The sequence below is a fragment of the Amycolatopsis pretoriensis genome (assembly GCF_900107925.1).
GTDB lineage: Bacteria > Actinomycetota > Actinomycetes > Mycobacteriales > Pseudonocardiaceae > Amycolatopsis > Amycolatopsis pretoriensis.
Genome location: NZ_FNUJ01000008.1, coordinates 112296 through 168938, shown reverse-complemented (window position 1 = coordinate 168938; position 56643 = coordinate 112296). Strand labels below are relative to the sequence as shown.

Genomic DNA, 56643 nt, shown 5'->3' with positions numbered 1-56643 from the left:
CCTGAGGCTGCCCGAGGACGGTCCGTTCTCGGGCTGAGCTCCGTTCACATCGACCGCGCCGGTTCGTCCGCTCCTGGACGAGCCGGCGCGGTTTTTCTTCGCCTGTAGCACACCCGACCGACAATCCCGGCCGTCCCGCGGCGATCCGTGGACGAGTTGTCCACATACCCCCGGTTGTCCACAGCCCGGCGATTCCGGCCTGGTTTCGCCGTGGCGCCCCCTGGCATCGTCGAACGCACACGCACCGTGATCGCCGGGACCGCCCCGGTGACGGGCGTACCGACGAGGGGGCGACACGATGACGGGCACCGACCAGCTCGCGAGACACCGCCGCGACCTGGGCGCGTGGGGCGAAGACCTCGCGTCCCGGCACCTGCAGGACAGCGGCCTCGTCCTGCTGGGCCGCAACTGGCGCTGCCGCGAAGGCGAGATCGACCTGATCCTCACCGACCGCGCCCGCGTCGTGTTCTGCGAGGTCAAGACACGCACGGGCACCGAGTTCGGCCTGCCGTCGGAGACGGTCACGGAGGAGAAGGCGGGCCGGGTCCGCCGAGCGGCCGAGCGCTGGCTGCGCGAGTTCCGGATCGGCTGGTGCCCGGTCCGGTACGACGTGGTGACGATCCTCGCGGAGCCGGGCCGGCGCCCCCGCGTCCAGCACATCGAGGCGGCGTTCTGATGCCGATCGCCAAAGCCTGGTCCGCGGCCCTGCTGGGGATCGACGGGCGGATCATCGAGATCGAGGCGGATCTGGGTGGCGGGCTGAGCAGGGTCACCCTCGTCGGGCTGCCCGACGCGGGGCTGCGCGAAGCCAAGGACCGCGTCCGCTCCGCCATCCGCAACTCGGGCCAGCCGTGGCCCGACGGCAAGGTCACCCTCGGGCTCTCGCCGGCGAACCTGCCCAAGGTCGGCTCGGCGTACGACCTCGGCATCGCGGCGGCGATCCTCGCGGCGACGGGTGCCGTACCGGCAACGCGGCTGCTCGGCACGGTGCTGCTGGGCGAACTGGCCCTGGACGGACGGATCCGTCCGGTCCGCGGCATCCTCCCCGGCCTCCTGGCGGCGCGCTCCGCGGGATACAAGCGCGCCGTCGTCCCGCAGGACTCGTTGGTCGAGGCGGCTTTGGTGGACGGCATCGAGGTCGCGGGAGCGCCGCACCTGCGGGACTTGGCGGCCTGGTTGAAGGGCGAGCTGGACCTCCCGAAGCCGGCCCCGGCCGCCCCGGCGCCGGCTCCCGAGGTGCCCGACCTGGCCGACGTGGTCGGTCAACCGGAAGCCCGCTGGGCGCTGGAGGTGGCGGCGGCGGGCGGCCACCACGTCCTGCTCACCGGCCCGCCGGGAGTCGGGAAGACGATGCTGGCGAAGCGGCTGCCAGGCTTGTTGCCCCCGTTGTCGCCCGACGAGTCCCTAGAAGTGACGGCGGTGCATTCGGTCGACGGGTCGCTGTCGAAGTCATCCCCGCTGGTCACCGTGCCACCGTTCGTCGCACCCCACCATTCGATCTCGATCGCCGCCCTGATCGGCGGCGGCAGCGGAATCGCGATGCCGGGAGCGATCAGCCGAGCCCACCGCGGCGTGCTGTTCCTGGACGAGGTGTGCGAGTTCGGCGGCCAATGCCTGGAGTCCCTGCGGACGGTCCTGGAGGAGGGCGAGGTCCGCATCGCCCGCGTGAAGGGCGCGATCACGTACCCGGCGCGGTTCCAGCTGGTACTGGCGGCCAACCCGTGCCCGTGCGCCCCACCGAAGGACGCGGATTGCGTGTGCTCCCCGACAGCCCGCCGGCGCTACCTGGGCCGCCTGTCCGGCCCGCTGCTGGACCGAGTCGACCTCCGAGTCGGCTTACGCCCGTTGACCGCGATCAGCGCACACGACCTCGGCCGAGCGGAGTCATCGGAAACGGTCCGCGCCCGGGTACTGCAGGCCCGCGAGCGCGCGGTCCAACGCTGGAGCGAGTACGGCTGGCGGTCGAACTCGGAGGTCCCGGGCCCGGCCCTGAGACGCAAGTTCACGCTGCCGCCGAACGCAACGCAGCTACTGGACCGCGCAATGGACCGAGGGGCATTGAGCGGCCGAGGAGCGGACAGGTGCTTGCGAATAGCCTGGACCCTGGCCGACCTGGACGGCGAGCAACGCCCCGGAGCAGACCAGGTCGGCTCGGCGCTGGCGTTCCGTGAGCGGGTGGCGGCATGAGGCTCGCCAAGCTGCACCACCGGGACTCGGAAAGCCCGGTCGCCTCGCTTTCGACCGTCCGCGAGCCGGGGCGGGTCGAGCCTCGACGAGCCGTCCTCGGCAGCTGCGTCCCCGGGCTTGTCGCTGGCCGACCCGGCCGGCTTGCGCCGGTTGTCGGCGGGCGAAGCGTCGTGAGTCCCGGCGGTGCGATGGGCGCCGATGGGTCTTGCCGGCCGTACGCACGAGTGGCCGATCCACAGGTCCTCCCGGCTGCGCACCCGGTCGGTTCCTCGGCGGCCCTTGGTGAGCGGGTGGCGGCATGAGCGCCGACGAGTTGCGGCGAGCCCGCGCCTACCTCCTGCGGGTCGCCGAACCCCCAGCCGCCGCGCTGGCGGCCTTCGTGGCCGCGCACGGTCCGGTCGACGCGGCCGCCCGGGTCCGTCGCGGCGACTGTCCACCCGAAGTCCTCAAAGCGACCGAGGCGCGTCGCGAGTACGACCTAGTCGGCCAAGACTTCGCGCGGGCCGCCGCGGCCGGGGCTCGGCTCGTCGTCCCCGAAGACGACGAGTGGCCCGCCTGGCCGCTGCTCGCCCTCGACCAAGCGGCCCGCCGTGGCGTGTCCGAAGCCGTGGCGCCGCTGGCGTTGTGGGTCACCGGGGATGTCGCGCTCGGCACCGCCGCCGATCGTGCCGTCGCCGTCGTCGGCGCGCGGGCGGCCACCGAGTACGGCGAGCACCACGCCGCCGAGCTGTCCTACGGCCTGGCCACCCGGGGCGTCCCCATCTTCTCGGGCGCGGCCTACGGCATCGACGGCGCCGCCCACCGCGGTGCGCTCGCCGCCTCCGGGGTCACCGTCGCCGTGCTCGGCTGCGCCGTCGATGCCGGGTACCCGGCCGGGCACGTCGGGCTGCTGAACCGGATCGTCCGCAACGGCGGCGCGGTCGTCAGCGAGTACCCGCCCGGCACGCCGCCCGCCCGGCACCGGTTCCTGGTCCGCAACCGGCTCATCGCCGCCCTCACCGAGGGCACCTTGGTCGTCGAAGCCGGGAAGCGCAGCGGCGCGCGCAACACCGCGAGCACCGCCGGCGCCCTCGGGAAAGTGGTCATGGCCGTGCCGGGGCCCGTCTCGTCGGGGATGTCCGTCGGCTGCCACGACCTGATCCGCGACTCGCGCGCGACGCTCGTCTCGACCGTCGACGAGATCCTCGAGACCGTCGGACGCTTCGGCATCGCCGAAGATCCGGACGCCCGGCCGAAGCGCCCGACCGACCGGCTGGGCCCCGAGGCATTGCGCACCTACGAGGCGCTTGCCGCACGTGCCGACCGTTCGGACTCCGAAATCGCGGCCGAATCCGGGCTGCCGCTGCGGAAAGTGCGGGCCTTGCTGCCCGCGTTGGAGATCGACGGATTCGCCGTCCGCGGGGACGCGGGCTGGCGACGACGGAGGGAAAGCGCGTGAACACCACGAAATCCGGGCGAAATCGTCGAAGGAATTCGGCTGGTCCGGTGTGCCCGCGTGGCGATCCTTGACCGGAGGCGGATGTTCGCGCAGCGTGACATCCATGCCGCCGCCATCACACCCCGGCCGGGGCCGCCGTCCGGACCTGCGCGCGCTCCGGGCCGCGCTGCCCGAGCCGGTCCGGGACGTCGTCGCCGGGTACGAACGGCACCTCGGGCTCGAACGCGGCCTATCGGCGCACACTGTCCGGGCGTACGTCGGCGATGCGGTGTCGCTGCTGGGGTTCGTCGTGGACGGCGGGGGTGGGCTCGCCGAGCTGGACCTGGCGCGGCTGCGTTCGTGGCTCGCCGCCCAGCAGTCCGGTGGGGCGAGCCGGACGACGCTCGCGCGGCGGGCGGCCTCGGCGCGGACCTTCACCGCCTGGGCGCACCGGACCGGCGTCCTCGCGACCGATCCGGGCGGCCGGCTCGCCGCCCCGCGGGCGCACCGCACCCTGCCCGGGGTGCTGCGCGCCGGGCAGGCGGGGGAGGTCATGCAGGCGTCGGCGGCCGGCGCCGCCGAACGCGATCCTGTCGCCCTGCGTGATCGCGCGATCGTCGAGCTGCTCTACGCCACCGGCATCCGCGTGTCCGAGTTGTGCGGGTTGGACCTCGGTGGAGCGGACTTCTCCCGTCGTGTCGTCACAGTGCTCGGGAAGGGCGGCAAGGAACGCGTGGTGCCGTTCGGCGTCCCGGCGGCGGAAGCGCTGGACGACTGGATCACCGAGGGACGGCCGAAGATCGTCGCGGAAACCGCCGGTGACGGCGTCGAGCCCGCACTTTTCCTCGGTGTCCGGGGAAAACGCGTCGACCCGCGAGCGGTGCGGCGAGTGGTGCACGACGCCGTCTCGGCGGTGCCCGGAGCGGTCGACATGGGGCCTCACGGCCTGCGCCATTCGGCGGCGACGCATCTACTCGAAGGGGGTGCCGATCTCAGGAGCGTTCAGGAACTGCTCGGTCACGCTACGCTTGCCACGACGCAGCTCTACACTCATGTGACCGTCGACCGGTTGAAAGCGATCCATGACCGAGCGCACCCCAGGGCCTGAGGCGGCCCGGGGAGTCTCGCCGGGGTCGTCACCAGCGGGCCCGGCGGCGCACGCGCATCCGCACGAGCACGGAGACAACACTGAGCCGCATGCCGAGAACGACTGTGCAATGACCGCAGGACCGCACGTGACCGAAACCGCCGGAGTGACCACTCACGGTGAGGCCGCCGCGCCCGCTGAACCGCGCGCCGGCTACGACGTCGACGCCGGGATCGCGGCGCTGTGGCGGCAGTTCGCCGACAGCCCCGACCAGGCGTCGCGCGATCGGCTCGTGCTGCACTACGCCCCGCTGGTCAAGTACGTCGCCGGTCGGGTCGGCACCGGCCTGCCGACCCACGTCGACGTCGGTGACCTCGTGCAGTCCGGCATCTTCGGTCTCGTCGACGCGATCGAGAAGTTCGACCCCGAACGCGGCCTGCGTTTCGAGACGTACGCGATGCAGCGGATCCGCGGCGCGATCCTCGACGACCTCCGTTCGCAGGACTGGGTGCCGCGCGCGGTCCGCAGCAAAGCCAAGGAGGCCGAGCGCGCGATGGAGCGGCTCGGCGCGCGCCTGAACCGCACGCCGACCGACGCCGAGCTCGCCACCGAGCTGGGCATCGGCCTCGACGACCTGCGCGACTTCTACGGCCAGCTGCAGCTGACCAGCGTCGTCGCGCTGGAGGACCTGGTGGCCGCGGGCAAGGACAGCGGCTCGCTGGTCGACACGATCCCCGACGACGACGCCGTCGACCCGGTCGCGGTGCTCGTCGACCAGGACAACCGCCGCCAGCTCGCCCAGGCCATCGCGCAGCTGACCGAGCGCGACAAGATCGTGGTCAGCCTCTACTACTTCGAGAGCCTGACCCTCGCCGAGATCGGCAAGGTCCTGGGCGTCACGGAGTCGCGGGTCAGCCAGCTGCACACGCGGGCGGTCATGCGGCTGCGCGCCAAGCTGGTCGAGCAGACCGGCTCCTGATCACGGACCACCTCCCCACGGCTTGAGGCGGAATTCGCCGAGCTCGCCGATGAGCGCGAGGGGGTCGACGTACTCGTCACCGCGCCGCACGCCCCAGTGCAGGCAGGCGGCGATCGCGCAGCCGGGGTGCCCGGCGAGGACGGTCCCGAGCACCTGCCCCCGGTAGACCTGATCGCCGACTGCGACCTTCGGCTCGACGGGTTCGTAGGTGGTGCGCAGGCCACCGTCGTGGTCGACGGACATGACGGGCCGCCCGCCGACGAGCCCGGCGAAGACGACGACCCCGGCATCGGCGGAGAGGACCTCCTGCCCGGGGACGGCGGCCAGGTCGACGCCCCGGTGGCCGGCGCCGTAGGGCGTTTCGGGGGCGTCGAAGTACTTGGTGACCACCGGAACGGGTGACAGCGGCCAGGAGAGCCGGCCCTGGGGCGCGGCCAGGGGGAAGTCCGGCGAGGTCCACGTGACCGAGGCCGGCTCGGACGGGGCCGGGAGCGCCGTGGCCCACGAGGCCGGCTGGGCCGGGCCCGGCGCGAGCGGAGTGGCCCACGTGACTTGGGGCGGCTGGCGCGACGCTGGCGCGAGCGTCATGTTCCACGTGACTTGGGTTGGCTGGGCCATGCCTGGCGCGCGCGGAGTGGTCCAGGTGACTTGGGGCAGCTGGGGCGACGCTGGCGCGAGCGCCACGGCCCGCGTGACTTGGGTTGGCTGGGTCGTGCCTGGCGCGCGCGGAGTGGCCCGCGTGACTTGGGTTGGCTGGGCCGGGCCTGGCGCGACCGGAGTGGACCACGTGGCTTGGGGTGGCTGGGGCGAGGCCGGCGCGAGCGCCATGGTCCACGTGACTTGGGTTGGCTGGGGCGAGGCCGACTCAAGCACCATCGTCCAAGCGGCCGGTGTCCATTGGGACGGGGTCGCCACCAGCGCTGTGGTCCTCGGCTCGGTCGAAATGGGCCGAGCCGGGGTCGAGCCGAGCGGCGTCGGTGGCTCGGCCGCCGGCAGCAGCTCGGCTCTCGCGCGCTCGGCCATCCACCCGCCCGCGGCCGCCGGTGGTGGCTCACCCGTCCGTGGCGGTGGCCCTTGCCCACCGGATCCACCGTCAGGCATCCCCAGCCCGGTCGTCGCCACGAACACACCCGGGCCGGTCGCCCGCCAGGCGGTCGCGGACGGCCACGCGAGCATCGCGACGACAAGCACAAAACCCATCGTGACCAGGGCAATCGCGCCCCATGCGCCACGTCGGAAACCGTTGATCGACTCCATGGCTCCAGCGTGCGGCACCGGACTCCCGCGTGGGGGCGCGGCCGCGAATCTGTGGACAACTCGGGCCGTTCCGGAGCCGGTGTGGACAACTCGGCCGCCGGTGGGGGAGGGGCTGGTGGCAGGGGGTAGAATCTTTTGCGCGGTCCGCGTGAGCGGGCTGACTTCGCGTGCACGTGCGCGTTCCCTCGATTTTTTCCTACCGCGGGAGACGCACGGGGTCCGGCGGTCCCTGGGGTTCCTCACCCCTCAGGGTCCGGGCTCCGCCACGGGCACCAGGGCGAACGGCCACCCGGCCGCGAGCGACAAAACCGAGCAGCGCGTCCCAGCGGGGCGCGCGCGACACAGAAGAGGTGTGATTCCGGCAATGGCCGTCGTCACCATGAAGCAGCTGCTCGACAGCGGCGTGCACTTCGGGCACCAGACCCGTCGGTGGAACCCGAAGATGAAGCGCTACATCTTCACCGAGCGCAACGGCATCTACATCATCGACCTGCAGCAGACGCTGACCTACATCGACCGTGCCTTCGAGTTCATCAAGGAAACCGTCGCGCACGGTGGCACGATCATGTTCGTCGGCACCAAGAAGCAGGCTCAGGAAGCCATCGCGGCCGAAGCCTCGCGCGTGGGCATGCCCTACGTGAACCAGCGCTGGCTCGGCGGCATGCTGACCAACTTCCAGACGGTCCACAAGCGCCTCCTGCGCCTGAAGGAGCTCGAGTCGCGCGAGCAGACCGGTGGCTTCGAAGGTCTCACCAAGCGCGAGATCCTCACGCTCACCCGTGAGAAGGACAAGCTCGAGAAGACCCTCGGCGGTATCCGCGACATGGCCAAGGTGCCGAGCATCGTGTGGATCGTCGACACGAAGAAGGAGCACATCGCCGTCGGCGAGGCTCGCAAGCTGAACATCCCGGTCGTCGCGATCCTGGACACCAACTGCGACCCGGACGAGGTCGACTACCCGATCCCGGGCAACGACGACGCCATCCGGTCGGCCGCGCTGCTGACCAAGGTCGTCGCCGAGGCCGCGGCCGCCGGTCTGATGCAGCGCTCCAGCCGCAACGGTGCCTCCGCGGACACCAAGCCGGAGCCGGGCGTCGCCGCCGACGAGCCGCTGGCCGAGTGGGAGAAGGAGCTGCTCGCCGGCTCCGAGACCGCCGCTGCCGACGCGACCGAGGCCGCCGCGGCCGTCGACGCTCCGGTCGAGACGCCCGCCGAGCAGGCGACCGCCTCCTCCTGATGTCCCACCGCCCGTGCGGCCGGCCCCGATGGGTCGGCCGCACGGGCGTAGCAACCCACAGATTTCCTGCAAAGGACGGATTTACCAGAATGGCGAACTACACCGCCGCTGACGTGAAGCGCCTGCGCGAGATGACCGGCGCCGGCATGATGGACTGCAAGAAGGCGCTGGAGGAGAACGACGGCGACTTCGAGAAGGCCGTCGAGTTCCTCCGCATCAAGGGCGCCAAGGACGTCGGCAAGCGCGCCGAGCGCGCCACCGCCGAGGGCCTGGTCACCGGCGACGGCGGCGTTCTCATCGAGCTCGACTCCGAGACCGACTTCGTCGCGAAGAACGCCGACTTCCAGGCGCTCGCCGCGAAGATCGTCGAGGTCGCGAAGTCCCTCAAGACCAGCGACGTCGAGGCGCTCAAGGGTGCCGAGCTCGAGGGCAAGACCGTCAACGAGGTCGTCCAGGAGCTTTCGGCCCGCATCGGCGAGAAGCTGGAACTGCGTCGCGTCGTGGCCTTCGAGGGCCAGACCGCGACCTACCTGCACCGCCGCGGCTCGGACCTGCCGCCGGCCGTCGGCGTGCTCGTCGAGTTCACCGGTGACGACAGCGAGGCCGCCCGCGGCGCCGCCATGCAGGTCGCCGCGCTGCGCGCGAAGTACCTGACCCGCGACGAGGTGCCCGCCGAGATCGTCGAGAACGAGCGCTCCATCGCGGAGAAGACCGCTCGTGAAGAGGGCAAGCCGGAGCAGGCCCTCACGAAGATCATCGAGGGCAAGGTCAACGCGTACTACAAGGACAACGTCCTGCTCGAGCAGCCGTCGGTCAAGGACAACAAGAAGACCGTCAAGGCGCTCCTGGACGAGGCCGGCGTGACGCTGACCAAGTTCGCGCGTTTCGAGGTCGGCCAGGCCTGACCTCAGGCCAGGGCGTAGGTTTCACACCCACAGTGCCCCGTCTCCGTCCATCGGGGGCGGGGCACTGTCGGGTCTAGAGAAGATCTGAAGCGGTCGAGGGCCTAGGAGGCGACATAGATGGGTGACCGGGTCGAAGGTGGCTACCGGCGGGTGCTGCTGAAGCTGGGCGGCGAAATGTTCGGCGGTGGTTCGATCGGCGTCGATCCGGATGTCGTCCACTCGGTCGCGCAGCAGATCGCCGACGTCGCCCGCACCGGCGTCCAGGTCGCGGTCGTGATCGGTGGCGGCAACTACTTCCGCGGCGCCGAGCTTTCGCAGCGCGGCATGGACCGCGACCGCGCCGACTACATGGCGATGCTGGGCACCGTGATGAACTGCCTGGCGCTGCAGGACTTCCTGGAGAAGGAAGGCCTGCCCACCCGCGTGCAGACCGCCATCACGATGGGCCAGGTCGCCGAGCCCTACATCCCGCGCCGCGCCGAGCGGCACCTGGAGAAGGGCCGCGTCGTGATCTTCGGCGCCGGGGTCGGCATGCCGTACTTCTCCACCGACACCGCGGCGGCGCAGCGGGCGCTCGAACTGGGCTGCGAAGCCGTCCTGATGGCCAAGGCCGTCGACGGCGTCTACACCGCGGACCCGAAGGCCGACCCGACCGCCGAGATGTTCCGCGAGATCACCCACCGCGAGGTGCTGGAGCGGGACCTCAAGGTCGCCGACGCGACGGCGTTCAGCCTCTGCATGGACAACAACATGCCGATCATCGTGTTCAACCTGCTCACCGAGGGGAACATCGCCCGCGCGGTGAGTGGTGAAAGAATCGGCACGTTGGTCAGCACCCCCGCCGACGGGGTGCCGGCCTAGACCTGCTGGGATCAGCAAGCGCCACCCATCACAACAACGGGAGTAGCCGTGATCGACGAGACCCTCCTCGATGCCGAGGAGAAGATGGAAAAAGCGGTGTCCGTCGCCAAGGAGGACCTGACGTCGGTGCGCACCGGCCGGGCCACCCCGTCGATGTTCTCGCGCATCGTGGTCGACTACTACGGCGCGCCGACCCCGCTGAACCAGCTGGCCAGCGTCAACGTGCCCGAGGCGCGGATGGCGCTGATCAAGCCCTACGACCAGACCCAGCTGAACGCCATCGAGAAGGCGATCCGCGAGTCCGACCTCGGGGTCAACCCGAGCAACGACGGCAACGTGATCCGGATCGTCATCCCGCAGCTCACCGAAGAGCGGCGCAAGGAGATGGTGAAGGTCGCCAAGGGCAAGGGCGAGGACGCGCGGGTGACCATCCGCAGCATCCGCCGCAAGGCCAAGGAAGAGCTCGACCGCATCGGCAAGGACGGCGAAGCGGGCGAGGACGAGGTCGTGCGCGCGGAGAAGGAACTGCAGAACCTCACCGACACCTACTCGCACAAGGTCGACGAGCTGGTCAAGCACAAGGAAGCCGAGCTGCTCGAGGTCTGATGGCACAGGTGAGCGAGGAACGCGAGGACCGGGTGGACGCGACCGGAGCCGAACCGGCCGGCACGCCCGGGACGCCGGGGCCGGCGGAGGCCGACATCCCAGCCGCGCCGGAGTTCCCGGGGACCGCCGGGGCCGCTTCGGCGACCTCGGGAACCGGTGAAGCGAGCCGGTTGTCGGCCGCCGGGGCTGCCGAGGCGACCTCGGTGCCCGCCGCCGCGGAACCGGCGGCCTCCGAGGCCAAGAAGGCCTCCAAGGCCGGCCGGAACCTGCCCGCCGCCATCGGGGTCGGGTTGCTGCTCGGCGCCGCGATCATCGTTTCCCTGCTCACCGTGCGCTTCCTGTTCATCGGGATCATCGCGATCGCGATCGCGGTCGGCACCTTCGAGTTCTCCGGGGTGCTGCGCCGGGTCGCCGACGTCAAGGTCGCGATGATCCCGGTGCTCGTCGGCGGGCAGGCGATGATCTGGCTCGCCTGGCCGTTCGGCCGCGAAGGCGCGCTCACCGCCTTCGTCCTCACCGTGCTCGCCTGCCTGCTGTGGCGCCTGCCCGGCGGCGCGAAGGGCTACCTCCGCGACATCAGCGCGTCGACCTTCGCCGCGGCTTACCTACCGCTCTTCGGCGCCTTCGCGGCCATGCTCGTCCCACCGTCCGACGGCGTCGGACGGGTGCTCACCTTCCTCATCGGCGTCGTCGCGTCGGACACCGGCGGCTACATCGCCGGCGTACTCGGCGGGAAGCACCCGATGGCCCCCACCATCAGCCCGAAGAAGACCTGGGAAGGCTTCGGCGGTTCGCTGGTCGGCGGTGTCGTGGCCGGCGCCCTCACGCTGAGCCTGCTGCTCGACGGGCACGTCTGGCAGGGCGTCATCTTCGGTGTCGCGATCGTGCTCACCGCGACCCTCGGCGACCTCGTCGAGTCGCTGATCAAGCGGGACCTCGGCGTCAAGGACATGGGCACGCTGCTGCCCGGGCACGGCGGGATCATGGACCGCCTCGACTCGCTGCTGCCTTCGGCCGTCGTCTCCTGGCTGCTGCTTTCGGCGTTCGTCCCGCTCGGCTGACCTGCGGTGGGAGCCGGAGGCTCCCACGCGGGAGGCAATGGTTCGTGGACGGCCGAAGCTTCCGCGGGTTTGACTCGGGGGCATGACCACCGAAACCCGCGCTCCGGCGAAGCTGGCCTTGTCCGCCGTCTGCCTGGGCTTCCTGATGATCACGCTCGACGCGACCATCGTGAACCTCGCCCTCCCCGCGATTGGTGCCGACTTCGGCGAGCCGTCGGTCGCCGCGCTGCAGTGGGTCGTCGACGCCTACACCGTCACGCTCGCCGCGTTCCTGCTCACCTGGGGCGCCGCCGGTGACCGGTGGGGTTCGCGACGCGTCTTCGAAGCGGGCGTCGCCGTCTTCGTCGTCGCGAGCATCGGCTGTGCCCTCGCGCAGGACACCAGCTGGCTGATCGCGGCCCGCGCTGTCCAGGGCGCCGGGGCCGGTGCGCTGCTGCCGTCGTCGCTCGCCTTGATCGCCCACCAGTTCCCCGACCCGCGGGAGCGGGCGCGCGCCCTCGGCGTGTGGGGCGGCATGAGCGGGGTCGGGCTGGCCGCCGGTCCCGTTCTCGGCGGGCTCGCCGTCGGTCTCGCCGACTGGCGGCTCGTCTTCGCCGTCAACGTCCCGGTCGGGATCGTCGCCATCGTCCTGACGCGCCGCGCGGTCACGGAACCGCCGCGGGCCGAGACCCGCCTCGACTTCGCCGGTCAGCTCTTCGGCACGGCGTCGCTGGCCGCTTTCGTCGCCGGGCTCATCGAAGCCGGGCACGCCGGCTGGCTCGCGCCCGCGACACTCGCGTTGCTCGCCGGGGGAGTGGTGGCCGGCGCGGTGTTCGTGGCGGTCGAGAACCGCGTCGCCGAGCCCGTGCTGCCGCCGAAGATCCTGAAGATCCGGAACTTCGCGGTGGCGACCGGGATCGGCGGCCTGTTCAACTTCTGCCTCTACGGCACGCTCTTCTGCCTCGCGTTGTTCCTGCAACGCGCCTGGTCGCTCGGCGCGCTCGCGGCCGGGCTCGCGCTGGTGCCGCTGACGCTGGCGGTCGGGCTCAACGCGTTCTTCAGCGGACGGCTGACCGGGCGGTTCGGCCCGCGCGTCCCGATGGTCGCGGGCGCGCTGGCCGGGCTCGCCGGCGCGATCGGCTTCGCGCTGCTGCCCGCGGACCGGGCGCTCGTGCCGTTCGTCGTGGTCTCGGTCGTCTTCGGCTGCTGCTCGCTGGCCATGCCCGCGATGACGTCGCTGGCGATGAACTCCTTGCCGGGCAAGGCCGGGCTGGCCGCCGGCGTGCTCAACGCGTCCCGCCAGACCGGCGGCGCGATCGGGGTCGCGCTCGTCGGCGCGCTGCTGCCCGCCACCGGGATGTGGCTGGTGGCGGGCGGGTACGCGCTGGTCGCCGGGTTGGCCTTCGCCGAGCGTCAGTCGTCGTAGGGGTCGTCGACCTCCGCGCGGCCCCAGTCCTCGGAGACGCGCGAGTGGTCGATCACCGCGAAGACGGCGCCTTCCGGGTCGGCGAGGATCGCCATGCGCCCGAACGGCGTGTCGTAGGGCTGGATCACGACGGTGCCGCCGTGCATGAGGGACTCGCCGGCGACCGCGTCGACGCCGCGGGCGGGATCGATGTCGAAGTAGACGAGCCAGTGCGGCGGGGTGTCGAGGCTGTACTCCGAACCCATGACGTACCGGTACAGCACGGGCTCGTGCTCGATGAGCCATTCGACGTAGTCCAGGGACTCGCCGTCGCCGATCTGGTGGCTGCCGTAGGTGAAGAGCTTGGTGTAGAAGTGATCCGCCGCGACGCCGTCGTGCGTGTTGAGGTCCGCGCCGCTGAAGGTGTTGGGGATCCCGGTGACGAACTCCCAGTCCGGCGGCACCTCCCAGAACACGACCGGCGCGCCGCACGCGTCGTAGGCGTGCAGGATCGTGCCGCGCCGCGGGATCGGCGCCGGGCCGAGCGTGATCCGCCCGCCGAGGTGCTCCACCCACTCGGCCGCGCTCGCGGTGTGCGGCACGGACAGGTGCGGCATCCACCCCAGCGGCGCGCCCGGGGCGGCGCGGTACAGGCCGCCGACGGGGAAGTCGGTCATCGTCGCGATGGCGTACCGGCCGTCGGACGTCGCCGGATCCCGTTGAGTGGTGTACTCCCAGCCGAACAGCGCGCCGTAGAATCGCTCCGCCACGGCCTGCTCGCGGCAGGCCAGCTCGATCCAGCACGGGATTCCGGCCGGAACCGGGGACGGGGGACTGGACGGGCCGATCGTCATGTGGTGCTCCTCCCGAGACCCACCGAATTCTAGGCGTGAACCGTGTGGTTTCCGCCAAGATTCGGTCGCCGGAAAATCACTGCCGGAGCAGGAGGGCCCGAAAGGAGCAGCGGTGCGGTGGTCGTCCCGGCGCGCGGAGGTCGTGCCGAGCCCGAACATCTGGTACTACCCGGCCGACTACGAGCTGGAGAACCGGGCGCAAGACAGCGCCGGGGAGATCTGGCGCGTGCTGGGCGAAGAGGTCGAGTGGGCCGGCCGGGACGTGCTGGACGTCGGTTGCGGCGACGGGTTTCACCTGCCGCGCTTCGCCCGCGACGCCCGCTCGGTGCTCGGGGTCGAGCCGCACGAGCCGTTGGTGCGAAGCGCGCTGAAGCGCGTGGAGGGACTGTCGAACGTGGACGTCCGGATGGGCCGGGCCCAGCGGCTGCCGGTCCGCAGCGCGAGCGTCGACGTCGTCCACGCGCGCACGGCGTACTTCTTCGGACCCGGCTGCGAACCCGGACTCGCGGAAGCCGAGCGGGTGCTGCGGCCGGGCGGGACGATCGTGATCGTCGACCTCGACGTGACCAGCGAGCCCTACGGCGGCTGGATGCGCGCCGACCTGCCGCACTACGACCCGGTGGCGGTGGAGCGGTTCTTCGCCCGCGCCGGGTTCGGCCTACGCCGGGTCGCCACGCAGTGGCGCTTCACGACCGCCGCCGACCTCGAAGCGGTGCTGAAGATCGAGTTCAGCAAGCGCGTCGCCGAACAGGCGATCGCGGAGTCCTTGCAGCGTAACGGGAATCGCGCGCAGGACCTGACGCTGCCGGTGGGCTACCGCGTGCACACGCGGGTCAAGCCCACCGGCCTCGTCCTGCCAGGTCACTCGGCTGCCGTCTCGCCCGAAGCGGACTCCTCGTCGTCCTCGCCGAGGATGCCGTAGAGCGAGCGCCGGGCGTCGTTGAGCACCTCGGCCGCGCGGGCCTGCTGGCTCTCGGTGCCCGCGCGCATGATCTGCACGACGGCGGCGGCCAGGTTCTTGCCCGCCTTGGCGAGCCCGACCTCGACCGGGTCGACGTCCTGCGCGATCTGCTCCCACGGCGGGGTGCTGTCCTGCTCTTCCGCGGCGGTGCGGCCGGCGTCGGTCAGCTCGAACAGCTTCTTGCCACTCTCGTCCTTGCTGACGACGAGGCCTTCGTCGGCCAGCAGCTGCAGCGTCGGGTAGACCGAGCCGGGGCTCGGCCGCCAGAAGCCGCCGGAGCGCTCGCCGATCTCGCGGATGATCTCGTAGCCGTGCCGGGGCTGCTCGGCGAGCAGCGCCAGGATCGCGGCGCGGACGTCACCGCGGCGGCTGCGCCGTCCGCCGTGACCCCGCCGGCCCGGTCCGTGCCCCCGGCCGCGTCCGCCGCGCGGACCGAAACCCGGCCCGAAGCCCGGACCGAAGTCGCCGAAGCCACCGAAGGGTGCACGCCCACGTTCCTGGGCGAAGGGGTGCTCTTGTGTGAAGGGGTGTCGTTGCCTACGCATGTCTGTGTTCCTTTCTCGAACTGTTGCGACTGCTTCACGATATATCGGAAACAGTCGGATGGCAACCTCGCTTCGGTGATGCCGCTCACGGAACTTGAGCCTTCAAGTTCCGCGCCATAGGGTAGGCAAGCCTAAAGACCTGTTAGCAAAGGTAACGACCAGTGCGGACCCGCTCGCTCCCGCTCACGGCCGGGCTGGTGGTCCTCACCGCGGCCCTGGCCGCCGCCGTGCTGCTCAGCGTCGCCGTCGGCACCCGCGGCCTGAGCCCGGCCACCGTGCTGGACGCGCTCTTCCACTTCGACCCGGGCAACCCCGACCACCTGGTCGTCCGCGAACTCCGGCTCCCGCGCACGCTCGCCGGGGTGCTCGCCGGCGTCGCGCTGGGCCTGTCCGGCGCCGTCATCCAAGGCGCGACGCGCAACCCGCTCGCCGACCCGGGGCTGCTCGGCGTCAACGCGGGCGCGGCCCTCTTCGTCGTCCTGGGCATCGGCACCTTCGGCATCACCAGCGTCGGCGGGTACGTCTGGTTCGGCTTCGCGGGCGCCGCGGCGGCCGGCGCGGTCGTCTACGGCGTCAGCTCGCTCGGCCGGGCCGGGGTGACGCCGGTGAAGCTCGCCCTCGCCGGCGCGGCGGTGACCGCGGCCCTGGCCTCGGTGACCAGCGCGCTCCTGCTGGCCGACCAGACGACGTTCGACCAGTACCGCTTCTGGCAGGTCGGCTCGCTGACCGGCCGGGACGCCGCGACGATCACCCAGGCCGTGCCGTTCGTGGTCGCCGGCGTGGTCCTCGCGCTGGTCTCCGCCCGGCTGCTCAACGCCCTTGCACTCGGCGAGGACGTCGCCCGCTCGCTCGGCCAGAACGTCCCGGTCGCGCGGCTCGTGTGCGCGCTGGCCGTCGTCGTCCTGTGCGGGTCGGCGACGGCGATCGCCGGGCCGATCGCGTTCGTCGGGCTGACCGTGCCGCACGCGGCGCGGCTCGTCACCGGCCCCGACCACCGCTGGCTGCTGCCGTACTCCGCGCTGCTGGCGCCGCTGCTCCTGCTCGTCTCCGACGTCGTCGGCCGCGTGGTCGCGCGCCCGGCCGAGGTCCAGGTCGGGATCGTGACGGCGCTCATCGGCGCCCCCGTCTTCGTGCTCCTGGTGCGCCGCCGGAAGGTCGTGGCGGTGTGAACGCCGTCGACGTGGTCGCCGCCGCCCGTCGCCGGGGCGCGGTCCGTGCCCGCTCGGTGACGCTGGCGCTGCTGCTCGCGATCGTCGTCGTCTTCGCGCTTTCCCTGGCGGTGGGCGACTTCCCGGTCCCGCTCGGTGACCTGCCCGGCCTCCTCTTCGGGGGAGAGGGTGTCGGCCGGGCGGCCTACGTCGTCACGGAGCTGAGGTTGCCGCGCGCGGTCACCGGCGTCCTCGTCGGCGTCGCTTTCGGGACGTCCGGCGCGCTCTTCCAGCGGCTGCTGCGCAATCCGCTCGCCAGCCCGGACGTCATCGGCGTGACGCAGGGCGCGAGCGCGGCGGCGGTCGTCGCGATCGTGCTGTTCGGGGCCGGCGGCGCGGTCGTCTCCGCCGCGGCACTGGCCGGCGCGCTGCTCACCGGCGCCACGATCTACCTCCTCGCACGCCGCGGCGGCGTGCACGGCTACCGGCTGGTGCTCGTCGGCGTCGGGGTGGGCGCGGTGCTGACCAGCGTCGTCTCGTACCTGATGACCTGGGCCGACGTCACGCTCGCCCAGCAGGCCCTGGTCTGGCTGACGGGCAACCTCAACGGCCGCGGCTGGGACCACGCGGGCCCGCTGGCCGCCGCGCTCGTCGTCCTGCTGCCCGCCGCGCTGCTGCTGGGCCGGGCGCTCACCGGGCTGCAGCTCGGCGACGACACCGCCGCCGGGCTCGGGCTCGACGTCGAACGCAGCCGCGTGACGCTGCTGCTCGTCGCCGTCGCGCTCGCCGCGTTCGCGACGGCGGCCGCCGGGCCCGTCTCGTTCGTCGCCTTCGTGGCCAACCCGATCGCGACCCGGCTCGTCGGCGGCGCCCGCGCCGGGCTCGTCCCCGCCGCGCTGACGGGGGCGCTCGTGGTCCTGCTGGGCGACTTCGCGGCCCAGCACCTGCTCGGCGCCCAGCTGCCGGTCGGCGTCGTGACCGGCGCGGTGGGCGCGCCCTACCTGCTGTGGCTGCTGGCCACCGCCAACCGCGCCGGGCGGATGTGAGAGGAACGCCGTGACACTGCACACCGAGAATCTCGAGCTGGGCTACGGCCCGCTGCGCGTGGTCAAGGACCTCTCCGTGCGAATCCCGCCGGGCCAGGTCACCATGATCGTCGGGACCAACGCGTGCGGGAAGTCGACGCTGCTGCGCGGTCTCGCGCGGCTGCTCACGCCGGCCGCCGGCGCGGTCTACCTCGACGGCAAGGGCATCACGACGTGGCGCAGCAAGGACGTCGCGACGGTGCTGGGCCTGCTGCCGCAGTCGCCGGCCGCGCCCGAGGGCATCACCGTCGCCGACCTCGTCGGCCGCGGCCGCTACCCGCACCAGGGCGTGTTCCGCCGCTGGAGCGCCGAAGACGACGACGCCGTCGCGAAGGCGATGGTCGCCACCGACACCGTCGAGCTCGCCGACCGGCCGGTCGACGAGCTGTCCGGCGGGCAGCGCCAGCGCGTCTGGATCGCCATGGCCCTGGCGCAGCGGACGCCGTTGCTGCTGCTCGACGAGCCCACGACGTTCCTCGACATCGCCCACCAGGTCGAGGTCCTGGACCTGCTGGCCGAGCTGAACGCCGAGGACGGCCGGACGATCGTCATCGTCCTGCACGACCTCAACCTGGCCGCCCGTTACGGCGACCACCTGATCGCGATGAAGGACGGCCGGATCGCCGCCGAGGGCGCGCCCGCCGACATCCTCACCGCCGAGCTCGTCGCCGACGTCTTCGGCATGCCCTGCCGGGTCATCCCCGACCCGGTGTCCGCCACGCCCCTGGTCGTCCCGATCGGCCGGCGGCGGGCCACCCCTCCGAGAGAAGGAACCCCCGATGCGTCCTAACTGGACTCGCCTGGTCGCGGTGCTCGCCGCCGGCACCCTCCTCGCCGCCTGCGGCCAGCCGGCGAAGCCCAGCAGCTCGGGCGTCGGCGACCAGGACGTCGCCACCGGCGGCCGGCTGTTCTCGACCGCGGACAGCGAAACGGCCAAGCTCGGCGCCGACGTCGGTCCCGGCGTCTTCCCGCGCACGGTGACCCACGCGCTCGGCAAGACGAAGCTGGACAAGAAGCCCACGCGGGTCGTGGTCCTCGACAGCGGCGAGCTCGACGACGTCCTCGCGCTCGGCGTCACACCCGTCGGGATGGCGACGACGGCCGGGCAGAACGGCGTGCCGTCCTACCTCGCCGACCGCGTCAAGGGCATCCCGGCGGTCGGGGAGATCAACAACCTCAACCTCGAGCAGATCGCCGCGCTGACGCCGGACCTGATCGTCGGCAGCAAGCTGCGCGCCAACGACCTGTACCCGCAGCTGTCGAAGATCGCGCCGACGGTGTTCAGCATCCGGCCCGGGTTCCCGTGGAAGGAGAACCTGCTGCTGATCGGGGCCTCGCTCGGCGACGAGACGAAGGCCGTCGGGCTGCTGAACGACTACCAGCAGCGCGCGAACGAGGTGAAGGCCTCGGTCAAGGGCACGCCGAAGGTCTCGCTGCTGCGGTTCCTCTCCGGCAACATCCGGCTCTACGGCAACCTGTCCTTCATCGGCGTCATCCTCAAGGATGTCGGTCTCGCGCGGCCGGCGAACCAGAACATCAACGAGCTGGCCGCGCAGATCTCCAAGGAGCGCATCGACGAGGCCGACGCCGACTGGATCTTCTACTCCAGCTACGGCGCCGGGCCCAGCGCGGACGAGAAGGCCGTCACGAGCAGCGGGCTCTGGGCCGGGCTCGGCGCGGTGAAGGCGAAGCACGCGGTCCCGGTCGACGACTCCGTGTGGTTCCTCGGCCTCGGCCCGATCGGGGCGATGAAGGTCCTCGACGACCTGAAGAAGTACCTGGGCTGAGAAGATCGGCGAGTGCCGGAAACCATCGACGAGATCGACGCGCGGCTGCTCCAGGCCCTGGGCGAAGACCCCCGGTCCACGGCGGTCGCGCTGGCCGAGCGGCTGGGTCTGTCCCGCAACACGGTGCAGGCCCGGCTCGTGCGGCTCGAACAGCGCGGCGTGCTCCGGTCGTTCGAGCGCCGCATCGACCCGGCGCGCCTGGGCTACCCGCTGCGGGCCTTCGTCAACGCGATGGTCGACCAGCGGCGCCTGGCCGAGATCGCCGACGCCCTGGCCACGATCCCCGAGGTCACCGAGGTGTGCGGGCTGACCGGGGCGAGCGACCTGATGGTGCAGGTGGTGGCCGTCGACGCCGACGACCTCTACCGCATCGCCGGGCGCATCCTCGCCTCCCCGGGCGTCGAGCGGACGAACATCTCGCTCGTCATGCGCGAGCTCGTCCCGTACCGCCTGACGCCCCTGCTGGAGCGCGTGCATTCTGCGCACCCGGAGACCTGAGCCGTCCGCTTCCGGTGGGCATTCTGCGCACTCGCGGGGGCATCGGTTGTGCGAAGCGTCCACCAGTGCTGTCCTGGTGTGCGCTTCCTGCACGAAAGGTGTCGACGATGACCCACGCCCCCGTGACCGCCCCGGCGCTGACCGCGATCGAGCAGCGGGTCCTGTGGCTCGCCACGGCGATCGTGCACCAGGCCAACCGGGTCCGGCCCAACCCCTCGGGGCTGAAGGTCGGCGGGCACCAGGCGTCGTGCGCGTCGCTCGTGTCGATCATGACGTCGCTGTGGTTCCGGCACCTGCGTCCCGAGGACCGCGTCTCGGTGAAGCCGCACGCGTCGCCGGTGCTCCACGCGATCAACTACCTGCTCGGCGAGCTGGACGAGGCCCACCTGCCGACGCTGCGCGAGTTCGGCGGCCTGCAGAGCTACCCGAGCCGCGCCAAGGACCCCGACCCCGTCGACTACTCGACCGGCTCGGTCGGCATCGGCGCCACCGCCCCGATCTGGGGCGCGCTGGCGCGGCGCTACCTGACGACCCGGGGTTCGAACGCCGGCACCGGCCGCCAGTACTCGCTGGTCGGCGACGCCGAGCTGGACGAGGGCGCGATCTGGGAGGCCATCCTCGACCCGGGCGTCGCCGAACTGGGCGAGATCGTCTGGATCGTCGACCTCAACCGCCAGTCGCTCGACCGCGTCGTGCCGAACATCGCGGCCGGGCGGCTGCAGGGCATGTTCGACGCGGCCGGCTGGCAGGTCCTCACGCTGAAGTACGGGCGGCTGCTGGAGGAGCTGTTCACCCGGCCCGGCGGCGCCGAGCTGCGCGCCCGCATCGACGGGATGCCGAACCCCGAGTACCAGCGGCTGCTGCGCTGCGACGCCGCCCAGCTGCGCGACCGGCTGCCCGCGGGCGACGCCGCTCTCGCCGAGCTGGTCGCGTCGCTGGACGACGAGACGCTGCTCGCCGCGATCCGCAACCTCGGCGGTCACGACCTCGGCTCGCTCGACGAGGTCTTCGCGTCCATCGCGGACGACCGGCCGACGGTCATCTTCTGCTACACGGTCAAGGGCCGCGGGCTGCCGACGCAGGGGCACCCGCAGAACCACTCGTCGCTGCTGACCGTCGCGCAGATGGAAGAGCTGGCGACGTCGTTGGGGACGGACCTCTCGTCGCCTTGGGAGGGCTTCGCTGACGGATCCCCTGAAGCCGCGTTGTGCGCTGAAGTCGCTTCGCGCCTTCGCCGTCCGGACGTTCCTTCGGCGCCTTCGCTCGACCTGCCGGTCGACATCGGGCGTACGCCTTCTGGGACCGCGACGACGCAGGCGGCGCTGGGCCGCGTCCTGCTCGACCTGACGCGCGAAGCGCCCGAAGCGGCGAAGCGCGTCGTGACGGTCAGCCCGGACGTCAGCTCGACGACCAACCTCGGCGGCTGGGTCAACAAGGTCGGCGTGTGGTCGGCCACCGAGCGCCGCGACTGGTTCGAAGACGACCCCGAGACGATCATGCACTGGCGGGAGAAGCCGACCGGCCAGCACGTCGAGCTGGGCATCGCCGAGACGAACCTGGTCGGCCTGCTGGGCGAGCTCGGGGCGACCTGGAGCCGCTGGGGCGAGCCGCTGCTGCCCATCGGCGTCATGTACGACCCGTTCGTCGAGCGCGCGCTCGAGCCGTGGTCGTTCGGCATCTACGCGGGCGGGCAGTCGATCCTGATCGGCACGCCGTCGGGCGTCACGCTCGCCCCGGAGGGCGGCGCGCACCAGTCGATCACCACGCCGTCGATCGGCATCGAGCAGCCCGGCTGCGTCAGCTACGAACCGGCGTTCGCGATCGACACCGAGTGGACGCTGCTGGCGGCGCTCGGCCGGCTCGGCAAGCCGGGCGGCACGTCGTCGTACTTCCGGCTCTCGACGCGGCCGGTCGACCAGACCCTCGCCGCGGTGCCCACCGACCCCGCCGCGCGCGAACGCCGTCGCCGTCAGGTGGTGGCGGGCGCGTACCTGCTGCGGCGGGCATCGGAACCGGCGGTGACGCTGGCGGCGATGGGCGCGCTGGTGCCGGACACCCTGGCGGCGGCCGAGCGGCTGGCCCAAGTGGGCGTCGAGGCGGACGTCGTGTGCGTGACCAGCCCGGGCCTGCTGTTCGACGCCGTCCAGGCGCGGTCGGGCCGGGGCGAGGGCTCGTCGTGGATCCTCGACCAGGTGTTCCCGGCTTCGCGAGCGAAGCCACTGGTCACGGTGCTCGACGGGCACCCGCACACGCTGGCGTTCCTGGCGGGGATCAACCGGGTGTCGTCGGTCGCGCTGGGCGTCACGAAGTTCGGGCAGTCGGGGTCGCTGGAGGACGTCTACCGCTACCACGGCATCGACGCGGACGCGATCATCCGGGCCGCGCTCGACGCCGTCAGCTGAAGGTCGCGCCGGCGAGTACGGCGTCCATCTTCTCGTTCGAGGTTTCGGACGCGCCGTACTGGACGACGAGGATCTTGCTCGTCGGCAGCCACCACATCCGGACCTGGTTGTTCTGCGTCGCGTCCTTGCAGGTGACTTCCCAGCGGCCGTACTCGGCGGTCTTCGGGCCGATGGGCTTGTAGCCGGACTCGACGAGGTTGCTGCCGGTCGCCTCCGCGGCCTGCCCGGGCGGCGACGCGGGCGTGATGCACGTCGGCACGTCGGTACCCGTGTACCAGCCGAAGGGCCGCTTCGCGCTCGGGAGGTTGATGGGCGCGTTGGGGTCCGAAGTCGCTTCGCGCAGGTCGAGGAGCCGGGCTTCGCAGACGACGGTGCCTTCCGCGACGCAGCCGTCGAGCAGGCCGTCTTCGCTGGCCTGGGTGTACTTGGCGCCGGAGGGCAGCGTGACGTGCATGGTCCCGACGACGACCTGCGGCCCGGCGGCCCTCGTCACCGTCGGCACGGGCTGCGCCTGCCCGGCGGTCGACGTGCTGCAGGCGGCGGCGCTCAAGACCACCGCGAGGGCCAGGGCGATGTGCCGGAAGGACACGGGCTCACCTCTTTCGTCCGCTGTTGGACTCCCGGACGGCCTTCCCGGTTTCGCCGGTGACCTGGCGTACATTCGGCCAGGGCGGTTCGGGCGGTGCTGGTGGGCGCGTGGGACACTGGTCAGGTTATGACTGCCCTCCCGCTCGTCTTCGACGCCCCCAAGCGTGGCCTGCCGCCGCGCCACCTCGCCGACCTGTCCGTGGCCGAGCGCGCTGCCGCGGTGGCGGAACTGGGGGAGAAGCCGTTCCGGGCGAAGCAGCTGTCGAACCACTACTTCTCGCGGTTGACGGTCGACCCCGCGGACATGACGGACATCCCGGCGGCGTCGCGCTCGCGGCTCGTCGAGTCGTTGATGCCGACGCTGCTGACCGAGGTCCGCGCGCTGGAGGCCGACAGGGGCGCGACGCGCAAGACGCTGTGGCGCGCGCACGACGGAACGCTCCTGGAGAGCGTCCTGATGCGCTACCCGGACCGCGCGACGCTGTGCATCTCCAGCCAGGCGGGGTGCGGGATGGCGTGCCCGTTCTGCGCCACCGGCCAGGGTGGTCTGGACCGGAACCTGTCGACGGCGGAGATCGTGGACCAGGTCCGTTCGGCGGCGGCGGTCATGCGCGACGGCACGATGCCCGGCGGGCCGGGGCGGCTGTCGAACATCGTCTTCATGGGGATGGGCGAACCTCTGGCCAACTACAAGCGCGTCGTGGCCGCGGTTCGGCGGATCACCGACCCGGCTCCCGGTGGTCTGGGGATCGGGCAGCGGTCGGTGACGGTGTCCACTGTGGGCTTGGCGCCGGCGATCCGGAAGCTGGCGGACGAGAAGATGCAGGTGCGTCTCGCGGTGTCGCTGCACACGCCGGACGACGAGCTGCGCGACACGCTGGTGCCGGTGAACAACCGGTGGTCGGTGGACGAAGTCCTGTCGGCGGCTCGGTACTACGCCGACACTTCCGGGCGGCGAGTGTCCATCGAGTACGCGTTGATCCGGGACATCAACGACCAACCGTGGCGGGCGGAGCTGCTGGCCAAGCGGCTGCGGCAGCACCTGGGTCAGTTGGTCCACGTCAACGTCATTCCGCTGAACCCGACGCCGGGGTCCAAGTGGGACGCTTCGCCGAAGCCGGTGGAGCGGGAGTTCGTGCGGCTGGTCAACGCGGGCGGAGTAGCGTGCACCGTGCGGGACACGCGCGGCCAGGACATCGCGGCCGCTTGTGGACAGCTCGCCGCCGAAGGCTAATTTTTCGTTTGGGTTATGGAGATTCTGTCGTGATGTATGCCCCCAGCCTGTTGGACCCGGCTGCGGAATCGTTGAAGCTCACGGATTTCGTCGGCGCGACCGACGTCGCGCGTGAGGCCCGGACGCTGCTGGGCGAGCGGTTCAGCTCGGTGACGTTCATGTACGTGCTGATGCGGGCGTTCGAGGTGGAGTACGCGGCAGCGTGCGACGCGGCCCGCTGGCACGAGTTCCACGGTGGCCCCCGGGCGCTGTCGGACGCCGATCTGGAGACACTGCTCGCTCCGTGGCTCGTGCGCTAGCCTCCGGGCCATCCCGCGTGGCCTAGGCAAAGAACGGGTAATCAACCCAGGCCGGGACCTTTTCTTCCCTTGAACCAAGATCACTCCAACGGTTGATGGACCTTTCCCACCGCGGCGCTAGATTTCACCTGCGGCCTCGGGGTTTCCGGGTGGTTGCGCGGAGCGCGGCCCGTGCGGGGCCGTCTTGGGGGAGGTCCGGACCGTGTCCTTTTCGTTCCGTGGTGCCCGTCGGGCGCGGAGACTTTTCGTTCTGCTGATCGCCGTCCTGTCGCTCGTCGGCGGGCTCACTTCCGTGGCGGACGCCGCGCCGAAACCGGCCGCGCCGAAAGCCGCGGCACCGAAACCCGCGGCGCCGAAACCCGCGGATTTCGGGCCCGGTGCGGCGAAATCCGCCGATCTCGCCGTCGACGGCTACGGGGACGCCCAGGGGTACCACCTCGAACTGGGCCGGGAATCCGGTGGCTTCGCGTGGCAGGAGGTCGCGCTGCTGCGGCCCGCCGGGTTCGACGGTCCGTGGACCGGCTACCAGTGCCTCTCCGGCGACGGGAAGTACGCCGCCGTCGCGATCCTGCCCGCGACCGCCGTGAACACCCAGGCCGCGCGCGACCACGGTGCCTTCGCCTACTCCGTCGACCTCGGCAGCGGTTCCGTCCGCGCGCTCGCCGGCGGGGTCGGCCTGAAGTACTACTCGCCCGGCTGCGGCACCGGGGACACCGCCGTGTTCACCGTCGCCCTCGACGGGAAGACCCGGCTGGTCACCGCGAACCTCGCCACCGGCAAGATCGACGCGGACGTCACCGCCGCGGGCCAGATCACCTCCGCCGTGCCGACCGCCGCCGGCATCGTCGGCGTCGCGGGCAACCGGCTGGTGTCCGTCCCGGCCGGGACCGTCCTGGCCACGCTGCCCGGTGACGTCTACGACGTCCGCCCGGCCGCCGACGGCGGCGTCACCTTCCTGCACACCAAGCCCGGCACGCGCACCGCGACCGCCGCGCACGAGCACGCCGGTGCCGTCACACCGCTCGGGTCCGGCGACCTGGGCCGGGTGCAGCTATTGCAGGGCCGCGCCGGGCACGCCGTGCTCGCCGGTGCGACCCCCGCGGCGCCCGGTGCGCTCGCCGCGGCGGGCGTGCGCGGCGTCGGCGACGGCGGCCTCGCCCACGGTGCCGAAGCGTCCTCTTTGGACGGTGACGCGCTGCTCGGCCCGGACGCCGACGGGCAGAAAGCCACCCCGGCGCTGCTGGCGACGAACACCGGCAAGGTGCTCGCCCCGGCCGTCGCGGCGGCGACCCGGTCCGCGGCGACCGCCGTGCCCACCTACTCCGTCGCCCCGAAGGCGGCCGAGGCTCCGCACCAGAACCGCTTGAGCGCCAAGGCCGACGCGGCACCGCAGTCGACGAACACCACCCAGGCGCAGACGCCGAAGTGCGCGGTGCCGCCGCTGAACGCCAACCGGCAGGTGATGCAGCCCAACCCGGCGCAGGTCAACTGGGCCGTGCAGATGGCCGAGCAGGGCCTGCTCACCGGCAGCGCCTACACGCGCCCGGCCGGGTTCGGGAACCTGGGTCTCGTGGCGTACGCGCCCAACAGCGACTTCCCGCTGATCCCGCTGTCGCACCCGGCCGGGGGCACGAACACCGTGCCGCGGTCGATCTTCGAAGGCATCATGGCCCAGGAGTCGAACTGGTCGCAGGCCTCCTGGCACGCTCCCGCCGGCACCGCGGGCGACCCGCTGATCGCCAGCTACTACGGCGCCGGCGGCGACATCGTGTCCATCAACTACGCCGCTTCCGACTGCGGCTACGGGATCAGCCAGGTCACCGACGGCATGCACATCGGCGACCACTCGCTGTCCGAGCACGGCCAGTGGAAGGTCGCGGTCGACTACCAGGAGAACATCGCCGCGGGCCTGCAGATCCTCGAGACCACCTGGAACCAGCTCTACAGCGCCGGGATCACCGCGAACAACGCCGACCCGCGCTACCTCGAGAACTGGTACTTCGCGGCCTGGGCGTACAACTCCGGCATCCAGCCGAACGCGGCCAACGGCAACACCACCGGCTGCACGCCCGGCCCGTCCTGCACCGGCCCGCACGGCACGTGGGGCCTGGGCTGGACCAACAACCCGGCCAACCTCGACTACCCGCCCAACCGCGACCCGTACCTGCAGGACACCTACGCCGACGCCGCGCACCCGGCGAGCTGGCCCTACCAGGAGCGCGTGCTGGGCTGGACCGCGAGCCCGCTGATCCGCTACGGCAGCCCGGCGTACGCGAAGCCGACGTACAACGGCGGGCAGCGCTGGGTGCAGCCCGCGCCGTTCACCACGATGTGCTCGCTCGCCGCGAACCAGTGCGACCCGAACAACACCAACACCTCCAACCCGGGCGCCAGCCACTGCATGCTCGACGACTTCCAGTGCTGGTGGCACAACCCCGTCACGTGGATCCCGAGCTGCGCCACGACGTGCGCGACGAGCCCCTACGCCGTGTCCGGCGGGAGCGAACCCGCGAACCCGACGAAGAACCCGCCTACCTGCGCTCAGGACACCTCGAAGGTGCCCGGCGGCTCGATCATCGTCGACGACGAGCCGAACCGCCTGAACCTGCAGGGCTGCGGCGGCGCGAACTGGTCGAGCAACGGCACGTTCACCTACACCTACGGCAAAAACTCCGCCGGCGACCCGATCGGCGCGATCGACACCCACCAGCTCGGCACCGGCCTCGGCGGCCGGGTCCTGTTCACCCACACCGAGGACGGTTCGAACCCGGCCCTGATCAACACCGGCGTGTGGACGCCCAACCTGCCGTCCTTGCAGTACTACAAGGTGAAGCTGCACCTGCCCGGCCTCGGCGCCGAAGCGACGAACGTGGTCTACAACATCAACCCGGGCGGCGGTGTCCCGCCGTGGAAGATCCGCGTCAACCAGGCGTGGAACTCCGAGCAGTGGGTCACCATCGGCACGTTCGCCATGGAAAACGGCGGCAACGTCACCCTGAACAACAACGGCAGTTCCCAGGACAACGGCGGCTTCGGCTATTCGGACTTCGACGTCGCCTTCGACGCCGTCGCGTTCGTCCCCATGGGTGGCACGCCCGGCCAGCCGATCGGCGGGCCGCCGGGCATCCAGGACGCGCCCAAGGGCTCGAACCCGGCGTTCATCGCCTGCGGCTGCGCTCGGCGGACCGCGGGCGACCCGGTCGACACGTCCACCGGCTACTTCGGCGACACCTTCACCGACCTCAGCACGCCGGGCCGCGGCAAGGCGCTGGACTTCACCCGCAGCTACGCCGAGGGCATCGCCGATCCCAACGGCCCCAACAAGACCCTGGCCGCCGACGGGCCGTTCGGCTGGGGCTGGACCCATTCGTACAACCTGAGCGCGACCACGGCCACCGACGGCGGGGTGACGATCCGGCAGGAAGACGGCTCGCAGGTCGCCTTCGCCGCCTCGGCGGGCACCTACACCACAGCGGCACCGCGGTTCGACGCGACGCTCGTCAAGACCGGCCAGAACTACGTGTACACCCGGCGTGGCAAGGACATCTTCACCTTCGACGCGACGAGCGGCCGGCTCACCGCCGAGACGGACCTCGCCGGCAGCAAGGCGAACCCGCCGTACCGGACCGCCCTGGCCTACGACGGCGCCGGCCACCTGGCGACGATCACCGATCCGGCCGGTCGCGCGTACACGCTGACCTGGACCGGGAACCACATCACCGGGCTGGGCGACGCCGCCGGCCGGCACGTCTCCTACGCCTACGACGGCGACGGCAACCTGACCGACGTCATCGACGTGGGCGGCGGGCACGCGCAGTACGGCTACGCCGCGGGGCACTTGATGACGGCCATGCGGTCGGCCAAGAACCACGACGGTCCCGCGAACGCGGTCACCGCCATGGCCTACGACGGCGCCGAGCGCGTGACCAGCCAGACCGATCCCGACGGCGGCGTCACCACGTTCGGCTACCCCGCGGCCGGCCAGACGCTGGTCACCGACGCGGGCGGGCACAAGACGCTCGACACGTACCAGAACGGGCTGCTGGTCTCGGAGACCAAGGGCTACGGCACCGCGGACGCGGGCACGTCGAGCTTCACCTACGACCCCGTGACGCTCGGCGTGTCCACGACGACGGACGCCGACGGCAACGTGCGCACGTTCAGCTACGACGACCACGGCAACAAGACGGCGGAGTCCGACCCGCTCGGCTTCACGACGGACTACTTCTACGACGACAACGACAACCTGGTCGAGACGATCGACGCGAACGGGGTCGCCACGGTCACGACGTACGACCCGAACACCGCCGTGCCGACATCGACCACGCTCACCAAGGCGAACAACGTCGTCGAGTCCACCACCGGCAACTTCGGGCCGGCGCCGACGCGCACCGTGCGCTCGTACTACGACGACGCCGCGCACCCCGCCGACCTGAACCGGTCGGTCGACGCGAACGGCAAGACCACGACCTACACCTACGACTCGGCCGGGGACAAGGCGACCGTCACCGACCCGCTCGGTGACGAGACCCGGTTCGGCTACGACACCGGCACCGGCTGGCTCACCTCGGCAACCGATCCCAACGGCAAGACCACGTCCTACACCCTGGACGCGTTCGGCCAGCTTCTCAAGACGACCGATCCGCTGGGGCACACCAGTTCGGTGACCTACGACGCCGATCACCAGCGGACGTCGACGACCGACGCGAACAACCGCACCACGACCACGACGTTCGACGCCGCCGAGCGGGCGACCACGGTCACCCAAGCGGACAACACCGCGCAGGTCACCGAGTACAACCCGGACGGCACCATCGCCGACACGAAGGACGCGTTGGGGGACAAGACTTCCTACGGCTACGACGGCCAGGGCCGCCAGGTTTCGAGAACGGACCCGGACCACCGCGTCACCAGCCGGCGGCTGGACCCGGCCGGTCTCGGCGTGACCGCGACCGACGCCACCGGCCGGGTCACCACCAAGGGCTACGACGCCACCGGGCGGCTGACGTCGGTGTCCTATTCGGACGGTGTGACGCCCGGCGTCTCCTACGGTTACGACCCGCTGGGCCAGCGCGTCTCGCGGACCGACGGCACCGGCAAGTCGACTTGGACGTACGACGTCTTCGGAGAGGTCACGGCGCAGACCCAGGGCTCCGGCGCGGCGGTCGGATACGGCTACGACAACGCCGGCAACCTGACGTCGATCGCCTACCCCGGCCAGGCCACGCCGGTGGCACGGACCTTCGACGACGCCGAGCGGCTGACCAAGGTGACCGACTGGAACGGGAACGCCACCGGGTTCGGTTACAACGCCGATGGCCAGGTGGCCACGGTCGCCTATCCGAACGGCGTGACGGTCACCAACAGCTACAACGACGCCGATCAGCTGACCGCGACGGCCGCCGGCACCGTGCTCTCGCTCGGCTACGGGCGGGACGCGCTCGGCCAGGTGTCCTCGGTCACCGCGGACGGCGAGACCGGCGACGTCGGCTACAGCCCGCGGGAGCAGCTGGCCGGTGCGAAGGGCATGTCCTTCGGCTACGACGCGGCGAACAACCCGACCACCGTCGGATCACTCACGCAGTCGTTCGACGCGGCCGGGCAGGTCACCGCGGACACCTTCGACGGCAACGGAAACCGCACCAAGGCCGGCTCGGCGACGTACGGCTACGACCAGGCCGCGCGCCTGACGTCGTACACCGGCACGAGCGGATCGGCCACCTACACCTACAACGGTGACGGGTTGCGGGCGACGAAGACGCTGGCGGGCCGGACCACCACCTTCGTCTGGGACGCGGGGTCCACGCCGAACGTGCTGTCCGACGGCGACCACCAGTTCGTGTACGGACCCGACGGCCTGCCGATCGAGCAGGTCGGCGCGGCCGGCACGTCCTGGTTCGTGCACGACCAGGTCGGCTCGACGGCCGGGCTGCTCGACGCGGTCGGGCGGCTGGTCGGCCGCGACACGTACACGCCGTACGGCACGGTGAGCACAACCGGCACGGTGACCACGCCGCTGCTGTTCACCGGCCAGTACACGGACGCCGAATCCGGGCTGGTCTACCTCAGGGCCCGGTACTACGACCCGGCCTCGGCCCTGTTCCTGACACCGGATCCGATGGTCGACAAGACCCGCACGCCGTACGCGTACGCGGGCGGGAACCCCGTCAACTACACCGACCCGACGGGTCTTTGCGGCTTCTGGGAATGCCTCGGCATCGGCGCGGCCGTGGCGGGCGCCGCGCTCGGCATCGGCGCGTGCATCGTGCTCGAACCGTGCGGCGCGGTGGCGACCGTCGCGGTCGCCGGCGGCGGAACCGCGCTGGCCATCGACGGCGGGGTCCTGGTGGGCGCCGGCCTGGTCGGCTCCGCGGTCGCGGTCGGCGGGGTCGCGATCGCGCACACGACAGCGGGCGACGGCGGCTCGACCGCGCCGCGGGACGTCCACGGCCAGGTGCAGTCCGGCGGCCGTCAGATCGACGTCGACCACGTCTGGCAGAACGGCGATCTCTACTTCGACGCCAACAGCGGGAACATGATCCGGGTGCTCGAAACGGGTGACGGCAATGTGGACGTGGTCATCCGGGACCCGGCCAACCCGAGCGGCCGGCCGATCACCTCGTTCCACAGCACCCTGAAATACGTGCTGAAGCAGGTGGGTTGCGGCGCCTGGGAGTGATTGCCGATCGGGTGCGGTACCGAATCCCGCACCCGGTCAGGACTCCGCCTGCTCCTTGCGCACCTGTTCAAGGGCACGCCGGCGGGCCCGGGCGGCGTAGCCCACCGGGTCCTGGTCGTATTCGGCGGTCGCCGTCCGCCAGCGGGTGAACGCGGAGGCGATGTCTTCTTCGCTGTGCAGCCAATCGGTGCCGACGCCGTGCCCGACCTTGCCGTCGGGGGTGTAGGCCTGGTCGAAGCCGTGCAGGTGCAGGAGGGCGTTCCTGGTCATCGGATCCGTGACGAGCTCCGGGGTGTCTTCCACCCACGGCACCGCCCAGGAGTGCGCATCGGTCCTGGTGACGGCACCGGAGATCAGCTCGGTCCAGGTGCGCGCCACCTGTTCGCGGTCGGGAACGGTCACCAGGGGAGACTACCGGGTGGGGCCGGCGCTACGGTTTTCGCGCATGGCACCGGTACCCATCGCGCCCCGGGATCTGACGCGGGCGGAACGCGAAGTCCTCGAATTCCTGTTGTCGGCGGATTTCGCCGGCGCGGACCGGTTGCGTGCGCAGATATCCCAGTGCCGGGTGGTCGCGGTGTGGGTGGCCGGGCAGCCGAGCGTTGACCTCGCCGTCCCGGAAACCGTTGCGCCGGCCCAGGTTCCGGACGGCGAGATCCCCGCCGCCCGATCGGCTGCCCGATGTCTCGTCGATGAAACTCGTCTGAATTCAGGCGGAAAGAGGCGGATCGGGCTCCGGCCACGCGAGCTGAACCAGCTCCCGGCCGTAACGCCGGCTGACCGCCGTCACCCGGCCCGGCATCAGCGCCGACGGCCAAACCCCGGAAAGCAGCGGCCCCTCGCGGAAGTCGCCGTTCCCGACGACGCCCGGGACCCGCAGGCCGGCCAACGTGTTCAGCACCCCGTGCTCCAGCGCGCCGGACGCTCCCTCCGTGCGGCGGGCGATCACCACGTGCAGGCCGACGTCCTTCGCCTGCGGGAGGAACTCGCGCAGCGGCTCGAGGGGGTCGATGCCGCCGGCGGTGACGAGGTCCGCGTCGTCCACCACCACGTACAGCTCCGGTCCGGACCACCAGCTGCGGTTCTTCAGCTGCTCCTGCGTGACGTCGGGGCCGGGGAGCCGGCGCCGCAGCGACTGCCGGACGTCCTCCACCATGCCGCCGAGCTGGGCGGTGGACACCGCGTACGCCAGCAGGTGCTCCGTCCCGACGTAACCGAGCGAGGTGCGGCGGTAGTCCACCAGCAGGATCACCGCCTCCGCCGGTGTGTGCCGCTCGACGATGCCGCGCAGGATGCCGCGTACCAGCGTCGTCTTGCCCGACTCCGGGCCCAGGAACGCCACGAAGTGCGGATCGGCCTCCGGCGACCAGACGGCCGGGGTTCCGTCGAGCCGCACCCCCAGCGGCAGGGCGTCGGACGCCGGTAGCTCGGCGTAGGGCACGTGGAGCGGCAGCGTGGTCAGCTGCCGGGCCAGCTCGGGCGGCAGCTCGTCGGACGGCACCGAACTCTCGAAGAACCCCGCCGAACCGAAGTCCGAACGGGTCAGGAAGGTCGCGTCGGCGAACTCCGGGCCGTCGGCGAAACGCGCCGACGCGAACACCGCGTCGCCGCGGAAGGTCGCCGCCGTGAAGTCCGCGCGGGCGCCGAACGTCGTCCCGGTGAAGTCCGCCACCGCGGTGAACTCCGCCGACGCGAAACCGGCCGCGCCCGTGAACGTCGTGCCGGCGAAACGGGCCGGGCCCACGAAAGCCGCCGCCCCGAAGCCCGCCGACCGGACGCGGCAGCCGCTCAGGTCGAAGCCCAGCAGGCTCGCCCCGGCGAGGTCGATGTCGATGTCCGGCCAGAAGCGGTGGTCCGGCGCGTCGGGACGCAGGTGGGCCGCCAGCACCTCGCCCACGGCCTGCCGGACGCGGCCCTGCTGCCCGACGGGGTTCTCGACGACGTCCGCGGCCGAGTCGGTGAACATGCGCAGGTAGGCGCACAGCACGTTGACGATCGTCTGCCGCTGGCCGGGGCTGCTCTGGCCGAGCCGCTCCAGGGCGTACAGCCCGCCGAGCTGGACCGCCAGCCGCTCCGAGCCCAGCTGGTCGACCGCCGTGCTGTAGAGCTCGGTGAGCCGCCGCTCCGCCGCGTCCAGCCGGGTGTCCTCGGCCATCCGCTCCTGCAGCGCGTGCGTGCGGGCCACCGCCGCCTGGTCCAGGTCCTTCTGCTTCAGGGCGATTTCGGCGCTCCGCTGCCGGCGCGCGGCGAGCAGCAACGCCGCCGCCCCGCCCGTGCCGACCACGACGGTGCCGGCCGTCTTGACCGCCTCCAGCTGGTTGCGCTCCTGGGCGTCACCGTGGCCGAAGGCCGCCAGCAACCACACCGCGACCGCGATCCCGAGCACCACGATCACGGCGGAAGCGAACCAGATCATCCGGATCGACAGGACCCGGTAGGCGACCTCACCCGGCTCGTCGTCCCGCGCCACGCCCTCGTCCACGGAGATCACCGTAGGCCATGGGCCGGTGCGCCACGGAGAACTCGGTGATCAGGTCGGCGAACTCGCCGGCGATCAGTTCCTTGTGGACGGTGGATCCGGACACGTCTTCTCCGGGGATGCGCACCTTCCCCGTTCCTGTCCGGATCCGGCTGGCGCCCGCCGGGCCCGATCCCCTAAACCTGGGGGATGACGACTTTTTCGGCCGTGGTCACCACCGGCATCTACTGCCGGCCCGGGTGCGGGGCGAAGCCGCTCGCCGAGAACGTGCGGACGTTCGAGCTGGCCGCCGAGGCGGAGGCCGCCGGGTTCCGGGCGTGCCTGCGCTGCCGCCCCTACCGCGTCGCCGGCCCGGTCGGCGCCGACGCGCCCGAGCTCGTCTGCCGCGCGGTGCAGCTCATCATCGCCGGCGTGCTGGACACCGGCACCGAAGCCGCGCTCGGCCGGCGGCTGGCCGTGTCCCCGCGGCACCTGCGCCGGCTCTTCCACGACCACTTGGGCGTGACGCCGGACCAGCTCGCCCGCTCGCGGCGCGCGCACTTCGCGCGCCGCCTGCTCGACGACTCCGACCTGACCGTCGCGGACGTGGCGTTCGCTTCCGGCTTCGGCAGCCTGCGCCAGTTCAACCGGGACATGAAGCTGGTCTTCCACGCGTCCCCGGTCGAGCTGCGCGGCCGGCGCCGCAAGGCCGACCGGATCGCCGCGGACGGTGGCTTGCGGATGCGGCTGCCGTTCGTGGCGCCCCTGCACTGGGAAGCGCTCTCCGCGTTCCTCGCCGAGCGCGCGGTGCCCGGGGTGGAGTCGGTGCGCGACGGCGTCTACCGGCGCACGATCAGCCTCGACGGCGAGGCCGGGGTCCTCGAGGTCGAGCGCGGTGGCGACGACCACCTGCTGCTGACCGCGCACATGCCGTTCTGGGAAGGCCTCATCCACGTCGTCGACCGCGTCGGGCGGATGTTCGGCGTCGACGCCGACACCGCCCCCGCCGAAGCCGCCCTCGCCGACGACCCGGTGCTCGGGCCGCTCCTGCGCAAACGGCCCGGCCTGCGCGTGCCGGGTGCCTGGGGTTTCTTCGAGATCGCCGTGGAAGCCGTGCTCAGCCAGTACAGCGTCCGGACGCGGGTGCGGCGGCAGCTGGCCGCGCTGGTCGAAGCGGTGGGGCAGCCGGTGCCCGGCCTCGAACACGGCCTGACGCACCTGTTCCCGTCGGCCGAGGTCCTCGCTCAGGCGGACCTGGCCGCGGCCCGGCTGCCCGCGGCGACCGCGCGGACGCTGCGCGGGTTAGCTGCCGCCGTGGCCGCCGATGAGACCCTGCTCGACCCCGGCGCGAGCCTCGCCGACTGCACCGCCGCGCTGACGGCGTTGCCCGGCATCGAGCAGAGCACGGCCCAGGAGATCGCGCTGCGGCTGGGGCACGCCGACGCCTTCCCGGCGACCGAGCGCACGGTCGAGATGCAGCTGCTCGAGCACGACGTCTTCGCCGTCGCCGGCCGCACGGCCGCCGCCTGGCACCCGTGGCGGGCCTTCGCCGCGACCCACCTGATCGCCGCCGGCACCCCGTCGCCGGCCGCTTGACCACCCAAGGAGAACCATGTCCGCCAAGCGCCTCGCCGAACGGCTGCGCGCCCTGCACACCGACCGCACACTGGTGCTGCCGAACGCCTGGGACGCCGCCAGCGCGGCCCTCATCGCGCGGGCGGGTGCCCCGGCGATCGCCACGACCAGTGGCGGGGTCGCCTGGTCCGCGGGCCGGCCCGACGGCCACGGCCTCACCCGCGAGGAGATGGCCGAGCTGGTCGCGCGGATCGTGCGGGTCGTCGACGTGCCGGTGACCGCCGACATCGAGGGCGGCTACGGCCCGTTCGCCGACGACGTGGCGGCGACCGTCCGGGCGATCGTCGACGCCGGCGCGGTCGGGATCAACCTGGAGGACTCGACCGCCCCGGGCGGTCCGCTGTTCGACGTCCCGGCCCAGGTCGGCCGGGTCCGCGCGGCCCGGGACGCGGCGACCGCGGCCGGGCTGCCCGAGCTGTGGATCAACATCCGCACCGACGGCTACCTCTTCGGCATCGGCGAACCCGAGGGCCGGCTGGACGACGTCCTGACCCGCGCGGGCGCCTACGCGGCGGCGGGCGCGGACAGCCTGTTCGTCCCGGGGCTGATCGACCTGGAGACGCTCACCGTGCTCGTCAAGGAAAGCCCGCTGCCGGTGAACGTGATGGTGTGGCCGGGTGCCCCGAGCGTCGCGGAGCTGGAAGCGGTCGGCGTCCGCCGGATCAGCGTCGGCACGGCGATCGCGCAGTCCGCCTACGCCGTCGCCCAGCGCGCGGCGGCCGAGCTGCTGGAACACGGGACGTACACCGCGCTGGAGGGCGGCCTGGACTTCGGGACCGTCAACAGCGCCGTGATGTCCGAATCCGGCTAGCCCGGGCTCGCGCGGCTCGGGCATGCTCGATCGGTGAACGAAGACGTGCTGCGCTGGAGCGGCCAGCGCACGGACCGGGTCGACGAGGGGACGCTGCCGGGCCTGGCCCGCTTGACGGGGTTCGTGCGCAGCGTCCGGACGCCGGAGTTCCGGGGCGTGACGTTCCACGAGGTGCTGGCGAAGAGCGCGTTGAACCACGTCCCGGCGGACGCGCGGATGCTGCCGGGCGAGTACACGATCAACCCTTATCGCGGGTGTACCCACGCTTGTCAGTACTGCTTCGCGCGTCCGACGCACACGCGTCTCGGCCTGAACGTCGCCGGTGACTTCGACAACGAGGTGATCGTCAAGACGAACATCGTCGAGGTGCTGCGGAACGAGCTGGCGCGCAAGCGGAAGCTGCCACCGCGGGTGGCGTTCGGCACGAACACGGACGTGTACCAGCGCGCGGAGGGCCGCTACGAGCTGATGCCGGGCATCATCGGCGCGCTGTCCGGGCACCGGGTGCCGTTCTCGATCCTGACGAAGGGGCCGTTGATCCGCCGCGATTTGCCGTTGCTGGTAAGGGCTTCGCAGGCGACGACGGTGCATTTGGGCGTATCGCTGTCGATGCTGGACGAGGAGCTGCAGCAGTCGGTGGAGTTCGGCACGGCGACGACCTCGGCCCGGCTGGCGACGGTGCGGGCGATCCGGGACGCCGGGTTGGCGTGCACGGTGTTCCTGTCGCCGATCCTGCCGCACTTGTCGGATTCCGTCGCGCAGCTGGAGTCTTTGGTGTCGGCGGCGGCCGACGCGGGGGCGACGGACGTGCTGTACCACCCGTTGTATTTGTCCTCGGGGGTCAAGGACGTGTTCTTCGCTTGGCTGCGGCAGGCGTACCCGTCGTTGGTGGGGGAGTACACGCGGTTGTATGCGTCGGGCTCGGAAACGGGGTACCGGCACGAGATCGGGGCGCGGATCCGGCCGTTGATCGCGAAGTACGGGTTTCCGGAGCCGGGCAAGGAGATCGAGGACAAGTTCGCGTTGAACGGCCGGCGCGGTCAGCCGCCGGCCCCGGAACCCGCTCAGGCCACGCTGTTCTGACTACTTGGTGCCGCCCGGCGCCCAGAGGCCATCGGCGTCCCCGGCCTCCAGCCGTCCCCGGTACACGCCGATCTTCCGGTCGATCAGCTTCAAATTCTCCTGCAGCTCCGCCAACCGCTCCAGCACATCGGCCCGATGCGTCTCGAGCAACGCCAGCCGCTCCTCCTCGTTCCCCCGACCGGCCGAAACCAGCTCCGCGTACCGCCGGATCAGCTTGATCGGCATCCCCGTGGCCCGGAGCTTCGTGCAGATCTTGATCCAGTCCAGATCCAGCTTCCGGTACCGGCGGCGACCGCCGGACGTGCGGTCCACCTGCGTGACCACCAGACCAGCCCGTTCGTAGTAGCGCAGCGTGTGCGCGCTCACGCCCGTGCGGCGGGCCGCCTCGGCGATGGTCAGGCCGGCCTCGGGGATCGGTTTGACTTCGAGCACGCTCTAAATCCTACCGTCGATCCATGAACGTCCCGACTTCGCGCCATCCCGCGCTCGTGCTGGCCATCTGCTGCGCCAGCATCGTCGTCGCGGTGATGGACATCTCCATCGTCACCGTCGCCCTGCCGTCGATCCGCCGCGACCTCGGCGCGTCCGTCTCCGGCCTGCAGTGGACGATCGACGCCTACACGCTGGTGCTCGCCGGGTTCCTCGTGCTCGCCGGGTCCACCGCCGACCGGTTCGGGCGCAAGCGCGTCTTCCTCACCGGCCTCACCGTCTTCGGTCTCGGCTCGCTGCTCTGCAGCGTCGCCCCGGGCATCGGCTGGCTCATCGCCGCCCGCGCGGTCCAGGCCGTCGGCGGCACCATGCTCAACCCCGTCGCGCTCGCCATCGTCGCCACGGTCTACCCCGTGCCCGCCGCGCGCGCCCGCGCGATCGGCGTGTTCGGCTCGATGTCCGGGCTCGCCCTGGCGCTCGGCCCGATCCTCGGCGGCGTCCTCGTCGACGGACTGGGCTGGCGGGCCGTCTTCTGGGTCAACATCCCGATCATCGCGGTCGCGATCGCCGCCACGCTCAAGTTCGTCCCCGAATCCCGGGCGGCCCGCGCGCGCCGGTTCGACCCGCTCGGCCAGGTGCTCGTGGTCGTCGCGCTCGGCGGCGTCGTCGCGGCCATCATCGAGGCCCGCGCGCTGGGCTGGACGTCGCCGGTGATCCTCGGCCTGCTGGTCCTCGCCGCGCTCGCCGTCGCCGCGCTCCTGCGCCACGAGCCGCGCCGCGCCGACCCGCTGCTCGAACTGCGCCTCTTCCGCAGCGTGGCGTTCGGCGGCGCGATCGTCACGGCGCTGTTCGCGCTCTGCGGGTTCGGCGCCTTCCTCTTCGTCACGACGCAGTACCTGCAGGACACCCGCGGCCTGACGGCGTGGGAGGCCGGGCTCTGCCTGCTGCCCGTCGGTGTCCTGGTGCTGGTCCTGTCCCCGCGGACGGGCCGGCTGGTCGGCTCCCGCGGCCCGCGGCTGCCGCTGGTCGTCGCCGGGACCGCGCTCACCCTCGGCGGCGTGACGTCGGCGTGGCTCGGCCCGGCCACCCCGCTGCCCCTCGTCCTTGCGGTCTACCTGCTGTTCGGCGTCTTCCTCGGCACGGTCAACCCGCCGATCACCAACACGGCCATCTCCGGGATGCCGGGCTCGATGGCCGGGGTGGCCGGATCACTGGCCTCGGCGGGCCGCCAGACGGGCACGACACTGGGCGTCGCGCTCGCCGGCACGGTCGGCGCGGGCCCCGGCGTGTGGTGGCTGGTCGCCGCCCTCGGCGCCGGTGTCTTCGCCCTCGCGCTGGTCAGCACGGGCGAGCGGGCGGCCGCCACCGGCCGGCGCGCAGCCGCGCTGTTCGCCGAAGTGGAAGGTGTCAGCCTCCCGCGACCGACGGGATGATCTGCACCTCGCCGCGGTCGCGCAACGCCGTCGACGAGCCGTCGAGCCGCCGGCACTCCTCGCCGTCGACGTAGAAGTTGACGTACCGGCGCAGGCCCGCCTGCTCGTCGCGCAGCCGCCGTTCCAGCGCCGGGTACCGCTGCGCGAGCTCGTCGAGCAGCGCCCCGAGCGTGGCCGCGCCGTCGAGCTCGACCTCCAGCCGGGACTCGCCGCCGGTCTTCGCCCGCAGGGGCCCGGGCACCAGCACCGTGATCCGCACGCTCACACCGTCGCGGCGCGGACGCTCAGCACGTCCGGCAGGTGCGAGACGACCAGCTGCCAGCTGTCGCCGTCGTCGCGGCTGGCGTAGACGTCGCCGGTGCGGGATCCGAAGTAGATCCCGGCCGGGTCGGCGTCGTCGGCGCACATCGCGTCGCGCATCACCCCGGCCCAGTACCCGTCCGGAAGGCCGGAACCCACGGCCTGCCACGACTTCCCGGCGTCCTCGCTGCGGTACACCCGGCACCGGCCCTCCGGCGGGAACCGCATGACGTCGGCGGTCAGCGGGAACGTGTAGATCACCTCGGGCCGGTGCGGGTGCACGACCATCGGGAAGCCGAAGTCGCTGGGCAGGCCGTCGGCGATCGACTGCCAGCTCGCCCCGCCGTCGTCGCTGCGGTAGACGCCGTGGTGCACCTGGGCGAAGAGCCGCTCCGGCGCGCTCGGGTGCATCGCGACCTTGTGCACGCAGTGGCCGTACTCCGGGTACGGGTCGGGCACGTGCACCGCCTTGATGCCCGTGTTGCTCGCCCGCCAGGACGCGCCGCCGTCGTCGGTGCGGTAGACGCCGCCGGTCGACATCGCCACGGTGACGCGGCCGGCCTCGACGGGGTCCGGGAGCACCGTGTGGATGGCCTTGCCGCCACCGCCGGGCGTCCAGTGCTCGCGGTGCGGGTGGTCCCACAGGCCGCGGACGAGCGCGTAGGTGCGGCCGCCGTCGTCCGACCGGAACAGCGCGGACGGCTCGGTGCCCGCGTAGACGACGTCCGGCTCGCTCGGCGGCCCGGGCACCAGCTGCCAGGCCCGGACGAGCGATTCGGCCGTGTCGGGCGGGAACGCGATCGGCGCGTGGTCGGGCTCGTCCCAGGTCGCGCCCAGGTCGTCGCTGGTGGCCACGCTGGGCCCGAAGTGCTCGCTGGTGACCCCGGCGAGCAGCCGCGGCGTGGCCCGGCGCGTGTCGATGCCGACCGCGTAGACCTCGGTCATCGGGTGGTGCGGCCCGGTCACCTCCCAGTCCGCCCGGTCGTCCGTGCGGGTCGCCAGCCACAGTCCCTTGCGCGTCCCGATCGCGAGCACGACAGCCATCCGGCACCTTCCCCTCAGAGTGACCGGTGTCACACTACGCTGCCGGAAAGATCTCCGGGGGAAAATGTCGAGTGCCGCGCGCGGCCGATCGACGCGGGGGTGAAGGCCGGTCAGCGAGCGCGGGACGACCCCGGGCCCCGGCCGACGAGAACCGGGAGCAAGACCATGCGTTTCCTCATGATGCACCGGATCGACGAGAACGACCCGGCGGCGTGGAACCCGACGCCCGAGTTCATGCGGAAGATGGGCGGGTTCATCCAGGAGGCGGCGGAGAACGGCGTCCTGATCACCGCGGAGGGCGTGCACCAGACCGACAAGGGCGCGCTGGTCCGCAAGCCGCGCGGCGCGGCCGTCCGCGTCACCGACGGCCCCTTCGCCGAGGCCAAGGAGGTCATCGGCGGCTTCGCGCTGATCAACGCCGCCGACCGCGCGGAGGCGGTCGAGTTCGCCAAGCGGTACGTGGACCTGTTCGACCTCGAGATCGAGGTGGAGATCCGCCAGGTCGTCGAGTTCGACGACCTGGCGGCGCAGAACTGACGGCCCCCGGTGGCGCTGGGCCGGCCTTGAGTTTCGGTCACCGGCGCCACCGGCAACGTCGGCGCGGAAGTGGTCGCGGCCTACATGACGCCGGCCGAACGCGCGGTGCTGCGCGCCGGCGACACCGTCCGCGCGCAGTTCCCGCACGTCGCCGCCGCGTGCGTCGACCCGGCGGACATCGCCGCAGTGGCGGCGATCGCGCTCGCGGGCGGGCACGAAAGGCGGATCCACGAGCTGACCGGGCCGGTGGCGCTGCGGCCCGCCGACCAGGTCGCGGTGCTGGCCGAGGTGCTCGGCCGGGACCTGGAGTTCGTCGGCCTGTCCGACGCGCGCGGGCGCACGCGGACAGTTTTTCCTGACAGGACAGCTCCCGGACATTTCCGGCAGGCCGTTGTGCGACGCCGGGGGTCACGCCAAGGTGGACCCGGCGTCGGCCGGGAGGGGAAGCGTGGGCGAACGGGCGCGGGCGGATCTATCCGCGGTCCTCGGGGTGCTGCTCGCCGTTCCGGTGGTCGCCAGCAGCCTGCTGGTGCTGGGCCTGCTCGGGAAGCTGGTCTGGCCGGCGTACTTCTGGGTGTTGCCGGCCGGCTGGGCGCTGGCCGGTGCGATCACGTTCGTCCCGGTCTACGAGCACCTCGTGCTGTCGGTGCTGCTCAAGATGCGCGAGCCCAGCCAGGGTGAGCTGACCTGGCTCACCCCGTGCTGGGCGGCCGTGTGCGACGCGGCCGGCGTCGACGGCGCCCGGTACCGGTTGTGGGTGGAGCCCTCGCGCGAGCTGAACGCCTTCGCCGCCGGGGGCCGGACCGTCGCGGTGACCCGGGCCGCCCTCGACCTGCCCCGCCCGGGCCTCGAGGCGATCCTCGCCCACGAGCTGGGCCACCACCTTTCCGGGCACACGCGGGCCACCCTGCTCGTCCACTGGCTCGAGCTGCCGGCCCGGGTGCTGTCCCGCCTGGTCCGGCTGATCGCCTGGGTCGTGCCGCACGTGGGCCGCGCGTTCCGGTCTTTCGGCCGGGCGGTCGAGGTGCTCGTGACCGTCCTGCTCGGCCTGGGCGTCCTCACCGCGCTCGCGTTCCTCGACCCGTGGCTGCTGCTGACACCGCTGCTCGGCCCGGTGCTCGCCTGGTCGAAGCGGCTCGGCGAGTACCGGGCCGACCGGATGGCGGCGCGGCTGGGGTACGGCCGGGAGCTGGCGCTGCTGCTCAAGGCGTGGAACCTGCGCGACCGCGGGGACGAGCGCCGGCTGTGGTCCCGGCTGATGGCCGGGCACCCCGCCCACATCGACCGGGTCAAGCGGCTGAAGGACCTCGGCGTCAGGTTGTGAGCACGGTCTTCCCGGCCGCGCGGCCGGCGTGGAGGTGGTCGATCGCGGCCGCGGCGTCGGCGAGCGGGAAGGTCCGGTCGAGCGCGGGGGTGAGCTTGCCTGCCTCGATCAGGTCCCGCAGGTCGTCGAGGTCCGCGCCGCGTTCGCGGGCGACGAGCCCGCACAGCCGGTGCCGCACGAACGGGTTGAGCAGGGCCGCCCGCAGTACCCGCTGGATGCCGCCGAGCCACTTGCCGCCGTTCTCGCCGCCGACGATCACCAGCGTCCCGCGCGGGGCCAGCGCGCGGCGCAGACCGGAGAGCGAACGCAGGCCCGCGGTGTCCACGACCAGGTCGTACCGCCGGGTCGCGAAGTCCTCCCGCGTGTAGTCGACGACGTGGTCGGCGCCGAGCGTGCGGACCAGGTCCGTCTTCGCGGTGCTGCACACCCCGGTGACGTCCGCGCCGAACGCCTTGGCCAGCTGGACCGCGAAGGTGCCGATGCCGCCCGCCGCCCCGATGACCAGGACGCGCTGGCCGGGCCGCACGCGTCCGGTGTCGCGCAGTGCCTGCAGGGCGGTGCCGCCGGAGATCAGGACGGCCGCCGCCTGCTCGAAGGAAAGCCGCGCGGGTTTAGCCGCGACGAGGTCCTGCTTCGCGACGGCGTACTCGGCGAACGCGCCTTCGCAGACGCCGAACACCTCCTCGCCCGGCCGGACCCGCGTCACGCCGTCGCCGACCTCTTCGACAACGCCGGCGAAGTCGAGGCCCCGCACCGGGTGTTTCGGCCGGCGCAGCCCGAAACCCAGCAGCCGCAGCAGGTACGGCTTCCCGGTGGTCAGGTGCCACACGCCCGGGTCGACGCCGGCCGCGTGCACGCGCACGAGGACCTCGCCGGCACCGGGCGACGGTCTGTCGACGTCGCGGAACTCGAGGACGTCCGGGCTGCCGTACCGGTTCTGGACGATGGCTTTCACGATGACTCCTCCGGGTACTGGAACACTTCTTCGAGCGGGACGCCGAACACGTGCGCGATCTGGAACGCCAGCTCGAGCGAAGGCGAGTACCGGCCCTGCTCGATCGCGATGACGGTCTGGCGGGTGACGCCGATCCGGCCGGCGAGGTCGGCCTGGGTCATCTGGCCGGCCGCGAACCGGAGGGCGCGCAGCGAGTTGGTGACGCGGGTCGGTTTCACCACGGCTGGAAACCGCGGCGGTAGGCGAAGATCCGGGCGACCGACCCGAGGATCGCCGAGAGCGTGAAGCACAGGTAGACGGCGTTGGCGATCCAGAAGTGCGGCGCCTCGGCCATCGCCAGCAGCAGGGCCGCGACGGCGCCGATGACGACGAACGAGTGGCCGACGTACTCGCCGAACCGGCCGATCTCGCGGTCGCGCTGGTCCTTCGCGCCGTCCTTGGACACGAGCGCCGCGGCGATGCTCGCCACGATCGTCGCGACGATGGACGCGCCGACGGTCCACAGCAGCGTCGCGACGTAGGGGACCTCAGCCGGCGGGCGCCCGCCGGCCCGGCCGAGGACCAGGACGAGGTACACCGCGTAGCTCGCCATCGCGGCGATCCCGAGGATCCAAGCTCGCTTCTCTTCGTGGGTCACCTCACCCAAGGTAAAAGAAACCAGACATCGTGTCAAAGTTTCTTGACATGAGAAAATCTTCGGGAAGGGTGTCCAAGCGGCGGTCCGCCGTTCGTAGTTCCCCCGTACGGCAACCGAGCCACTGGAGGATCCCGTGAAGTACCTGATGCTGATCAACGCCTCGCTCGACGCGGAAGGCAACCCGACCGGCTGCAGCACGCCGGAGGACTGGATGCTCTTCGACAAGTCCATGAAGGACGCCGGCGTGCACGTCGGCGGCAACTCGCTCGCCGACTTCACCACGGCCGCCGCGGTCCGGGTCGACGAGCGGGGGGAGCGGATCGTCACCGACGGGCCGTTCGCCGAGTCCCGCGAGGTGCTCGGCGGCTACTTCGTCGTCGACGTGCCGGACTTCGACGTCGCGCTCGACTGGGCGGCGCACTGCCCGGGCGCCCGCGACGGCGGGCACATCGTCGTGCGGCCGCTCGCCTCCTACGGGGACTGACGGCGATGGAGGGGTGGGCGTCGGTCGAGTCGGTTTTTCGGGAGGAGCGCGGGCTGTTGCTGGCCGCGCTCGTCCGGCGGTTCGGCGACCTCGACCTGGCCGAAGAGGTGACGTCGGAGGCGATCGAGGCCGCGCTGGTGCGCTGGCCCGCCGAGGGCGTCCCGCCGAAGCCGGGCGCCTGGCTGATGACGACGGCGCGGCGCAAGGCCGTCGACCGGCTGCGCCGCGACCAGGCCTACGCGGCCCGGCTCGCGGTGCTGCAGGTCGAGGCCGACCGCGCGGCGCCCGCCCCGACCGCCGACGGCGGCCTGCCGGACGAGCGGCTCCAGCTGTTCTTCACCTGCGCCCACCCGGCGCTGCCCGCCGAAGACCGGACGGCGCTGACCCTGCGTTGCCTGGCCGGCCTGACGACCGCGGAGGTGGCGCGCGCGTTCCTGGTGCCGAGCGCGACGATGGGCAAGCGGATCGTGCGGGCGAAGAACCGGATCCGCGCGGCCGGGATCCCGTTCCGGGTGCCGTCGGCCGGCGAGCTGCCGGGCCGGCTGCCGGGCGTGCTCCAGGTCGTGTACTCGATCTTCACCGAGGGGTACGCGGCGAGTTCGGGCCCGGACCTGCAGCGCCTCGACGTGGCGGAGGAGGCGATCCGGCTGGCGAGGATCCTGCGCCGGCTGCTGCCGGCCGAGCGCGAGGTGGCGGGCCTGCTGGCGCTGATGCTGCTGATCCACGCCCGCCGCGAGGCCCGCACGGATCCGGACGGCGGCCTGGTCCTGCTGGACGACCAGGACCGCACCCGCTGGGACCGCGCGATGATCGAGGAGGGGACCGCGCTGGTGGAGGTCGCGTTGACCGGCGCCCCACCGGGTCTGTACGGAGTCCAGGCGGCGATCGCGGCCCTGCACGACGAGGCCCCGGACGTGGCGGGCACGGACTGGCCCCAGATCGTGGCGCTGTACGACGTGCTGCGCGGGCTGACGCCATCCCCGGTGGTGGAGCTGAACCGGGCGGTGGCGGTGGCGATGCGCGACGGTCCGGAAGCGGGTCTGTCCCTTTTGGGCGAGCTGGCGGAGGAGCCGCGGTTGCGAGAGTACAGCCCGTTCCCGGCGGCCCGGGCGGATCTCCTCGCGCGCCTGGGCCGCCTCACCGAGGCGGCCCAGGTGTACCGGGAGGCTCTCGCCTTGGCGGGCACCGAACCCGAGCGGGCCCACTTGCGCCGTCGCCTCACCGAGTGCGAAATGCCGTGAATGGCACATTGAGGGACTTAGCGTCCGTCAATGTGCCATTCACGGACTTCGGCCCCGGCTGCGGCGAGCACCCGGAACTGTCGGTGGTCGCCGGTAAGCTGGATACCGGGGGCCGGAGGCCTACGCAGGCGTCCGCAACGCTGCCACTGCGGGGGCGAACATCGTCGCCTTGATCGCCCCCAGCGTGCCGCGGTCCTTGCCCGCCAGTGCCTCGACCCGCGACGAAGCCACCTTCACGACCTCACCTTCGGCCGCGATTTCGTCCACCAAGCCGAACGGCAAAGCCTCCGCCCCGCCGAACCGCCGTCCGGTCGTCATCGACGCGATCGCCGACGCGGGCGTCAGCTTCCCCTGGATCAGCGCCGCCATCCCCGGCGTGAACGGGATGTTGATGTCCGCTTCCGGGAAGCAGAAGTACCCGCGATCCTCGCGCATCACGCGGAAGTCGTGCGCCATCGCCAGCATCGCGCCCGCGCCGAACGCGTGGCCGGTGATCGCCGCCACCGTCGGGACCGGCAGCGTCAGCACCCGCGCGAACAGCTCCTGCACGTCCGCGACGTACTCCGAGGCCTTGTCGCCGTTCGCCGTCAGCCACTCCAGGTCCAAGCCGTTCGAGTAGAACTTGCCGCCGCCGGTGGTCACCAGCACGTCCTCCACCGTGTCCAAAGTGGAGTGGACGCGCTGCAGCCAGTCCGGTGAGAAGCGGTTTTCGTCGTCGCCCAAGTGCAGAACGGTCAAGATCGGTCCTTTTCTCGTGGGGGCACGGTCAGCACGGCCCGCACCGCGGCGGCCAGCCTCTCCCGCACCAGGGGGTCGGTGATGTCGCGCCGGAAGAACGCGGTCGGCAGGTCGACGACGCACGTCGTGATCACCTCGACGGCCAGGCCGTCGCCGCGGTCCCACACCTGACGCGCCAGCCGCACGAGCAGCGCGACCAGGCGTTTGTCCACCGCGTGCAGGGCTTCCGCCAGTTCGTCGGGCAGGTCGGGCCCGAAGAGCCGGTCACCGCGGACCTTCAGCAGCATCCGCGCCCCGTCCGGCCGGCGGGACGCGAACACCGCGGGCGTGTCCGCCGCGGCGACGACGGCCTCCACCGGCGAGGAAGCCGTGTCCACCATCGACGTCTGCAGGTTGAGGAACTCGGTCGCCGCGCGCAACCAGACCCGCGCCAGCAAGGCGTTCAGCGACCCGAACGCGTGGTAGATCGTCCCGTTCGGGACGTTCGCCGCCGCGGCGAGGCCACGCACGGTGACGTCCGTCGAGGAGGCGACGAGCCGCTCGGCGACGTCGAGCAGCGCGTCGAGGTCGTGCACACGGGGGCGGGGCATGCCGCGACCGTAACAGAACACGTGCTCCAAAACCAGGCGGTAGGCTGCGGCCCGTGGAGATCTGGGTCAACCCGGCGTGCTCGAAGTGCCGGTCCGCCGTGTCGCTGTTGGACGAAGCCGGCGCGCAGTACACCGTGCGCCGCTACCTCGAGGACCCGCCGACCGCGGCGGAACTCGAAGCCGTGCTCGACCGCCTCGGCCTCGAACCGTGGGACATCACGCGCACCGCCGAACCGGTCGCGAAGGAACTCGGCCTCAAAACGTGGGGCCGGACGCCCGAAGACCGGCCGAAGTGGATCGAGGCGCTCAGCGAACACCCCAAGCTGATCCAGCGCCCGATCATCACGGCCGACGACGGCACCACCGTCGTCGCCCGCGACCCCGAAACGGTCCGCTCGGTCCTTTAAGGCTCGGTCCTTTAAGGAATCACGCCGTCCTTCGCGAGCAGCGGGACGTCGAGGGGCACCGTCTCCGGGTACTTGATCCCGGCGCCGGTGTTCAGCACCACGACATCTTCGTCGCCGCCCAGCCAGCCCGACTCGCGCAGGTGCCGCAACGCGGCGAAGCACGCCCCACCTTCCGGGCAGACGAACGTGCCCTCGAAGGTGGTCAGGTCCCGTTGCGCCGCAAGCAGTTCCTCGTCGGTGACGGCGACCGCGGTCCCGCCGGTCGCGTACACCGCGTCCAGCACGAGGAAGTCGCCCAGGGCCTTGGGCACGGTGATGCCGAAGGCGACCGTCCGGGCGTCCGGGAACGGCTCGCTCTCGCGGGCACCCCGATCGAACGCCGAAACGATCGGCGCGCACCCGGTCGCCTGCACGGCGACCAATCGCGGCAGCGGCCCGGAAATCCAGCCCAGCTCCCGCATTTCCAGCAGCGCCTTGTGGATCCCGATGATCCCGACCCCGCCGCCGGTGGGGTAGAGGATGACGTCGGGCAGCCGCCAGCCGAACTGCTCGGCGATCTCGTACCCCATCGTCTTCTTGCCCTCGATGCGGTACGGCTCCTTCAACGTCGAGACGTCCTGGACACCCTCACGACGGGAAACCGCCGAAGCGATAAGCTTCCCCGCGTCACCGATCAGACCGTCCACGCGGTACAGCTCGGCGCCGGCGGCGACGCACTCCCGCATGGTGATCGCCGGCGCGTCGTCGGGCATCGCGATGAGGCTCGTCAGGCCCGCGCGGGCCGCGTACAACGCCCACGCCGCGCCCGCGTTGCCGTTGGTCGGCATCGCGATCCCGCCCACGCCCAGCTCGGCCGCCCGCGAGACGCCGACCGCGGCGCCGCGCGCCTTGAACGTGCCGGTCGGGACCAAGCCCTCGTCCTTCATCCACAGCCGCGAAAGCCCCAGCTCACGGCCGTAGCGCGGCAGGCGCAGCAGCGGCGTCATGCCCTCGCCGAGGCTGACGACGTGCTCGGGCGAGCGCACCGGCAGCACCTCGTGGTAGCGCCACAGCGTCGGCTCGCGGCCGGCGATCTCCTTCGGCGTCACGGCTTCGCGGACGCCGTCGAGGTCGTACCGCGCGAGCAGCGGCGCGCCCGCCGGCGAGAGGCCCTGGACGACGTCGGCGTCCAGGCGGTCGCCGGTCCGGGAGCAGTCGAGGTGGCTGAGGAACGAGTACGGCACGGCGCCTCCGGTCAGAACGGGCGGGTGAACGGCAGTGGCTTGCGCATCCGGACGAGCAGTAGGAGCGGCACCAGGACGTAGGGCAGGTTGAAGGCGAGGAACTTCGCGGGGTTGCCGGTGCGGAAGGCGGGGTCGCCGAAGAACTCGACGCCGAACACGACGATCCCGGTCAGCGTGACGATCATCGTCGCGTAGATCACCGACGGCAGCTGGATCCAGTTGCGGCCGGTCAGCAGCGCGAAGACGAGTACGACGTAGAACGGCATGTAGACGAACGCCGAGAGCCCGGTGACGATCCGCATCCAGTCCGGCGGGTGCATGAACAGCGGGTCGGCGTCGTGGGCGTACCAGTAGTTCGAGTTGACGAAGAAGTTGCCGGAAGGTTTGGAGAAGTCGACGCCGACGGTCGGCAGCAGGTCGCTGATCAGCGACGTCACCGTGAAGGCCGAGAACAGCACCGCGAAGAAGACGTCGATCTTCCGGTCCCGCAGCGGCAGGTTCATGCGCTCGATCCTAGGTCCTATTGTGAGGGGATGGACGCGCTGCGGGTGTGCCTGTACGTCTTCGCCGGGGTGACGCTCGGCACGTGGCTGATGTCGGTGCTGACCAGGGAGTATTCCTGGGTCGACCGGATCTGGTCGATCGTCCCGGTCGTGTACCTGGCGATCTTCGCGGGCGCCGCCGGGTTCGCCGACGCGCGGCTCGACGTGATGTTCGCGCTGGTGACCCTGTGGGGGATCCGGCTGACGTTCAACTTCGCCCGGAAGGGTGGTTACGCCCGCGGCGGCGAGGACTACCGGTGGGCGGTGTTGCGCGAGCGGATGGCGCCGTGGCAGTTCCAGGTGTTCAACTTCTTCTTCATCTCGCTGTACCAGAACGCGATCCTGCTGCTGATCACGCTGCCCGCGTACGCCGCCCTGGAGAACCAGGGCTCGTTCGGCGTCTGGGACGTCGTGGTCGCGGTGGTCTTCGCTGCGTTCCTGATCGGGGAGACGGTCGCCGACCAGCAGCAGTGGGTGTTCCACCGCGAGAAGCACGCGGGCCGGGCGTCGACGCGCTTCTGCCAGACAGGGCTCTTCGGCTACTCGCGGCACCCGAACTTCTTCTTCGAGCAGGCGCAGTGGTGGGTGATCGCGGTGTTCGGGATCGTCGCCGCCGGTCCGCAGTGGACGGTCGTGGGCGCGCTCCTGCTGACGCTGCTGTTCGTCGGGTCGACGAAGTTCACCGAGAGCATCACGCTGGGCCGGTACCCGGAATATGCCGACTACCAGCGCCGGGTGTCCGCAGTAGTGCCATGGCCGCCTCGGCGTGAGCCGGCGGCCCGCTCGTGACGGTCGTCGCGGCGCTGCAGGTCGGGACGGGCGTTCCGGTCGCGCGGATCCTGGAGTTCGAGGACGAACTCCGCGGCGCCTCGCTGGTGGTGCTGCCCGAAGCCGTGCTCGGCGGGTACCCGGGCCGGGTGCCGTTCCCGGAGTACTTCCATGCGGCGGTAGAGGTGCCGGGCCCCGAGATCACCGAGCTGGCCGGCCTCGCGGCACGGACCGGGGCTTCGCTGGTCGTCGGCGTCATCGAGCGCGACGGCTCGACGCTGTACAGCACGGCGGTGTTCCTCGACCCGCACCTGGGCTTGGTGGCGAAGCACCGCAAGCTGGTCCCGACGGAACGAGAGCGGCTGGTCTGGGGCCGCGGCGACGGGTCGACGCTCCCGGCGATCCCGACGGCGGCGGGCTTGGCGGGCGCGGCGATCTGCTGGGAGAACCACATGCCGCTGTTCCGCGCGGCGATGTACGCGAAGGGCGTGGAGATCTGGTGCGCCCCGACGGCGGACGACCGCGACGTCTGGCAGGCGTCGATGCGCCACATCGCCGACGAGGGCCGGTGCTTCGTGGTGTCGGCCTGCCCGTACGAGTCTTCGGGAGACGACCCGTTCCGCGGCGGGAGCGTGATCGTCGGCCCGTTGGGTGACGTCCTCGCCGGCCCGTTGCGCGACGCCGAGGGTGTGCTCAAGGCGGAGATCGACCTGGAGCAGATCGTGGCGGCGCGCAAGAGCCTGGACGTGTCAGGGCACTACGCGCGGCCGGACGTGTTCTCGCTGACGGTGGACGAGCGTCCCCGGGAGGGCGTCACCTTTCTGAGGTGACGCCCTCCTGAAGCGACTCATGTCCGCTTCAGTCCGTCGGCTTGAAGTGCTCGGTCCATCGCGTGCCGTCCCACCACTGCGTCGCGCCCTGCTGACTGGGCGACGGGTACCAGCCGGCGGGTGGCCCGGCCGGTGCGGGCGGCTGCGCGGGCGCGGGGGCCTCGGCCTGCTGGGTGAACGCCTGCCGCTGGAGCCTCGTCTGCGTCTGCAGCTCGCGCAGGGACTTCTTGGCAACACGCTGCTTCTTGCTGCTGCCGCGCACGAGTCCGCCCGTGCTGATCATCAGGGACTTGCGGATGAGGCCCACGTGATGCCCCCTTTCCGTCGGGTGTACTCGCAGGAGTCGGGGATCAACAGCTCCCTGTTACACGCTTGCCGCCGCTGCCCGATCTTGGATTTCCCCTAGTCGAGCGTGGGCTCACACCGCCAGCCGGCCGCCGTCCACCGGGAGCACCGCGCCCTGCACGAAGCTCGATCCCTCCGTCACCAGGAACGCGATCGCCGACGCGATCTCCTCCGGCGCTGCCGTTCGCCCGGCCGGGCCGGCCGAAGCCAGCTCGTCCAGGCCCTCGCCGAACACCGCCGTGCCCTCAGTGCGCGTCGGGCCCGGGCTGACCGCGTTCACCCGGACTCCCGACGGCCCGAACTCCGCCGCCCACGCCTTCGTCATCAGCTCCACCGCCGCCTTCGACGAGCCGTACAGCGCCATCCCCGCCATGCCCCGCGCCGCGACCATCGTGGACACGTTGACGATCGCGCCGCGGCCGCGCTCGGCCATTGCCGGGGCCAGCGCCGCCACCAGGAAGTACGGCACCTTGACGTTGATGTCGTACACGCGGTCGAAGTCCGCCTCGGACAGGGACGAAGTGGGTCCGGTCGGGAAGATGCCCGCGTTGTTCACCAGCACGTCCACCTGCCCGCCCAGCTCCCGCGCCCGGTCGGCCAGCGCACGCGCCGACGCCGCGTCCGTCAGGTCGGCCGCGACGAAGTCCGCCTTCCCGCCCGAAGCCCGGATCCGCGCGACGACCTCCTCGCCGCGTGCCGCGTCACGGCCGGACAGCACGACGTGCGCGCCGAGACCCGCCAGCGCGATCGCCGTCGCCCGGCCGATCCCGCTCGTTCCGCCCGTCACCAGTGCCGTCGACCCGGACAGTTCCGCACTCATCACTCGACTCCTCGTATCCGATGCTCTTCCCCGGATACAAGCGCGACGACCGGAAACGGCTTCCGCAAAGGCCTTCGGCGCTCCTTATGCCCGCGATCAGTCCTGCCGATGGGCCTCCAAGGCGGCGACGAACGAAGCCAGGTCACGCCGGTGCGACGCCGCCGGCCACACCGCCCACGTCCGCCGCACGATCGGGCGGCCGGCCAGTGGCACCCAGCGCACGGTGTCCGGCATCGGGTACGGCCACTCCGGCGGCGCGAAGGCGTAGGCCCCGCCCGAACTGACCGCCGGGATCTTCAGCTCGACGATCAGCCGCTGCTCCTCGGGCACCTCCGGCCCGACGTCGAGGCCGTGGCTGCGCAGGATCGCCGCCAGCTCGTCGTACCACGCCGGGCTGCCCGCGCGGGCGAACGCGAACCACTCCAGCCCGGCCAGGTCCTCCAGCCGGACCGGCGAACCCAGCTTCTCCGCGAGCTCCGCGGCGAGCAGCACGCCGACGTCCTCGGCCACCACCAGCACCGCGTCCAGGTCGGGCCCGGGCGGGCGCTCGCGCACCAGCCCGACGTCCAGTTCGCCCGCCCGCAGCGCGGCCACCTGCGCCACCGACGACAGGTGCCGGGCCTGCACCCGCGTTTCCGGGTACGCCTCGGCCAGCCGTGCGAGCGCCGACGGCAGCAGCTCCGGCGGCAGTTCCAGGGGGATCCCGACGCGCAGCACGCCGGTCGTCGTGTGCCGGGCCAGCGCGGCCAGCGCCTGCTCGTGGCGGGCCAGGACCGCGCGCGCTTCGCCGAGCAACGTCGTCCCGGCGTCGGTCGCCCGGACGCCGGTGCTGGTGCGGACCAGCAGCTGGACGCCGAGCCGGCGTTCGAGCGCGGTGATCGTCTGCGACAGCGCCGGCTGGCTCACGTGCAGCTGCCGCGCCGCCTTCGACAGCGCGCCCGCCTCGACGACCGCCACGAACGCGCGCATCTCGCGGATCTCCATCAGCGGCCCCACCGGATCGGCAGCGACTTCAGGCCGTTCTGGAAGTTCGACCGCAGCCGGACCGGCTCGCCCGCCAGGGAGACGGGCCCGAGCAGGTCGAGCACCGCGTCGAACATCGCCCGCAGCTGCACCCGCGCCAGGTGGGCGCCGAGGCAGAAATGCGGTCCGTGGCCGAAGGTCAGGTGGTCGTTCGGCGTCCGGCCGACGTCGAAGGTGTCCGGGTCGTCGAACACCGCGGGGTCCCGGTTGGCCGAAGAGAACCACACCACGACCTTGTCCCCGGCGCGAATGTCCACATCGGACATTCGGACGTTCGAAACCGCGGTACGCCGGAAGTGCATGACCGGCGTCCACCACCGGAGCATCTCCTCGACCGCCGACGGCAGCAGTGACCGGTCGGCCAGCAGCCGCCGGTACTCCGCGGGGTGCGAGAGCAGCGCCAGCATCCCGCCGGGCAGCCCGTTGCGCAGGGTTTCGTTGCCCGCCACGGAAAACAGCCAGAAGAGGTTCTCGAACTCGGCGAGCGAGACGCGGCCGCCGTCGTCGCCGACGTGCCGCATCAGGTTGCTCATGACGTCGTCGCCCGGGTGCGAGCGCTTGTACTCGCCGAGGGCGTTCGCGTACGCGTAGAGATCCGGCATGCCCGCGCGCGTCCGCGGGTCCGGCATCGACCCGTCCGGCCCCGGCGACGGACGCACCGCCAGCGCGGCCCGCGCCAGCTCGCTCACCTCGGACAAGGAAACCGTGGAGCTGATCGCGTACTCGGCGTCCTGGTAGCCGATGACGCGGTTGCTCCAGTCGTACATCAGCCGCCGGTCCTGTTCCGGCACGCCGAACACCGCGGCCAGCGTCTGCAGCGGCAGATCGGCCGCCAGGACGGCGAAGTCGCACGAGCCCTGCGAAGCGACACTCGCGACGAGGTCCCGCGCCCGGCTCTCGATCTGCGAAGTCAGCTTCGCGATGGCGCGCGGGGTGAACGCCTTCGTGAGCAGCCCGCGCAGCCGGCCGTGCTCCGGCGGGTCCATGTTGAGCATCATCCGGCGCACGTAGGCGAGATCGGCGGCGTCGCGGATCTGCGTCCCGCCCAGCTGCGACGAGAACACCCCGGGGTCGCGCAGGACGCGCCGCACTTCCGCGTGGCCGAGCACGGCCCAGAAGTCGTCGACGCGCACCACCGGGCCGGCGCGCCGCAGCCGCGCCAGCTCGTCGTACGGGACACCCCGCACGTAGGTGTCCGGATCGGTGATCGCCACGCGCCCGACCCTAGCCGCGCCCACCGACAATTTGGGAGGCTGCGCGGATGGACACGCTCAACATGCGCACCGGCGGCGAGGGCGAACCCGCCGTCCTCCTCCTGCACGGCCTGGGCGCGACCGGCGCCGTGTGGAACCACTTCGCCCCGCCGCTCGCCCGGCGCGTGCTGGTGCCGGACCTGCCCGGCCACGGCCTGTCCGCCCCGCTGCCGCACTACAGCTTCGAGACGTTCACCGCGGCCGTCGCGCGGGCGCTGCCGGGCAAGGGCCCCTACGTCGTCGCCGGCCATTCCCTCGGCGGGGTGCTGGCCTTGGAGCTGGCCTCCGGGAAGTACGACGTCGAGGTCGCGGGCGTGCTCGCGCTCGGGGTGAAGGTCGAGTGGACGCAGGACGACCTGGGCCGCGCGGCGACCTTCGCGGCGCGCCCGCCCCGGGTGTTCGAGACGCAGCCCGAGGCCGACCAGGCCTACCTGAAGGTGTCCGGGCTGCTCGGCATCGCGCCCGCGGACCCGGCCGGGCTTCGCGAGACCGAGGGAGGTTGGCGCCTCGCGATGGACCCGGCCGCGTTCGGCGTCGGCGCGCCGGACATGCCGGCGCTGCTCGCCGCGGCGCGGTGCCCGGTCGTGCTGGCCGCGGGCGAGAACGACCCGATGAGCCGTCCCGACCAGCTGCGCGCGCTGGACCCGGACGCGGTCACGCTCGCCGGCCTCGGGCACAACGCCCACGTCGAGGACCCAGCCGCTGTGCGCGCCCTCCTCGAGCGCTTCGACGTCTGAAGGCTCGGGTGCAGCCGTCGTACCCCACGCGACGGCTGCTCCGAACCCCTCGCCACCACCGGACCCGCAAAGCCTAGGAAACCGTGGTGGACGAACGGCTGTACCGGCCTGCCCGCCCGTCGTCACCCTCGGTACCTGCGAAAACGGTTATCTTCGCCGTTCGGTGGTACATCCGGAGGGGCACGATCGGAATGCTGGAGAGGTACGTTCCGCTGCGGGGGCACGCGGGGAGAGGACGCCTGTGGACGAAGCCCTGCCGTTCGCCGGGTGGCTGCGGGGACGGCGCGTGCTCGCCGGCCTCACCCAGGCCCAGCTGGCCGAACGCGCCGGACTGAGCCAGCGCGCGGTGCGCAACGCCGAGCTCGGCAGCGTCCGGCGGCCCCGCCCGGAGACCGAACGCCGGCTGCGGGAAGCGCTTGCGGAAGCACCGCCGGAGCCCGTCGAGATCGGCGTCCTGGGCCCGCTCACCGTGCGGCGCGGGAACTCCGAGGTCGAGATCGGCGCCGAGAAGCAGCGCCTGCTGCTCGCGATGCTGGCCCTGCAGCCGAACCGGACGGTCCGGCGCGAGGACCTCGTCGACGTCATCTGGGACGAGCCGCCGCCGTCCTGCCTGGACCTGCTCCACACCTACGTGGCGCGGCTGCGGCGGGCGCTGCGGCCCGCCGACCCGATCGCCACGGACAAGGGCGGCTACCGGCTGACCGCCGGTGAGGACGACCTCGACCTCCTGCGCTTCGAAGCGCTCCTGAAAGCCGGCGCCCACCGCGAAGCCCTCGAACTCTGGCGCGGCCCCGCGCTCGCCGACGTCGGCCGCCTCCGGCAGCACCCCCTCCGCCTCGCGTTGGCGATGAAGCGCGCGAAGGCGGTCATGGCGTACGCCGAGGCCGCCGACCCCGAGGACGCGGCGGTGCAGCTGCGCGCGCTGACCGCCGAGGAACCGCTCAACGAGTCCGCGCACGCCCGGCTGATGCTGGCGCTGGCCGCGTCCGGCCGGCAGGCGGCCGCGCTCTCGGTGTTCGCGGAGGTCCGGCGGCGCCTGGACGCGGAGCTGGGCATCGAACCCGGCCCCGAGCTGCGCGCGGCCCAACGCCAAGTACTGCGGCAGGACTTCCCGCTCCCGCCCTCCCGCGTGCCCGCCCAGCTGCCTGCCGACGTCGCCGGCTTCCGCGGCCGGACCGAGCAGCTGGCCGAGCTGGACGCCCTCGCGGCCGGTGACGGTACGGGCGCGCGCATCGCCGTCCTGTCGGGCACCGGCGGGGTCGGCAAGACCGCCCTCGCCGTGCACTGGGCCCAGCGGTCACGGGAAGAGTTCCCGGACGGCCAGCTCTACCTCGACCTGCACGGCTACGGCACGGTCCGGCCGGTCGAGCCGGGCGACGCGCTGTCGGGCTTCCTGCGCGCCCTCGGCGTCGACGGCGCGGACATCCCCGCCGAACTCCAGGAGCGCGCGGCCAAGTTCCGCACCGCGCTCACCGGCCGCCGGATGCTGGTGCTGCTGGACAACGCCGGCTCGGTCGGGCAGGTCCGCCCGCTGCTGCCCGGCTCGCCGTCGTGCCTGGTGCTGGTGACCAGCCGCGACGCGCTGCCCGGGCTGGTCGCGCGGCACGGCGCCCGCCGCGTCCTCGTCGACCTGCTGACCGACGCCGAAGCCCTCGACCTGCTGCGGACGCTCCTCGGCGCGCGCGTCGACGCCGAGCCGGACGCGGCCGAGGCCCTGATCGGGTACTCGGCCCGGCTGCCGCTGGCCCTGCGGCTGGTGGCGGAACTGGCGCTGAGCCGGCCGGGGGAGCGGCTCGCCGCCCTCACCGGCGAGCTGGCCGACGAACGCCGCCGGCTCGACCTCCTGGACGGCGGTGGCGATCCGCTGACCGCGGTCCGGGCCGTCTTCTCGTGGTCCTACCGGCACCTGGCGCCCGACGCGGCGCGCGTGTTCCG

Annotated in this window: 56 protein-coding genes (2 of these 56 running past the window's edge); 35 read left to right on the top strand and 21 right to left on the bottom strand. The window is 72.1% G+C overall.

What is annotated here, in order from left to right; all coding sequences use genetic code 11:
* The 6 genes from BLV96_RS34220 to BLV96_RS34195 form a co-directional block, all read left to right on the top strand.
* Window positions 1-37 carry the final stretch of a DUF2469 domain-containing protein gene (locus BLV96_RS34220; RefSeq protein WP_003096226.1) on the top strand. The gene continues 287 nt to the left of window position 1, outside the view, so only the last 37 of its 324 coding nucleotides appear in the window; its start codon lies off the left edge, out of view; the stop codon is at window positions 35-37.
* 261 nt (window positions 38-298) lie between these two features.
* On the top strand, window positions 299-676 hold the full coding sequence (locus BLV96_RS34215; RefSeq protein ID WP_086680534.1) for a YraN family protein: 378 nt from the start codon (window positions 299-301) through the stop codon (window positions 674-676).
* Window positions 676-2187, top strand: a complete 1512-nt coding sequence (locus BLV96_RS34210; RefSeq protein WP_086680535.1) for a YifB family Mg chelatase-like AAA ATPase — start codon at window positions 676-678, stop codon at window positions 2185-2187. Before BLV96_RS34215 ends, BLV96_RS34210 begins: the two co-directional genes overlap by 1 nt.
* A gap of 298 nt (window positions 2188-2485) precedes the next feature.
* Complete coding sequence (gene dprA / locus BLV96_RS34205; protein WP_086680537.1) at window positions 2486-3625, top strand: DNA-processing protein DprA; 1140 nt, start codon at window positions 2486-2488, stop codon at window positions 3623-3625.
* A gap of 103 nt (window positions 3626-3728) precedes the next feature.
* Complete coding sequence (locus tag BLV96_RS34200; protein ID WP_086680539.1) at window positions 3729-4712, top strand: tyrosine recombinase XerC; 984 nt, start codon at window positions 3729-3731, stop codon at window positions 4710-4712.
* A gap of 109 nt (window positions 4713-4821) precedes the next feature.
* A complete protein-coding gene (locus BLV96_RS34195) occupies window positions 4822-5670 on the top strand; it encodes a FliA/WhiG family RNA polymerase sigma factor (protein WP_086680541.1) in 849 nt (282 codons plus the stop codon).
* Here the strand turns inward: BLV96_RS34195 and BLV96_RS34190 are convergent, their stop codons facing one another.
* Window positions 5671-6258 (bottom strand): M23 family metallopeptidase, encoded by a 588-nt coding sequence (locus BLV96_RS34190; RefSeq protein ID WP_086680543.1) that lies wholly within the window; start codon window positions 6256-6258, stop codon window positions 5671-5673. It lies immediately after the preceding gene.
* A gap of 1033 nt (window positions 6259-7291) precedes the next feature.
* Between BLV96_RS34190 and rpsB the strand changes: the two genes are divergently transcribed.
* The 6 genes from rpsB to BLV96_RS34160 all read left to right on the top strand — a co-directional run bounded on the left by rpsB (window position 7292) and on the right by BLV96_RS34160 (window position 13002).
* Window positions 7292-8164, top strand: a complete 873-nt coding sequence (rpsB, locus tag BLV96_RS34185; protein ID WP_086680545.1) for a 30S ribosomal protein S2 — start codon at window positions 7292-7294, stop codon at window positions 8162-8164.
* Window positions 8165-8253: 89 nt separating this feature from the next.
* Window positions 8254-9069, top strand: a complete 816-nt coding sequence (gene tsf, locus BLV96_RS34180) for a translation elongation factor Ts (RefSeq protein ID WP_086680547.1) — start codon at window positions 8254-8256, stop codon at window positions 9067-9069.
* A 117-nt stretch (window positions 9070-9186) separates the two neighbouring features.
* Entirely contained in the window at window positions 9187-9930 is a 744-nt protein-coding gene (gene pyrH, locus BLV96_RS34175; RefSeq protein WP_003065595.1) for a UMP kinase, read from the top strand.
* A gap of 48 nt (window positions 9931-9978) precedes the next feature.
* Window positions 9979-10536, top strand: coding sequence for a ribosome recycling factor (gene frr / locus BLV96_RS34170; RefSeq protein WP_086670821.1), 558 nt, complete (start codon window positions 9979-9981; stop codon window positions 10534-10536).
* Entirely contained in the window at window positions 10536-11597 is a 1062-nt protein-coding gene (locus BLV96_RS34165) for a phosphatidate cytidylyltransferase (protein WP_086670822.1), read from the top strand. The genes frr and BLV96_RS34165 overlap by 1 nt, the downstream gene beginning before the upstream one ends.
* Before the next feature lie 82 nt (window positions 11598-11679).
* A complete protein-coding gene (locus BLV96_RS34160; protein ID WP_086670824.1) occupies window positions 11680-13002 on the top strand; it encodes an MFS transporter in 1323 nt (440 codons plus the stop codon).
* Here the strand turns inward: BLV96_RS34160 and BLV96_RS34155 are convergent.
* The gene (locus BLV96_RS34155) at window positions 12990-13835 is read right to left on the bottom strand and encodes a VOC family protein (protein WP_086670826.1); all 846 of its coding nucleotides are present in this window, start codon (window positions 13833-13835) and stop codon (window positions 12990-12992) included. The genes BLV96_RS34160 and BLV96_RS34155 overlap by 13 nt on opposite strands.
* A gap of 112 nt (window positions 13836-13947) precedes the next feature.
* Between BLV96_RS34155 and BLV96_RS34150 the strand changes: the two genes are divergently transcribed.
* Window positions 13948-14757, top strand: a complete 810-nt coding sequence (locus BLV96_RS34150) for a class I SAM-dependent methyltransferase (RefSeq protein ID WP_086670828.1) — start codon at window positions 13948-13950, stop codon at window positions 14755-14757.
* On the opposite strand, the gene BLV96_RS34145 is transcribed toward BLV96_RS34150, so the two are convergent.
* Window positions 14697-15341, bottom strand: a complete 645-nt coding sequence (locus tag BLV96_RS34145; protein WP_086670830.1) for a PadR family transcriptional regulator — start codon at window positions 15339-15341, stop codon at window positions 14697-14699. The genes BLV96_RS34150 and BLV96_RS34145 overlap by 61 nt on opposite strands.
* A 161-nt stretch (window positions 15342-15502) precedes the next feature.
* Between BLV96_RS34145 and BLV96_RS34140 the strand changes: the two genes are divergently transcribed.
* The 6 genes from BLV96_RS34140 (at window position 15503) to BLV96_RS34115 (ending at window position 22261) form a co-directional block, all read left to right on the top strand.
* Window positions 15503-16510 carry a FecCD family ABC transporter permease gene (locus tag BLV96_RS34140; RefSeq protein ID WP_167379829.1) on the top strand — a complete coding sequence of 336 codons (1008 nt, stop codon included), beginning with the start codon at window positions 15503-15505 and terminating at the stop codon, window positions 16508-16510.
* A complete protein-coding gene (locus BLV96_RS34135) occupies window positions 16507-17535 on the top strand; it encodes a FecCD family ABC transporter permease (RefSeq protein ID WP_167379828.1) in 1029 nt (342 codons plus the stop codon). The genes BLV96_RS34140 and BLV96_RS34135 overlap by 4 nt, the downstream gene beginning before the upstream one ends.
* A 10-nt stretch (window positions 17536-17545) precedes the next feature.
* Window positions 17546-18364, top strand: coding sequence for an ABC transporter ATP-binding protein (locus BLV96_RS34130; RefSeq protein WP_086670832.1), 819 nt, complete (start codon window positions 17546-17548; stop codon window positions 18362-18364).
* The gene (locus tag BLV96_RS34125) at window positions 18354-19361 is read left to right on the top strand and encodes an ABC transporter substrate-binding protein (RefSeq protein ID WP_091389926.1); all 1008 of its coding nucleotides are present in this window, start codon (window positions 18354-18356) and stop codon (window positions 19359-19361) included. The genes BLV96_RS34130 and BLV96_RS34125 overlap by 11 nt, the downstream gene beginning before the upstream one ends.
* Window positions 19362-19373: 12 nt before the next feature.
* Window positions 19374-19859, top strand: a complete 486-nt coding sequence (locus tag BLV96_RS34120) for an Lrp/AsnC family transcriptional regulator (protein ID WP_086670834.1) — start codon at window positions 19374-19376, stop codon at window positions 19857-19859.
* A 107-nt stretch (window positions 19860-19966) separates the two neighbouring features.
* Window positions 19967-22261, top strand: a complete 2295-nt coding sequence (locus tag BLV96_RS34115) for a transketolase-like TK C-terminal-containing protein (protein WP_244180690.1) — start codon at window positions 19967-19969, stop codon at window positions 22259-22261.
* On the opposite strand, the gene BLV96_RS34110 is transcribed toward BLV96_RS34115, so the two are convergent.
* A complete protein-coding gene (locus tag BLV96_RS34110) occupies window positions 22254-22850 on the bottom strand; it encodes a hypothetical protein (protein ID WP_086670836.1) in 597 nt (198 codons plus the stop codon). The two genes, BLV96_RS34115 and BLV96_RS34110, sit on opposite strands and share 8 nt — an antisense overlap.
* Before the next feature lie 126 nt (window positions 22851-22976).
* On the opposite strand from BLV96_RS34110, the gene rlmN reads away from it, so the two are divergent.
* The 3 genes from rlmN to BLV96_RS34095 all read left to right on the top strand — a co-directional run bounded on the left by rlmN (window position 22977) and on the right by BLV96_RS34095 (window position 31061).
* Window positions 22977-24083, top strand: a complete 1107-nt coding sequence (gene rlmN, locus BLV96_RS34105) for a dual-specificity RNA methyltransferase RlmN (RefSeq protein ID WP_086670838.1) — start codon at window positions 22977-22979, stop codon at window positions 24081-24083.
* Between the two features lie 32 nt (window positions 24084-24115).
* Window positions 24116-24382, top strand: coding sequence for a hypothetical protein (locus BLV96_RS34100; RefSeq protein ID WP_091389924.1), 267 nt, complete (start codon window positions 24116-24118; stop codon window positions 24380-24382).
* Between the two features lie 202 nt (window positions 24383-24584).
* Window positions 24585-31061 (top strand): RHS repeat-associated core domain-containing protein, encoded by a 6477-nt coding sequence (locus BLV96_RS34095; protein WP_244180689.1) that lies wholly within the window; start codon window positions 24585-24587, stop codon window positions 31059-31061.
* Between the two features lie 36 nt (window positions 31062-31097).
* Here the strand turns inward: BLV96_RS34095 and BLV96_RS34090 are convergent, their stop codons facing one another.
* Together BLV96_RS34090 and BLV96_RS34085 are read right to left on the bottom strand one after the other, a co-directional pair.
* The gene (locus BLV96_RS34090) at window positions 31098-31463 is read right to left on the bottom strand and encodes a hypothetical protein (RefSeq protein WP_086670840.1); all 366 of its coding nucleotides are present in this window, start codon (window positions 31461-31463) and stop codon (window positions 31098-31100) included.
* A 307-nt stretch (window positions 31464-31770) separates the two neighbouring features.
* Window positions 31771-33543, bottom strand: a complete 1773-nt coding sequence (locus BLV96_RS34085) for a hypothetical protein (RefSeq protein WP_086670842.1) — start codon at window positions 33541-33543, stop codon at window positions 31771-31773.
* Window positions 33544-33729: 186 nt separating this feature from the next.
* On the opposite strand from BLV96_RS34085, the gene BLV96_RS34080 reads away from it, so the two are divergent.
* Genes BLV96_RS34080 through BLV96_RS34070 form a run of 3 tightly spaced genes read left to right on the top strand, consistent with a single transcriptional unit; the run spans window position 33730 to window position 37048 of the window.
* Window positions 33730-35115: an AlkA N-terminal domain-containing protein gene (locus BLV96_RS34080; RefSeq protein ID WP_086670844.1), complete on the top strand. Its 1386-nt coding sequence runs from the start codon at window positions 33730-33732 to the stop codon at window positions 35113-35115.
* A 16-nt stretch (window positions 35116-35131) separates the two neighbouring features.
* The gene (locus BLV96_RS34075; RefSeq protein ID WP_086670846.1) at window positions 35132-35965 is read left to right on the top strand and encodes an isocitrate lyase/PEP mutase family protein; all 834 of its coding nucleotides are present in this window, start codon (window positions 35132-35134) and stop codon (window positions 35963-35965) included.
* 33 nt (window positions 35966-35998) lie between these two features.
* A complete protein-coding gene (locus tag BLV96_RS34070) occupies window positions 35999-37048 on the top strand; it encodes a radical SAM protein (protein ID WP_086670848.1) in 1050 nt (349 codons plus the stop codon).
* On the opposite strand, the gene BLV96_RS34065 is transcribed toward BLV96_RS34070, so the two are convergent.
* Window positions 37049-37480, bottom strand: coding sequence for a MerR family transcriptional regulator (locus BLV96_RS34065; RefSeq protein ID WP_086670850.1), 432 nt, complete (start codon window positions 37478-37480; stop codon window positions 37049-37051).
* Window positions 37481-37503: 23 nt separating this feature from the next.
* Here BLV96_RS34065 and BLV96_RS34060 point away from each other — a divergent pair, with 23 nt between their 5' ends.
* Complete coding sequence (locus BLV96_RS34060; protein WP_086670853.1) at window positions 37504-38910, top strand: MFS transporter; 1407 nt, start codon at window positions 37504-37506, stop codon at window positions 38908-38910.
* Here the strand turns inward: BLV96_RS34060 and BLV96_RS34055 are convergent.
* On the bottom strand, window positions 38885-39169 hold the full coding sequence (locus BLV96_RS34055) for a ubiquitin-like small modifier protein 1 (protein ID WP_086670854.1): 285 nt from the start codon (window positions 39167-39169) through the stop codon (window positions 38885-38887). The two genes, BLV96_RS34060 and BLV96_RS34055, sit on opposite strands and share 26 nt — an antisense overlap.
* Window positions 39170-39171: 2 nt before the next feature.
* Window positions 39172-40254: a WD40/YVTN/BNR-like repeat-containing protein gene (locus tag BLV96_RS34050; protein ID WP_086670857.1), complete on the bottom strand. Its 1083-nt coding sequence runs from the start codon at window positions 40252-40254 to the stop codon at window positions 39172-39174.
* Window positions 40255-40419: 165 nt separating this feature from the next.
* On the opposite strand from BLV96_RS34050, the gene BLV96_RS34045 reads away from it, so the two are divergent.
* Entirely contained in the window at window positions 40420-40791 is a 372-nt protein-coding gene (locus tag BLV96_RS34045) for a YciI family protein (RefSeq protein ID WP_086670859.1), read from the top strand.
* Between the two features lie 80 nt (window positions 40792-40871).
* Here BLV96_RS34045 and BLV96_RS50340 read toward each other — a convergent pair whose 3' ends face one another.
* Window positions 40872-41132, bottom strand: a complete 261-nt coding sequence (locus tag BLV96_RS50340) for a hypothetical protein (protein WP_208608394.1) — start codon at window positions 41130-41132, stop codon at window positions 40872-40874.
* Between the two features lie 107 nt (window positions 41133-41239).
* Between BLV96_RS50340 and BLV96_RS34035 the strand changes: the two genes are divergently transcribed.
* Window positions 41240-42115: a M48 family metalloprotease gene (locus tag BLV96_RS34035; protein ID WP_086670861.1), complete on the top strand. Its 876-nt coding sequence runs from the start codon at window positions 41240-41242 to the stop codon at window positions 42113-42115.
* Here the strand turns inward: BLV96_RS34035 and BLV96_RS34030 are convergent.
* Genes BLV96_RS34030 through BLV96_RS34020 form a run of 3 tightly spaced genes read right to left on the bottom strand, consistent with a single transcriptional unit; the run spans window position 42105 to window position 43707 of the window.
* Window positions 42105-43070, bottom strand: a complete 966-nt coding sequence (locus tag BLV96_RS34030; RefSeq protein WP_086670863.1) for an NAD(P)-dependent alcohol dehydrogenase — start codon at window positions 43068-43070, stop codon at window positions 42105-42107. The two genes, BLV96_RS34035 and BLV96_RS34030, sit on opposite strands and share 11 nt — an antisense overlap.
* Window positions 43067-43291 carry a helix-turn-helix transcriptional regulator gene (locus BLV96_RS34025; protein ID WP_086670865.1) on the bottom strand — a complete coding sequence of 75 codons (225 nt, stop codon included), beginning with the start codon at window positions 43289-43291 and terminating at the stop codon, window positions 43067-43069. Before BLV96_RS34025 ends, BLV96_RS34030 begins: the two co-directional genes overlap by 4 nt.
* A complete protein-coding gene (locus BLV96_RS34020) occupies window positions 43285-43707 on the bottom strand; it encodes a hypothetical protein (protein WP_208608393.1) in 423 nt (140 codons plus the stop codon). The genes BLV96_RS34025 and BLV96_RS34020 overlap by 7 nt, the downstream gene beginning before the upstream one ends.
* A 133-nt stretch (window positions 43708-43840) precedes the next feature.
* On the opposite strand from BLV96_RS34020, the gene BLV96_RS34015 reads away from it, so the two are divergent.
* Together BLV96_RS34015 and BLV96_RS34010 are read left to right on the top strand one after the other, a co-directional pair.
* Window positions 43841-44191: a YciI family protein gene (locus tag BLV96_RS34015; RefSeq protein WP_086670867.1), complete on the top strand. Its 351-nt coding sequence runs from the start codon at window positions 43841-43843 to the stop codon at window positions 44189-44191.
* Window positions 44192-44196: 5 nt separating this feature from the next.
* Window positions 44197-45432, top strand: coding sequence for an RNA polymerase sigma factor (locus BLV96_RS34010; protein WP_086670869.1), 1236 nt, complete (start codon window positions 44197-44199; stop codon window positions 45430-45432).
* Between the two features lie 120 nt (window positions 45433-45552).
* Here the strand turns inward: BLV96_RS34010 and BLV96_RS34005 are convergent, their stop codons facing one another.
* On the bottom strand, window positions 45553-46170 hold the full coding sequence (locus BLV96_RS34005; RefSeq protein WP_244180688.1) for an enoyl-CoA hydratase/isomerase family protein: 618 nt from the start codon (window positions 46168-46170) through the stop codon (window positions 45553-45555).
* On the bottom strand, window positions 46167-46760 hold the full coding sequence (locus tag BLV96_RS34000) for a TetR/AcrR family transcriptional regulator (RefSeq protein WP_167379827.1): 594 nt from the start codon (window positions 46758-46760) through the stop codon (window positions 46167-46169). Before BLV96_RS34000 ends, BLV96_RS34005 begins: the two co-directional genes overlap by 4 nt.
* 53 nt (window positions 46761-46813) lie before the next feature.
* On the opposite strand from BLV96_RS34000, the gene BLV96_RS33995 reads away from it, so the two are divergent.
* Window positions 46814-47167: an arsenate reductase family protein gene (locus BLV96_RS33995; RefSeq protein ID WP_086670873.1), complete on the top strand. Its 354-nt coding sequence runs from the start codon at window positions 46814-46816 to the stop codon at window positions 47165-47167.
* Between the two features lie 11 nt (window positions 47168-47178).
* Here BLV96_RS33995 and BLV96_RS33990 read toward each other — a convergent pair whose 3' ends face one another.
* Together BLV96_RS33990 and BLV96_RS33985 are read right to left on the bottom strand one after the other, a co-directional pair.
* Window positions 47179-48390, bottom strand: a complete 1212-nt coding sequence (locus BLV96_RS33990; protein ID WP_086670876.1) for a threonine synthase — start codon at window positions 48388-48390, stop codon at window positions 47179-47181.
* 11 nt (window positions 48391-48401) lie between these two features.
* Window positions 48402-48893 carry an EXPERA domain-containing protein gene (locus BLV96_RS33985; RefSeq protein ID WP_086670877.1) on the bottom strand — a complete coding sequence of 164 codons (492 nt, stop codon included), beginning with the start codon at window positions 48891-48893 and terminating at the stop codon, window positions 48402-48404.
* A 30-nt stretch (window positions 48894-48923) separates the two neighbouring features.
* Between BLV96_RS33985 and BLV96_RS33980 the strand changes: the two genes are divergently transcribed.
* Together BLV96_RS33980 and BLV96_RS33975 are read left to right on the top strand one after the other, a co-directional pair.
* Entirely contained in the window at window positions 48924-49721 is a 798-nt protein-coding gene (locus BLV96_RS33980) for a DUF1295 domain-containing protein (RefSeq protein ID WP_091389921.1), read from the top strand.
* Window positions 49718-50530: a carbon-nitrogen hydrolase family protein gene (locus BLV96_RS33975; protein WP_091389918.1), complete on the top strand. Its 813-nt coding sequence runs from the start codon at window positions 49718-49720 to the stop codon at window positions 50528-50530. Before BLV96_RS33980 ends, BLV96_RS33975 begins: the two co-directional genes overlap by 4 nt.
* A gap of 28 nt (window positions 50531-50558) precedes the next feature.
* Here the strand turns inward: BLV96_RS33975 and BLV96_RS33970 are convergent, their stop codons facing one another.
* From BLV96_RS33970 to BLV96_RS33955, 4 genes are all read right to left on the bottom strand, one after another.
* A complete protein-coding gene (locus tag BLV96_RS33970) occupies window positions 50559-50837 on the bottom strand; it encodes a DUF2510 domain-containing protein (RefSeq protein WP_091389915.1) in 279 nt (92 codons plus the stop codon).
* Between the two features lie 111 nt (window positions 50838-50948).
* Complete coding sequence (locus tag BLV96_RS33965; protein ID WP_091389913.1) at window positions 50949-51695, bottom strand: SDR family NAD(P)-dependent oxidoreductase; 747 nt, start codon at window positions 51693-51695, stop codon at window positions 50949-50951.
* A gap of 96 nt (window positions 51696-51791) precedes the next feature.
* Window positions 51792-52679 (bottom strand): LysR family transcriptional regulator, encoded by an 888-nt coding sequence (locus BLV96_RS33960; protein ID WP_244180687.1) that lies wholly within the window; start codon window positions 52677-52679, stop codon window positions 51792-51794.
* Entirely contained in the window at window positions 52679-53932 is a 1254-nt protein-coding gene (locus BLV96_RS33955; protein ID WP_091389907.1) for a cytochrome P450, read from the bottom strand. The genes BLV96_RS33960 and BLV96_RS33955 overlap by 1 nt, the downstream gene beginning before the upstream one ends.
* Before the next feature lie 47 nt (window positions 53933-53979).
* On the opposite strand from BLV96_RS33955, the gene BLV96_RS33950 reads away from it, so the two are divergent.
* Window positions 53980-54708 carry an alpha/beta fold hydrolase gene (locus tag BLV96_RS33950; protein WP_091389905.1) on the top strand — a complete coding sequence of 243 codons (729 nt, stop codon included), beginning with the start codon at window positions 53980-53982 and terminating at the stop codon, window positions 54706-54708.
* Between the two features lie 241 nt (window positions 54709-54949).
* Window positions 54950-56643, top strand: the 5' portion of a protein-coding gene (locus BLV96_RS33945) for a tetratricopeptide repeat protein (protein WP_091389902.1). Its footprint extends 1528 nt past the window's final position; only the first 1694 of its 3222 coding nucleotides appear in the window; its start codon is at window positions 54950-54952; the stop codon falls past the right edge of the window.

Coding starts and splice junctions, on each gene's coding strand:
- BLV96_RS34060 (WP_086670853.1), top strand. CDS start 37,504: ATGAACGTCCCGACTTCGCGCCATCCCGCGCTCGTGCTGGCCATCTGC.
- BLV96_RS34210 (WP_086680535.1), top strand. CDS start 676: ATGCCGATCGCCAAAGCCTGGTCCGCGGCCCTGCTGGGGATCGACGGG.
- BLV96_RS34165 (WP_086670822.1), top strand. CDS start 10,536: ATGGCACAGGTGAGCGAGGAACGCGAGGACCGGGTGGACGCGACCGGA.
- dprA (WP_086680537.1), top strand. CDS start 2,486: ATGAGCGCCGACGAGTTGCGGCGAGCCCGCGCCTACCTCCTGCGGGTC.
- BLV96_RS34100 (WP_091389924.1), top strand. CDS start 24,116: ATGTATGCCCCCAGCCTGTTGGACCCGGCTGCGGAATCGTTGAAGCTC.
- BLV96_RS33980 (WP_091389921.1), top strand. CDS start 48,924: ATGGACGCGCTGCGGGTGTGCCTGTACGTCTTCGCCGGGGTGACGCTC.
- BLV96_RS33965 (WP_091389913.1), bottom strand. CDS start 51,695: ATGAGTGCGGAACTGTCCGGGTCGACGGCACTGGTGACGGGCGGAACG.
- BLV96_RS34155 (WP_086670826.1), bottom strand. CDS start 13,835: ATGACGATCGGCCCGTCCAGTCCCCCGTCCCCGGTTCCGGCCGGAATC.
- BLV96_RS34195 (WP_086680541.1), top strand. CDS start 4,822: ATGACCGCAGGACCGCACGTGACCGAAACCGCCGGAGTGACCACTCAC.
- rpsB (WP_086680545.1), top strand. CDS start 7,292: ATGGCCGTCGTCACCATGAAGCAGCTGCTCGACAGCGGCGTGCACTTC.
- BLV96_RS34010 (WP_086670869.1), top strand. CDS start 44,197: ATGGAGGGGTGGGCGTCGGTCGAGTCGGTTTTTCGGGAGGAGCGCGGG.
- BLV96_RS33950 (WP_091389905.1), top strand. CDS start 53,980: ATGGACACGCTCAACATGCGCACCGGCGGCGAGGGCGAACCCGCCGTC.
- BLV96_RS34125 (WP_091389926.1), top strand. CDS start 18,354: ATGCGTCCTAACTGGACTCGCCTGGTCGCGGTGCTCGCCGCCGGCACC.
- BLV96_RS34145 (WP_086670830.1), bottom strand. CDS start 15,341: ATGCGTAGGCAACGACACCCCTTCACACAAGAGCACCCCTTCGCCCAG.
- BLV96_RS34050 (WP_086670857.1), bottom strand. CDS start 40,254: ATGGCTGTCGTGCTCGCGATCGGGACGCGCAAGGGACTGTGGCTGGCG.
- BLV96_RS34000 (WP_167379827.1), bottom strand. CDS start 46,760: ATGCCCCGCCCCCGTGTGCACGACCTCGACGCGCTGCTCGACGTCGCC.
- BLV96_RS34115 (WP_244180690.1), top strand. CDS start 19,967: ATGACCCACGCCCCCGTGACCGCCCCGGCGCTGACCGCGATCGAGCAG.
- BLV96_RS34075 (WP_086670846.1), top strand. CDS start 35,132: ATGTCCGCCAAGCGCCTCGCCGAACGGCTGCGCGCCCTGCACACCGAC.
- rlmN (WP_086670838.1), top strand. CDS start 22,977: ATGACTGCCCTCCCGCTCGTCTTCGACGCCCCCAAGCGTGGCCTGCCG.
- BLV96_RS33960 (WP_244180687.1), bottom strand. CDS start 52,679: ATGGAGATCCGCGAGATGCGCGCGTTCGTGGCGGTCGTCGAGGCGGGC.
- BLV96_RS34080 (WP_086670844.1), top strand. CDS start 33,730: ATGACGACTTTTTCGGCCGTGGTCACCACCGGCATCTACTGCCGGCCC.
- pyrH (WP_003065595.1), top strand. CDS start 9,187: ATGGGTGACCGGGTCGAAGGTGGCTACCGGCGGGTGCTGCTGAAGCTG.
- tsf (WP_086680547.1), top strand. CDS start 8,254: ATGGCGAACTACACCGCCGCTGACGTGAAGCGCCTGCGCGAGATGACC.
- BLV96_RS34190 (WP_086680543.1), bottom strand. CDS start 6,258: ATGACGCTCGCGCCAGCGTCGCGCCAGCCGCCCCAAGTCACGTGGGCC.
- BLV96_RS34045 (WP_086670859.1), top strand. CDS start 40,420: ATGCGTTTCCTCATGATGCACCGGATCGACGAGAACGACCCGGCGGCG.
- BLV96_RS34200 (WP_086680539.1), top strand. CDS start 3,729: ATGCCGCCGCCATCACACCCCGGCCGGGGCCGCCGTCCGGACCTGCGC.
- BLV96_RS34215 (WP_086680534.1), top strand. CDS start 299: ATGACGGGCACCGACCAGCTCGCGAGACACCGCCGCGACCTGGGCGCG.
- BLV96_RS33985 (WP_086670877.1), bottom strand. CDS start 48,893: ATGAACCTGCCGCTGCGGGACCGGAAGATCGACGTCTTCTTCGCGGTG.
- BLV96_RS34160 (WP_086670824.1), top strand. CDS start 11,680: ATGACCACCGAAACCCGCGCTCCGGCGAAGCTGGCCTTGTCCGCCGTC.